Source organism: Pseudomonas sp. B7(2017), from assembly GCF_002112745.1.
GTDB classification, from domain to species: Bacteria; Pseudomonadota; Gammaproteobacteria; order Pseudomonadales; family Pseudomonadaceae; genus Aquipseudomonas; species Aquipseudomonas ekonensis.
In genome coordinates, this window is record NZ_NEIP01000003.1 from 547,556 (window position 1) to 603,232 (window position 55,677).

At 65.6% G+C, this 55,677-nt stretch carries 53 protein-coding genes and 1 pseudogene (1 of these 54 running past the window's edge); 25 read left to right on the plus strand and 29 right to left on the minus strand.

All coding sequences use genetic code 11. The annotated features are described in order from the left end of the window. Both argE and CAG29_RS08800 read left to right on the plus strand, forming a co-directional pair. Positions 1–228: the 3' end of an acetylornithine deacetylase gene (gene argE, locus CAG29_RS08795; RefSeq protein WP_085694256.1), read on the plus strand. Its footprint begins 924 nt before the window's first position; only the last 228 of its 1,152 coding nucleotides appear in the window; the start codon falls outside the window, past its left edge; its stop codon occupies positions 226–228. Between the two features lie 251 nt (positions 229–479). Next, positions 480–1,895 carry a cytosine permease gene (locus tag CAG29_RS08800; RefSeq protein ID WP_085586476.1) on the plus strand — a complete coding sequence of 472 codons (1,416 nt, stop codon included), beginning with the start codon at positions 480–482 and terminating at the stop codon, positions 1,893–1,895. 102 nt (positions 1,896–1,997) lie between these two features. Here CAG29_RS08800 and CAG29_RS08805 read toward each other — a convergent pair whose 3' ends face one another. Beyond that, complete coding sequence (locus CAG29_RS08805) at positions 1,998–2,660, minus strand: M24 family metallopeptidase (protein WP_085633284.1); 663 nt, start codon at positions 2,658–2,660, stop codon at positions 1,998–2,000. A 149-nt stretch (positions 2,661–2,809) separates the two neighbouring features. Between CAG29_RS08805 and CAG29_RS08810 the strand changes: the two genes are divergently transcribed. Next, positions 2,810–4,015, plus strand: a complete 1,206-nt coding sequence (locus tag CAG29_RS08810) for a hypothetical protein (protein ID WP_085586471.1) — start codon at positions 2,810–2,812, stop codon at positions 4,013–4,015. Here CAG29_RS08810 and CAG29_RS08815 read toward each other — a convergent pair. Continuing rightward, complete coding sequence (locus CAG29_RS08815) at positions 4,012–4,899, minus strand: LysR family transcriptional regulator (RefSeq protein ID WP_085633356.1); 888 nt, start codon at positions 4,897–4,899, stop codon at positions 4,012–4,014. The two genes, CAG29_RS08810 and CAG29_RS08815, sit on opposite strands and share 4 nt — an antisense overlap. A 103-nt stretch (positions 4,900–5,002) precedes the next feature. Here CAG29_RS08815 and CAG29_RS08820 point away from each other — a divergent pair, with 103 nt between their 5' ends. Then, positions 5,003–6,394 carry an aldehyde dehydrogenase family protein gene (locus tag CAG29_RS08820; protein ID WP_085656743.1) on the plus strand — a complete coding sequence of 464 codons (1,392 nt, stop codon included), beginning with the start codon at positions 5,003–5,005 and terminating at the stop codon, positions 6,392–6,394. Positions 6,395–6,957: 563 nt separating this feature from the next. On the opposite strand, the gene CAG29_RS08825 is transcribed toward CAG29_RS08820, so the two are convergent. Then, entirely contained in the window at positions 6,958–7,788 is an 831-nt protein-coding gene (locus CAG29_RS08825; RefSeq protein ID WP_085633280.1) for an oxidoreductase, read from the minus strand. A gap of 130 nt (positions 7,789–7,918) precedes the next feature. Between CAG29_RS08825 and CAG29_RS08830 the strand changes: the two genes are divergently transcribed. Beyond that, positions 7,919–8,815 carry a LysR family transcriptional regulator gene (locus CAG29_RS08830; protein ID WP_085586463.1) on the plus strand — a complete coding sequence of 299 codons (897 nt, stop codon included), beginning with the start codon at positions 7,919–7,921 and terminating at the stop codon, positions 8,813–8,815. A gap of 5 nt (positions 8,816–8,820) precedes the next feature. Here CAG29_RS08830 and CAG29_RS08835 read toward each other — a convergent pair whose 3' ends face one another. Together CAG29_RS08835 and CAG29_RS08840 are read right to left on the minus strand one after the other, a co-directional pair. Further along, entirely contained in the window at positions 8,821–9,990 is a 1,170-nt protein-coding gene (locus CAG29_RS08835) for a DUF1624 domain-containing protein (protein ID WP_085694257.1), read from the minus strand. Positions 9,991–10,095: 105 nt separating this feature from the next. Beyond that, a complete protein-coding gene (locus CAG29_RS08840) occupies positions 10,096–13,125 on the minus strand; it encodes an FAD-binding and (Fe-S)-binding domain-containing protein (RefSeq protein ID WP_085694258.1) in 3,030 nt (1,009 codons plus the stop codon). Between the two features lie 155 nt (positions 13,126–13,280). Between CAG29_RS08840 and CAG29_RS08845 the strand changes: the two genes are divergently transcribed. Further along, the gene (locus CAG29_RS08845; protein WP_085586457.1) at positions 13,281–14,165 is read left to right on the plus strand and encodes a LysR substrate-binding domain-containing protein; all 885 of its coding nucleotides are present in this window, start codon (positions 13,281–13,283) and stop codon (positions 14,163–14,165) included. A gap of 217 nt (positions 14,166–14,382) precedes the next feature. On the opposite strand, the gene CAG29_RS08850 is transcribed toward CAG29_RS08845, so the two are convergent. Both CAG29_RS08850 and CAG29_RS08855 read right to left on the minus strand, forming a co-directional pair. Continuing rightward, the gene (locus CAG29_RS08850; RefSeq protein ID WP_085694260.1) at positions 14,383–15,657 is read right to left on the minus strand and encodes a glucarate dehydratase family protein; all 1,275 of its coding nucleotides are present in this window, start codon (positions 15,655–15,657) and stop codon (positions 14,383–14,385) included. A 24-nt stretch (positions 15,658–15,681) separates the two neighbouring features. Beyond that, positions 15,682–17,049 (minus strand): MFS transporter, encoded by a 1,368-nt coding sequence (locus tag CAG29_RS08855; protein ID WP_085586453.1) that lies wholly within the window; start codon positions 17,047–17,049, stop codon positions 15,682–15,684. Between the two features lie 117 nt (positions 17,050–17,166). On the opposite strand from CAG29_RS08855, the gene CAG29_RS08860 reads away from it, so the two are divergent. After that, a complete protein-coding gene (locus CAG29_RS08860) occupies positions 17,167–18,066 on the plus strand; it encodes a LysR substrate-binding domain-containing protein (RefSeq protein ID WP_085586451.1) in 900 nt (299 codons plus the stop codon). A gap of 142 nt (positions 18,067–18,208) precedes the next feature. Here the strand turns inward: CAG29_RS08860 and CAG29_RS08865 are convergent, their stop codons facing one another. The 6 genes from CAG29_RS08865 to CAG29_RS08890 all read right to left on the minus strand — a co-directional run bounded on the left by CAG29_RS08865 (position 18,209) and on the right by CAG29_RS08890 (position 25,870). Continuing rightward, on the minus strand, positions 18,209–18,814 hold the full coding sequence (locus CAG29_RS08865) for a DUF6338 family protein (protein ID WP_085641246.1): 606 nt from the start codon (positions 18,812–18,814) through the stop codon (positions 18,209–18,211). 140 nt (positions 18,815–18,954) lie between these two features. Further along, positions 18,955–20,568, minus strand: a complete 1,614-nt coding sequence (locus tag CAG29_RS08870) for a GMC family oxidoreductase (protein WP_085694262.1) — start codon at positions 20,566–20,568, stop codon at positions 18,955–18,957. Between the two features lie 99 nt (positions 20,569–20,667). Further along, on the minus strand, positions 20,668–21,885 hold the full coding sequence (locus CAG29_RS08875) for a mandelate racemase/muconate lactonizing enzyme family protein (protein WP_085586444.1): 1,218 nt from the start codon (positions 21,883–21,885) through the stop codon (positions 20,668–20,670). Between the two features lies 1 nt (position 21,886). Beyond that, positions 21,887–23,203, minus strand: coding sequence for a nitrate/nitrite transporter (locus tag CAG29_RS08880; RefSeq protein WP_085694264.1), 1,317 nt, complete (start codon positions 23,201–23,203; stop codon positions 21,887–21,889). A gap of 82 nt (positions 23,204–23,285) precedes the next feature. Next, positions 23,286–24,710, minus strand: coding sequence for an aldehyde dehydrogenase (gene aldA / locus CAG29_RS08885; RefSeq protein ID WP_085694286.1), 1,425 nt, complete (start codon positions 24,708–24,710; stop codon positions 23,286–23,288). A gap of 227 nt (positions 24,711–24,937) precedes the next feature. Beyond that, entirely contained in the window at positions 24,938–25,870 is a 933-nt protein-coding gene (locus tag CAG29_RS08890) for a LysR substrate-binding domain-containing protein (RefSeq protein WP_085586440.1), read from the minus strand. Between the two features lie 183 nt (positions 25,871–26,053). Between CAG29_RS08890 and CAG29_RS08895 the strand changes: the two genes are divergently transcribed. Both CAG29_RS08895 and CAG29_RS08900 read left to right on the plus strand, forming a co-directional pair. Then, a complete protein-coding gene (locus tag CAG29_RS08895; RefSeq protein ID WP_085694266.1) occupies positions 26,054–27,232 on the plus strand; it encodes a hypothetical protein in 1,179 nt (392 codons plus the stop codon). 164 nt (positions 27,233–27,396) lie between these two features. Beyond that, entirely contained in the window at positions 27,397–28,272 is an 876-nt protein-coding gene (locus CAG29_RS08900) for a LysR substrate-binding domain-containing protein (RefSeq protein WP_085586436.1), read from the plus strand. Positions 28,273–28,646: 374 nt separating this feature from the next. Here CAG29_RS08900 and CAG29_RS08905 read toward each other — a convergent pair whose 3' ends face one another. The 5 genes from CAG29_RS08905 to CAG29_RS08925 all read right to left on the minus strand — a co-directional run bounded on the left by CAG29_RS08905 (position 28,647) and on the right by CAG29_RS08925 (position 34,693). Then, positions 28,647–30,011: an MFS transporter gene (locus CAG29_RS08905; RefSeq protein ID WP_085586434.1), complete on the minus strand. Its 1,365-nt coding sequence runs from the start codon at positions 30,009–30,011 to the stop codon at positions 28,647–28,649. 230 nt (positions 30,012–30,241) lie between these two features. After that, entirely contained in the window at positions 30,242–31,675 is a 1,434-nt protein-coding gene (locus CAG29_RS08910; protein ID WP_085694268.1) for an NAD-dependent succinate-semialdehyde dehydrogenase, read from the minus strand. Further along, positions 31,672–32,706 carry an aldo/keto reductase gene (locus tag CAG29_RS08915; RefSeq protein ID WP_085633256.1) on the minus strand — a complete coding sequence of 345 codons (1,035 nt, stop codon included), beginning with the start codon at positions 32,704–32,706 and terminating at the stop codon, positions 31,672–31,674. Before CAG29_RS08915 ends, CAG29_RS08910 begins: the two co-directional genes overlap by 4 nt. 10 nt (positions 32,707–32,716) lie before the next feature. Next, on the minus strand, positions 32,717–33,229 hold the full coding sequence (gene fae, locus CAG29_RS08920) for a formaldehyde-activating enzyme (RefSeq protein WP_085633254.1): 513 nt from the start codon (positions 33,227–33,229) through the stop codon (positions 32,717–32,719). A 258-nt stretch (positions 33,230–33,487) separates the two neighbouring features. Continuing rightward, positions 33,488–34,693 carry an NAD(P)/FAD-dependent oxidoreductase gene (locus tag CAG29_RS08925; RefSeq protein WP_085633252.1) on the minus strand — a complete coding sequence of 402 codons (1,206 nt, stop codon included), beginning with the start codon at positions 34,691–34,693 and terminating at the stop codon, positions 33,488–33,490. A gap of 337 nt (positions 34,694–35,030) precedes the next feature. On the opposite strand from CAG29_RS08925, the gene CAG29_RS08930 reads away from it, so the two are divergent. Further along, positions 35,031–35,579, plus strand: coding sequence for an Rrf2 family transcriptional regulator (locus CAG29_RS08930; protein ID WP_085586424.1), 549 nt, complete (start codon positions 35,031–35,033; stop codon positions 35,577–35,579). A gap of 75 nt (positions 35,580–35,654) precedes the next feature. Here CAG29_RS08930 and CAG29_RS08935 read toward each other — a convergent pair whose 3' ends face one another. Next, positions 35,655–35,990, minus strand: a complete 336-nt coding sequence (locus CAG29_RS08935) for a hypothetical protein (protein WP_085586422.1) — start codon at positions 35,988–35,990, stop codon at positions 35,655–35,657. Between the two features lie 199 nt (positions 35,991–36,189). Between CAG29_RS08935 and CAG29_RS08940 the strand changes: the two genes are divergently transcribed. Further along, a complete protein-coding gene (locus CAG29_RS08940; protein ID WP_085586420.1) occupies positions 36,190–36,429 on the plus strand; it encodes a hypothetical protein in 240 nt (79 codons plus the stop codon). Positions 36,430–36,523: 94 nt separating this feature from the next. Here CAG29_RS08940 and CAG29_RS08945 read toward each other — a convergent pair whose 3' ends face one another. After that, on the minus strand, positions 36,524–36,712 hold the full coding sequence (locus CAG29_RS08945; RefSeq protein WP_085633250.1) for a DUF2188 domain-containing protein: 189 nt from the start codon (positions 36,710–36,712) through the stop codon (positions 36,524–36,526). 209 nt (positions 36,713–36,921) lie between these two features. Between CAG29_RS08945 and CAG29_RS08950 the strand changes: the two genes are divergently transcribed. After that, positions 36,922–37,284 carry an NUDIX hydrolase gene (locus CAG29_RS08950; protein WP_085633248.1) on the plus strand — a complete coding sequence of 121 codons (363 nt, stop codon included), beginning with the start codon at positions 36,922–36,924 and terminating at the stop codon, positions 37,282–37,284. Positions 37,285–37,288: 4 nt separating this feature from the next. Here the strand turns inward: CAG29_RS08950 and CAG29_RS08955 are convergent, their stop codons facing one another. Together CAG29_RS08955 and CAG29_RS08960 are read right to left on the minus strand one after the other, a co-directional pair. After that, a complete protein-coding gene (locus CAG29_RS08955; protein WP_085586414.1) occupies positions 37,289–37,531 on the minus strand; it encodes a DUF1652 domain-containing protein in 243 nt (80 codons plus the stop codon). Positions 37,532–37,642: 111 nt separating this feature from the next. Further along, positions 37,643–38,542 carry a polysaccharide deacetylase family protein gene (locus CAG29_RS08960; protein ID WP_085694269.1) on the minus strand — a complete coding sequence of 300 codons (900 nt, stop codon included), beginning with the start codon at positions 38,540–38,542 and terminating at the stop codon, positions 37,643–37,645. Positions 38,543–38,765: 223 nt separating this feature from the next. Between CAG29_RS08960 and CAG29_RS08965 the strand changes: the two genes are divergently transcribed. Together CAG29_RS08965 and CAG29_RS08970 are read left to right on the plus strand one after the other, a co-directional pair. Next, on the plus strand, positions 38,766–39,446 hold the full coding sequence (locus CAG29_RS08965; RefSeq protein ID WP_085586410.1) for an SOS response-associated peptidase: 681 nt from the start codon (positions 38,766–38,768) through the stop codon (positions 39,444–39,446). Between the two features lie 265 nt (positions 39,447–39,711). Next, positions 39,712–39,984 carry a hypothetical protein gene (locus CAG29_RS08970; protein ID WP_085586504.1) on the plus strand — a complete coding sequence of 91 codons (273 nt, stop codon included), beginning with the start codon at positions 39,712–39,714 and terminating at the stop codon, positions 39,982–39,984. A 47-nt stretch (positions 39,985–40,031) separates the two neighbouring features. Here CAG29_RS08970 and CAG29_RS28475 read toward each other — a convergent pair whose 3' ends face one another. From CAG29_RS28475 to CAG29_RS08980, 3 genes are read right to left on the minus strand one after another with little or no spacing between them, the layout of a single operon-like run. Further along, a complete protein-coding gene (locus CAG29_RS28475) occupies positions 40,032–40,184 on the minus strand; it encodes a hypothetical protein (RefSeq protein ID WP_170930063.1) in 153 nt (50 codons plus the stop codon). A 57-nt stretch (positions 40,185–40,241) separates the two neighbouring features. Further along, positions 40,242–40,553: an AzlD domain-containing protein gene (locus CAG29_RS08975; protein ID WP_170930293.1), complete on the minus strand. Its 312-nt coding sequence runs from the start codon at positions 40,551–40,553 to the stop codon at positions 40,242–40,244. Further along, positions 40,553–41,251 (minus strand): AzlC family ABC transporter permease, encoded by a 699-nt coding sequence (locus tag CAG29_RS08980; RefSeq protein ID WP_085586406.1) that lies wholly within the window; start codon positions 41,249–41,251, stop codon positions 40,553–40,555. Before CAG29_RS08980 ends, CAG29_RS08975 begins: the two co-directional genes overlap by 1 nt. A gap of 354 nt (positions 41,252–41,605) precedes the next feature. On the opposite strand from CAG29_RS08980, the gene CAG29_RS08985 reads away from it, so the two are divergent. Beyond that, a complete protein-coding gene (locus tag CAG29_RS08985; RefSeq protein WP_085633244.1) occupies positions 41,606–41,992 on the plus strand; it encodes a DUF2784 domain-containing protein in 387 nt (128 codons plus the stop codon). Here CAG29_RS08985 and CAG29_RS08990 read toward each other — a convergent pair. Continuing rightward, positions 41,989–42,516: a DUF3087 domain-containing protein gene (locus CAG29_RS08990; protein ID WP_085694271.1), complete on the minus strand. Its 528-nt coding sequence runs from the start codon at positions 42,514–42,516 to the stop codon at positions 41,989–41,991. The genes CAG29_RS08985 and CAG29_RS08990 overlap by 4 nt on opposite strands. A gap of 214 nt (positions 42,517–42,730) precedes the next feature. Between CAG29_RS08990 and ppnN the strand changes: the two genes are divergently transcribed. The 3 genes from ppnN to CAG29_RS09005 all read left to right on the plus strand — a co-directional run bounded on the left by ppnN (position 42,731) and on the right by CAG29_RS09005 (position 45,950). Then, complete coding sequence (ppnN, locus tag CAG29_RS08995; protein WP_085586400.1) at positions 42,731–44,104, plus strand: nucleotide 5'-monophosphate nucleosidase PpnN; 1,374 nt, start codon at positions 42,731–42,733, stop codon at positions 44,102–44,104. Positions 44,105–44,327: 223 nt separating this feature from the next. Beyond that, positions 44,328–45,065, plus strand: a complete 738-nt coding sequence (locus CAG29_RS09000) for a response regulator (RefSeq protein WP_085586398.1) — start codon at positions 44,328–44,330, stop codon at positions 45,063–45,065. 150 nt (positions 45,066–45,215) lie between these two features. Further along, positions 45,216–45,950, plus strand: coding sequence for an ABC transporter substrate-binding protein (locus tag CAG29_RS09005; RefSeq protein ID WP_085586396.1), 735 nt, complete (start codon positions 45,216–45,218; stop codon positions 45,948–45,950). Between the two features lie 130 nt (positions 45,951–46,080). Here CAG29_RS09005 and CAG29_RS09010 read toward each other — a convergent pair whose 3' ends face one another. Together CAG29_RS09010 and CAG29_RS09015 are read right to left on the minus strand one after the other, a co-directional pair. Then, positions 46,081–47,511 (minus strand): FAD/NAD(P)-binding protein, encoded by a 1,431-nt coding sequence (locus tag CAG29_RS09010; protein WP_085694273.1) that lies wholly within the window; start codon positions 47,509–47,511, stop codon positions 46,081–46,083. Positions 47,512–47,577: 66 nt separating this feature from the next. Beyond that, the gene (locus CAG29_RS09015) at positions 47,578–48,141 is read right to left on the minus strand and encodes a helix-turn-helix domain-containing protein (RefSeq protein ID WP_085694275.1); all 564 of its coding nucleotides are present in this window, start codon (positions 48,139–48,141) and stop codon (positions 47,578–47,580) included. 85 nt (positions 48,142–48,226) lie between these two features. Between CAG29_RS09015 and CAG29_RS09020 the strand changes: the two genes are divergently transcribed. From CAG29_RS09020 to CAG29_RS09050, 7 genes are all read left to right on the plus strand, one after another. After that, on the plus strand, positions 48,227–49,162 hold the full coding sequence (locus CAG29_RS09020) for a DMT family transporter (RefSeq protein ID WP_085586390.1): 936 nt from the start codon (positions 48,227–48,229) through the stop codon (positions 49,160–49,162). Between the two features lie 343 nt (positions 49,163–49,505). Next, positions 49,506–52,406 (plus strand): monovalent cation/H+ antiporter subunit A, encoded by a 2,901-nt coding sequence (locus CAG29_RS09025; RefSeq protein WP_085633238.1) that lies wholly within the window; start codon positions 49,506–49,508, stop codon positions 52,404–52,406. Then, on the plus strand, positions 52,406–52,750 hold the full coding sequence (locus CAG29_RS09030; RefSeq protein WP_007986256.1) for a Na+/H+ antiporter subunit C: 345 nt from the start codon (positions 52,406–52,408) through the stop codon (positions 52,748–52,750). The genes CAG29_RS09025 and CAG29_RS09030 overlap by 1 nt, the downstream gene beginning before the upstream one ends. Further along, positions 52,747–54,426: a monovalent cation/H+ antiporter subunit D gene (locus tag CAG29_RS09035; RefSeq protein ID WP_085694277.1), complete on the plus strand. Its 1,680-nt coding sequence runs from the start codon at positions 52,747–52,749 to the stop codon at positions 54,424–54,426. Before CAG29_RS09030 ends, CAG29_RS09035 begins: the two co-directional genes overlap by 4 nt. Then, entirely contained in the window at positions 54,423–54,911 is a 489-nt protein-coding gene (locus CAG29_RS09040) for a Na+/H+ antiporter subunit E (protein ID WP_085586384.1), read from the plus strand. Before CAG29_RS09035 ends, CAG29_RS09040 begins: the two co-directional genes overlap by 4 nt. Continuing rightward, the gene (locus CAG29_RS09045; RefSeq protein WP_085586382.1) at positions 54,908–55,186 is read left to right on the plus strand and encodes a K+/H+ antiporter subunit F; all 279 of its coding nucleotides are present in this window, start codon (positions 54,908–54,910) and stop codon (positions 55,184–55,186) included. The genes CAG29_RS09040 and CAG29_RS09045 overlap by 4 nt, the downstream gene beginning before the upstream one ends. Further along, a complete protein-coding gene (locus tag CAG29_RS09050; protein WP_085586380.1) occupies positions 55,183–55,545 on the plus strand; it encodes a Na+/H+ antiporter subunit G in 363 nt (120 codons plus the stop codon). Before CAG29_RS09045 ends, CAG29_RS09050 begins: the two co-directional genes overlap by 4 nt. Positions 55,546–55,575: 30 nt before the next feature. Here CAG29_RS09050 and CAG29_RS09055 read toward each other — a convergent pair. After that, positions 55,576–55,677: pseudogene (locus CAG29_RS09055) on the minus strand (DUF3995 domain-containing protein); the annotation flags it as partial.

Genomic DNA, 55,677 nt, shown 5'->3' on the forward strand with positions numbered 1-55,677 from the left:
CAGAGCCAGGCCGCGCAACTGATCGCCGCGTTCTGCGGCTCTGGGGACTTCGGCACGGTGGCGTTCGGCACCGAGGGCGGCCTGTTCGACGCGGTCGGGATCCCCACCGTGGTGTGCGGCCCCGGCAGCATGGATCAGGGGCACAAGCCGGACGAGTTCGTCAGCCTCGCGCAGCTCGACGCCTGCGACGCGATGCTGCAACGGATGCTGGCCTCCCTGCGCGGCTGAACCGCGTGACGCACAAGCGACAGCCGCCTCCGCCCGGGGCCGGCTGCGTTGTCGCTTGTGCGCCTGAAAGCCCCGGCCCAGAGCCTCGTGAACCGATCTGCGGGGCCAGTTTTTTTAAGGTCTGAAGCAACAAATCTACTAATTTATCTCCCCCGCGCCATTGCACATGATCGACCCGACAAGAAATGCGCCGGCCGCGCCGTCGCTCACCGAAGTACGTCCACGTACTCGTCCTTGCCTTGGAGTTCGTCATGGCCACCTCAGCAACAACCGCCGCACCGCTCATCGAAAAGCACACCATCGGCTACGTGCCGCCGCAGGACCGCCACGGAAAGGTGCGCGACCTGTTCACTCTCTGGTTCGGCGGCAACATCGCGCCGCTGCCCATCGTCACCGGCGCCCTCGGCGTGCAGCTGTTCCACCTGAACCTGGTGTGGGGCATCGTCGCCATCCTGGTCGGCCACCTGGTGGGCGGCGTGCTGATGGCGCTGCACTCGGCCCAGGGCCCGCAGATGGGCATTCCGCAGATGATCCAGAGCCGCGCCCAGTTCGGCTCCCTCGGCGCCTTACTGGTGGTGGTGATCGCCGGCGTGATGTACATCGGCTTCTTCGCCTCCAACATCGTCCTGGCCGGCAAGTCCCTGCACGGCGTGGCCGACAGCGTGCCGGTGCCGGTCGGCATCGTGATCGGCGCCCTCGGCTCGGGCGTCATCGGCATCATCGGCTACCGCTTCATCCATGTGCTCAACCGCATCGGCACCTGGGTGCTGGGGATCGGCATCATGGTCGGCTTCGGCTATATCCTGACCCACATCCAGACCGACGACTTCCTCACCCGCGGCGGCTTCAACCTGTCCGGCTGGCTGGCCACGGTGTCGCTGGCGGCGCTGTGGCAGATCGCATTCGCGCCCTATGTGTCGGACTACTCGCGCTACCTGCCGGCCGACGTGCCGGTGGCCGCCACGTTCTGGACCACCTACCTGGGGTCGGCGCTGGGCTCCAGCCTGTCGTTCGTGTTCGGCGCCGTCGCGGTGCTGGCGACGCCGGCCGGCATGGACACCATGGACGCGGTGAAACTCGCCACCGGCGCCATCGGCCCGCTGATGCTGGTGCTGTTCCTGCTCAGCGTGATCAGCCACAACGCGCTCAACCTGTACGGCGCGGTGCTGTCGATCATCACCCTGGTGCAGACCTTCGCCTGGCGCTGGATCCCCACCGCCCGCAGCCGTGCGGTGATTTCGGTCATCGTCCTGTCGGCCTGCTGCTTCACCGCCGTCGGCGCCTCGGCGGACTTCATCGGCCACTTCGTCGACATGGTGCTGGTGCTGCTGGTGGTACTGGTGCCGTGGACGGCGATCAACCTGATCGACTTCTACGCCATCCACAAGGGCCAGTACGACATCGGCTCGATCTTCCGGGTCGACGGCGGCCGCTACGGCCGCTACAACCCCCAGGCGCTGCTGGCCTACGCCATCGGCATCGCGGTGCAGATCCCGTTCATGAACACGCCGCTGTACGTGGGCCCGGTGTCGGTGCACATCGACGGCGCGGATCTGTCGTGGCTGGTGGGGCTACTGGTGACGTCGCCGCTGTACTTCTGGCTGGCGACGCGGGACAGCGCGTACCGTCGGCGGCTGTCGGGGGCGAAGCTGGCCGGCGGCCTTTAATTCCCAGCCATGAAAAAGCCCGGTCCGACGCAGAGTCGGATCGGGCTTTTTCGCATCCGGTCAGGCCGAACGCCGGAAACAAGCGTCCTGAAGGGAGAGGGATCAGATCAGCAGATCCTCATAGAACGCTCCGTAAGGCAGCTCGGGGTGGGCGATCTGGATTTCCAGGATCCACACGCCGGGGCTTGGTGCCCCATCGAAATGGCCCAGATCGCCGCCCCGATGGATCGCGTGGGGAAAATCGCTGACCCGATGCCCCTTGATGTCCAGGTTCAGTGTCCAGCCCATGGCCTGTGCCTGATCGGCGGCGTACCGGTACAGCTCAGTGCCGGCGACGCCTTCGCGCCAGTAGGCCTCGACCCGGTCGAACAACTCCTTGGCGGCCGCGGCGCAGGCGATCATCTGCGGATCGGAGCCGGTGGTGAACGTTGCCCCGGCATCACCTTCGTGGCCCTGCCAGACCACGCCCATGTCGATGAAGAAGATGTCGTTCTCGCCCAGCACCGGGTCGCCGTCGGAGCGCTGCTTGAAGGTCTTGAGGGTGTTGACGCCGAAGCGGATCAGCAGCGGGTGCCAGATCCGCTCCATGCCCAGGTCCGCCAGGATCCGCTTGCCTTGCGCCAGCGCCTCGGACTCCGGCATGCCGGGCCTGATGATCTGCGCGATCCGGTCGACCGCCTCCCAGGTCAAGCGCTGCGCCTGCCCCATCGACTCCAGCGCAAACCGTTCGCCTACCGCTTCTTTGCCGCTCAATGCCATATCCATCGCTGACTCCCTTTGCCGGAACGCACACACCATGCGCTATATACATTTTTATATTGCGAGCATCCAAATGGAAAGGCACCGGGCCGCCTGGACGTTGAAGACAGCCTTGGCTAGAGTCAAATCCGCTCTCACCGGAAGGGAATGCGGCGATGGTCACTTTGACGAGCTACACCGACCCGACAGATGCGCTGAACGCCAAGATCATGGAATTGGCGCCCAAGGAACGGCGCGACGGAAAAAAAACCACGCTCTACTTCTCGCCCCAGCCCCAGTACAACGCACCGCCGCTGACCCTCACGGGCGGCGTCTATCCCTTCACGCCACTGGGTAGCATCGGCACTTCATCGGTCGACATCTCCGGCAAGCAATGGCTGTACATCCTCAATCAGTTCAAGAACCGGCATGGCCTGACGACCGACATCGGCAATCCTGACCGGGCCGACCAACTGGTGCTGCTCGACACGCTGGACGCCGTGAAGATCAAGGAAGCGGTCGCGCGCGACAGGCAGTTCACCGGCGGCAGCATACTCATTCCGGACGCCGCCAGCGCGTTCGGAACGACCCACGCCATCACCACCTACGCCGCCCAGCAAGTCGTCGAGCGCAGGCTCGCGTTGTGCCAGGCCCAACCCGACCAAACGGCGCTGAACTACTGGAACCTGCTGGGTTCCGACCCTGCCGCACAGGCCAAGGTCTACGACTGGCTGGGAAAATACGGCTGGGCGTCAGACAAATTCGCCAGGCATGACCAAAGATCCGGAGACAGGATCAAAAATCACCTGCAGAACCTCGAAAACTCCAACGCCCAGCATTTCGCCAGCGAAACCCGGGGCGAATACGCCGCCGCCAAACTGCTGATCACGGTTCTGGGCGAGGACTACCAGATGAAGCTGGGCAAGTCGTCGTCAGGGCGGACCAACGGGATCGACCAGATCTGGGTCAAGCGCAACCTGGTCAGCGGGGTCATCGAGCAATACATCATCGTCGAATGCAAGGGCAGCGTGGATGCCGAACTGGGTGAAGCCAGCTACGGCTGGCAGATGTCCACCGCGTGGGTGTTCCACTGCCTGATCGGCCTGCTGGGCACGAACGGCAAACTGGCCAGCACGTCGACCACCGACGTATTCGCCAAGAAGTCCATGGTGAACAAGATCCTCGATGCGATGATCAATCCGGGCCCGCCGGAGGTGAAGGGCCTGGTCATCCAGCCCATGACCAAATCGGTGATCGACGGCAGTTCGGTCGAGATGATCGACCTGGGCGCCTACGACCTGGTCGAGCAGTACAACAACGCTGTGGCTGGCCAACAAAAGTTCCAGAACGCGCCGGTGTGGACCGGCGGCCCTCTGTTCTAGCCTGCCCCGCCCGGCGGGACGTCGCCGCCCTGCGCTTGCAGAAGCTTCACGAACATCGCCAGGCTGCGCGACACCGTCCCCCGCCGCCACACCAGCCAGGTGGTCAGGTAACGGAAATCCGCGGCCAACGGCCATACGCTGACCGTCGCGGAACCGGGCATGCTCTGCAGCATGCTCAACGGCATCAAGGCCAGGCCGGCCCCGGCGCTGACGCAGGCGAGCATGCCGTGGTAGGACTCCATCTCGAAGATCTTGCCGGGCACCGCGGCGTCGGTGCTGAACCATTTCTCGAAGTGGTGGCGGTACGAGCAGTTGGCGCGGAAGGCGTAGATGCTCTCGCCGTTGACGTCCGCCGCCCGCCGGATCGGCCCGTGGTGCAACGGCGCGATCACGACCATCTCTTCTTCGAAGGCCGGTACGCCTTCCAGGGCCGGGTGCAGCACCGGGCCGTCGACGAATGCCGCCGCCAACCGGCCGGCCAGCACGCCATCGATCATTGTCCCTGAAGGCCCGGTGGACAGGTCCAGATCGACCTTGGCGTACTGCTGGTTGTAGGCCGCCAGCAACCCGGGAATGCGCACCGCCGCCGTGCTCTCCAGCGACCCCAGCGGGAACGCACCTCGGGGCTCCTCACCCGCCACGGTGGCCCGGGCTTCCTGCACCAGGTCGAGGATGCGCCGGGCGTACTCCAGGAAACTCCAGCCCGCCGGCGACAGGCGCAGACGGCTTTTCTCGCGGATGAACAGTTCGACGCCCAGATCCTCTTCGAGCTGTTTGATCCGGGTTGTCAGGTTCGACGGCACCCGATGGATCTGCGCCGCCGCAGCGCTGATGCTGCCGTGCTCGGCCACGGCCTTGAAGATTTCCAGCTGCACCAGATCCATGATCATTCTCCAATCGTGAAAGAAACGATCTTTATTATTCAGTTTCCAGAAAACGAATGCCACCCTACTCTTGGGCCCATCACTGACCTCGCAGGACGATGCCATGAGCCCGATTTCCAGCCTGACCCACGCCATTTCCGTCAACCCCGCCACGGGCGAGCAGATCGGCCACTACGCGTTCGAATCCGATGCCGCCCTCGACGCCGCCCTGACCCGCGCCGCCTTCGGTTTCGGCAAGTGGAAGCGCAAGCCGCTGCAGGACCGTTCCCGCGCCCTGACCGCCCTGGCCTGCGCCCTGCGCGACAACGCCGAAGCCATGGCCACCATGATCACCCAGGAAATGGGCAAGCCGATCGCTCAGGCCCGCGGCGAAATCGAGAAATGCGCCAAGCTCTGCGAGTGGTACGCCGAACACGGCCCGGCCATGCTCGACGCCGAGCCGACCCTGGTCGAAGGCGGCAAGGCGCGTATCGAATACCGTCCGCTGGGCCCGATCCTGGCGGTGATGCCGTGGAACTTCCCGATCTGGCAAGTGCTGCGCGGCGCGGTGCCGGCGCTGATCGCCGGCAACACCTACGTGCTCAAGCATGCGCCGAACGTGATGGGCAGCGCCTACTTGCTGCGTGATGCGTTCACCCGCGCCGGTTTCGCCGACGGTGTGTTCGAAGTCATCAACGTCACCCCTGAAGGCGTCTCCAAAGCCATCGCCGACCCGCGCATCGCTGCCGTCACCCTCACCGGCAGCGTGCGCGCCGGCATGGCCATCGGTGCCCAGGCCGGTGCCGCGCTGAAGAAATGCGTGCTGGAACTCGGCGGGTCCGATCCGTTCATCGTGCTCAACGACGCCGACCTCGACGAAGCCGTGCAGGCCGCCGTGATCGGCCGCTACCAGAACTCCGGGCAAGTGTGCGCCGCCGCCAAACGCCTGATCGTCGAAGAAGGCGTGGTGGAGGAATTCACCCGCCGGTTCGTCGAGGCCACCCGCCAACTGGTGATGGGCGATCCGCTGGCGGCCGACACCTACATCGGTCCGATGGCCCGCTTCGACCTGCGCGACGAGCTCGACGGGCAAGTGCGCGCCACCCTCGAAGAAGGCGCCACCCTGCTGCTCGGCGGCGGCAAGGCCCCAGGGGCCGGCAACTACTACGAGCCGACCGTGCTGGCCAACGTCACCGACCGCATGACCTCGTTCAGGCAGGAACTGTTCGGCCCGGTGGCGTCGATCATCACCGCCCGCGACTGCGCCCACGCCGTGGCCCTGGCCAACGACAGCGAGTTCGGCCTGACCGCGACGATCTACACCGCCAACGTCCCGCTGGCCCAGCAACTGACCAGTGAGCTGGAGACCGGCGGCGTGTTCATCAACGGCTACTCCGCCAGCGACCCCCGCGTGACCTTCGGCGGCGTGAAGAAAAGCGGGTTCGGCCGTGAGCTGTCGCACTTCGGCGTGCGCGAGTTCTGCAACGCGCAGACCGTGTGGTTGGATCGCCGCTGATCAGCGAGGTCCTCTTCGCGGGTACACCACAAAACCTGTAGGAGCTTGCCTGCAAGCGATGAGGCCGGCACTGCCGACATCTCTGCTGGCTGAGCCACCGCTATCGCTGGCAAGCCAGCTCCCACAGGTATCGCAGGTGTCCGCAGGATTCATGTACACCGCCAAAACCTGAAGGAGCTTGCCTGCAAGCGATGAGGCCGGCACTGCCGACATCTCTGCTGGCTGAGCCACCGCCATCGCCAGCAGGCTGGCTCCCACAAGGGATCCCCGATGTCCGCAGGATCCAGGCACACCACAAAACCTGTAGGAGTTTGCCTGCAAGCGATGAGGCCAGTTCAGCCGACATCTCCGTTGCCTGACCTACCGCCATCGCTGGCAAGCCAGCTCCCACAAGTATCCCAAGCGTTCGCAAGATTCATGTACACCGCCAAAACCTGTGGGAGCTGGCTTGCCAGCGATGAGGCCGGCACTGCCGACATCTCTGCTGGCTGAGCCACCGCCATCGCCAGCAGGCTGGCTCCCACAAGGGATCCCTGTATTCCACAGAAACCTGTTGGACCCCTTCAGTCCTTGAAGTCTGTAGACAGCGCCAACGCGTGCCACTCGGCCAGCTCCTGCGCCACCAGGCGGTTCTTCGCTTCGATCCGCGCCACCGTGTCGCTGCCCAGGGCCAGCCGCTGCGGCGGGTTCGGGGCATCGGCCAGCGCCAGCATCGCTTCGGCGAACTTCACCGGATCCCCCGGCTGCGCATGGTTGGCGGCTTCGGCGAAGGTGCGCATCTTGCCCACGGTGTCGTCGTAGTCCGGCAGCACCAGCGCGGTCTTGATCAACGATTGCTCGTCCAGGAAATCGGTGCGGAAGAAGCCCGGTTCGACCACCGTCGCATGGATGCCCAACGGCGCCAGTTCCTGATGCAGCGCTTCGCTGATGCCCTCCACCGCGAACTTGGTGGAGCCGTACACGCCCCAGCCCATGTAAGCCTGGTAGCCGCCGATGGACGAGATGTTGATCACCCGCCCGCTGCGCTGGGCACGCATGTGCGGCAGCACCGCGCGGGTCACGTTGAGCAGGCCGAACACATTGGTGGCGAACAGCCGCTCGGTTTCGCTGGCGCTGGTTTCTTCCACCGCCCCCAGCACGCCGAAACCGGCATTGTTGACCAGCACGTCGATGCGGCCGAAACGTTTGATGCCCTCCGCCACCGCTTGATGGGCTTCGTCCTCGCGGGTGACGTCCAGCCGCACCGCCAACAGGTGGGGGTGCTCGCCGAGGCGGTCGGTGATGTCTTGCGGCTTGCGGGCGGTGGCGATCACCGCGTCGCCGGCACGCAGGGCGTGTTCGGCGATCAGGGAGCCGAAACCACGGGAAGCGCCAGTAATGAGCCAGGTACGCATATCAACTCCTCCTGTCAGTGGCCTTGGCGAACGTGCCGGGCCTTCTCGATGAGTTGAGCGAACTGTAAGGCCGTGCTACTGATGTGATAATCCCAGCAAATTCGCATGGCTTTGTGAAAGGCACTCACAAATGAAACAACCGTCCACCGCTGATCTGTCGATGTTCCTGTGCATCGCCCGGCACCTGAACTTCAGCCGCGCAGCGGTGGAACTGGGGCTGACCCCTTCGGCCCTGAGCCATGCGCTGCGCACCCTGGAAAGCCGCCTCGGCGTGCGCCTGTTCAACCGCACCACCCGCAGCGTGGCCCTGACCGAGGCCGGCGAACGTTTGCAGACGCGGCTCCAACCGGCGTTCCGCGACATCGACGATGCGCTGGAGGACCTCAACCGGTTCCGCGACACGCCCTCCGGCACCTTGCGTATCAGCGCCGGGCGCCAGGCCTGCGAACTGGTGCTGTTGCCCATCGTCAGCGATTTTTTGCGGGCCTATCCGGACATTCGCCTTGAAGTCATCGACAGCGACGCCCTGCTGGACATCGTCGCGGGCGGCTTCGATGCGGGCGTGCGCTTCGGCAACCGGCTGGAGGCGGATATGGTCTCAGTGCCCATCGGCCCGTCCCTGCGCTCGGTGGTGGTCGGGTCGCCGGCGTTTTTCGAGCGCCATGCCACACCGCACAAGCCTGAGGACCTGCACGGGCTGCCGTGCATCCGTCACCGCTTCCCCAGCGGCACGCTGTACCGCTGGGAGTTCGAGCGCGGCGGCATCGCCCAGGAAATCGAAGTCAACGGCCCGCTGACCTTGGGCGACGTCAGCCTGATGGTCGGCCCGGCACTGCAGGGCGCGGGGCTGGCCTATGTGTTCGAGGGCATGGTCAGCGAGCATCTGGCCGCCGGACGTCTGGTGCAGGTGCTCGGCGACTGGTGCCCGCACTACCCCGGCCTGCACCTGTACTACCCCAGCCGACGCCATGTGCCGGCGCCGCTGCGGGCCTTCATCGACTTCGCCCGCACGGGCAAGGCCGGCTGAGGCGGCTACAGGTACTTCAGCCAGGCGATGTCCTTGCGCCGGGCCTTCAGCAGCGAAAACCAGCGCACCGCCGGAAACAGCGCCACCGCCAGTGCCACCGCCGCCAGCCAGACCGCCGCCACGGACGAAAAGCCGAAATGGCTGCCCTGGTTGAGCCCGAACAGCGCCACGCCCATCAGGTACAGCAGTTTCAGCGCATACAGGTGCAGCAGATAGAAAAACATCGGCGCCGAACCGAACACCGTCAGCCAGCGGATCCAGCGCCGCTCCCCTGCGCGTTCGAAGCCGCGCAAAAGCAACAGCCCGATGCTCACGGTCAGCGCGATGAACAGCAGCGACGGCGGGTATTTGGTGATGTTGAGAAAGCTCATCAGGGTTTGCGTAGCGCTGTCGCCGAACGCCCAGGGCTTCTCGCCATAGCCGTTGAGCAGGCGCAGCCCGGCGAACCCCAGCAATCCCGCGATGCCGGCCAACAGCAGGCAGGACCTGCGCACAGCCGCATCGGCGTCACGGGCGAACCAGGGCCCCAAGGCGTAACCGAGGCCGATCACGCCGATCCACGGCAACAGCGGATAGGACGTGCGCAGGTGCAGGCTTTCGCCCAGTTCGATCCAGCCGCGGTCGTGCAGGATCGCCCAAGGCACATGCAGCGCGGATTCCTTGGCGAAGTGCACGCCGTCCAGCAGGTTGTGCCCGGCGATGAGCACCAGGCTCAACGTCAGCAGCAACCAACGGGGCAGCCAGACCAACAGCGACAGCGCGATCATGCTCAGGCCGATGGCCCAGATCACTTGCAGGTAAATCACGCTCGGCGGCAGCTGGAACGTCCAGGCGAAGTTCACCAGGGTGAATTCGAGCACCACCAGAAACAGCCCGCGCTTGAACAGAAAGGCGCTGACCGCCGCTTTGCCCGCGTGCCTTTCGCCGAACAGCCAGGCCGACAGCCCGGTCAGCAGCACGAACACCGGCGCGCACAGGTGCGCCAGGGTGCGGCTGAAGAACAGTTCAGGCTCCGTGGCGGCGATGTCCATCGGATCGCTGACCTGACGGTGCAGCAGAAAGGTTTCGCGCACGTGATCCAGCAGCATGAACAGGATGACCAGGCCCCTGAGGGCATCGATGGACAGCAGGCGGCCGGTCACAGGCGGAACGGGTGGGGAAGCGGCAAGAGTCATGGCGGTATCGCAATCGAAAAGAGAATCCGACCGGGGCCGACAGCGGAGGGCCCCGAATTTGCGTTACCTTATAACACTAATTTTTCGATGAACGGCCAGCCGCCCTCAAACGGTGCGCAGACGCTCCAGCAACACCTGCAACGGATGGCGCAGCGCCCGCTCCGACTGACGCTTGACCTGGCTGCGGCACGAATAGCCGGTGGCCAGCGCCTCGCCCCGCTCCGCCGGCGCCTCGACCTGCCGCGCCCAGGACTGCTCGTAGATCACCGCCGACGTTCCGCGGTTGCGCGCCTCGTGGCCGTAGGTGCCGGACATCCCGCAGCAGCCGGTCGCCTGGGTCGCCAGTTTCAGGCCGACGCGCTCGAACACCTGCTCCCATTGCCGGGTCGCCGCCGGAGCGTTGGTCTTCTCGGTGCAGTGCGCCAGCAGGCGGAAGCCCTCCGCCGCCGGCAGACCGCTGCGCTCCGGCATCACCTTGAGCAGCCACTCCTGCACCAGCGCCACTTCCGGGCAGTGCTCCATCCCCGGCACCTTGAGGTACTCCTGGCGATAGACCAAGGTCATGGCCGGATCCAGCCCCACCAACTGCACGCCGAGATCGGCCAACTCGCGCAATTGCCCGGCGTTGCGCAGCGCCGCGCGGTTGAACGCCGACAGGAAGCCCTGCACATGCAGCGGTTTGCCGTTGGCGCTGAACGGCGCCAGGTAGACCTGATAGCCCAGGCGCGAAATCAGCTCGACCAGGTCCGCCAGCAAGGGCGCCTCGAAGTAACGGGTGAACGCATCCTGCACCAGCACCACGCTGCGTTCGCGCTGCGCCTGGGTCAGCGCCGACAGCAGCGGCACCGTGGCTGGCTGCACGTGCCAGCGACGCATCGCCCCGTGGAAATCGAAGCGGCTGAGCAGCGGCACATCGACCATGCCGCCGACGCGCTCCAGCATCCGCCGGCTGAACGCCGACCCCATCAACCCGTTATAGATCAGCGGCACCCGCGCCAGGAACGGCATGCTGTACTCCAGCGAGGCGATCAGGTAATCGCGCAGCGGCCGCAGGTAACGGGTGTGGTACAGCTCCAAGAAACGCGAACGGAAGTCCGGCACGTTGACCTTGACCGGGCACTGCCCCGCGCAGGACTTGCACGCCAGGCACCCGGCCATGGCGTCGTACACCTCATGGGAGAAGTCCGCCGCCGGGCTTCGGCCGTTGCGCCAGCGCTGCACCAGGTTGGCGAAGAACGGCGGCCGGCGTGTGCCTTCGGCCAGCACATCGACCCCGGCCTCGCCTTGCAGGCGCAGCCATTCGCGGATCAGCGACGCCCGGCCCTTGGGCGACTGCGCGCGCTGGCGGGTGGCCTTCCACGACGGGCACATGGCGTCGTCCGGATCGAAGTTGTAGCAGGCGCCGTTGCCGTTGCAGTGCATCGCCGCGCCGTAGTCCTGCCAGACCTTTTCCTCGATCTGCCGATCCAGCTCGCCGCGCAGGGTCACTTCGTCGATCTTCAGCAAGGCGGCGCCGGGGATGTCCGGGGTCGCGATCTTGCCGGGGTTGAACTGGTTGAACGGGTCGAACGCCGCCTTCAGGGCTTGCAGCGCCGGGTACAGCTCGCCGAAGAACGCCGGCGCGTATTCCGAACGCAGGCCTTTGCCGTGCTCGCCCCACAGGAGGCCGCCGTAGCGTTGGGTCAGCGCGGCCACGCCGTCGGACACCGGGCGCACCAGCGCCGCCTGCTGCGGATCCTTCATGTCGAGGATCGGCCGCACGTGCAGCACGCCGGCATCGACATGGCCGAACATGCCGTACTGCAGCTTGTGGCTGTCGAGCAGGTCGCGCAGTTCGCCGATGTACTCGGCCAGGTGCTGCGGCGGCACGGCGGTGTCCTCGACGAACGGCTGCGGCCGCGCTTCGCCGGCGACGTTGCCGAGCAGGCCCACCGCCCGCTTGCGCATGCCGTAGACCTTGTTCACCGCCGCCTGGCCCACCGCAAGCGTGTGCCCCAGGCGCTGCACCGTGGCGTCGCTGCCCAGATGCCCGAGGAAGGCTTCGACCCGGCGTTGCAGGTCGTCCGGATCGTCGCCGCAGAACTCCACCAGGTTGATGCCCCGGGTCGGCTGGTCGGCGCTTTCCGGGAAGTATTCGGCCACGCCGTGCCAGACGATGTCCTGCATCGCCAGCATCAGCACTTTGGAGTCCACGGTCTCGATCGACAGCGGCTTGAGCGCCATCAGCGCCCGGGCATCGCGCAGGGCTTCCATGAAGCCGGCGTAGCGGATGTTCACCAGCATCGTGTGCTTGGGGATCGGCAGCACATTGAGCTTGGCTTCCACCACGAACCCCAGCGAGCCCTCGGCGCCGCACAGCACGCTGTTGAGGTTGAAGCGCCCGTCGGCCTCGCGCAGGTGCGCCAGGTCGTAGCCGGTCAGGCAACGGTTCAGGTCGGGGAAGCGTTCGCGGATCAGCTCGCCCTGCTCGTCGATGATCTGCCGGGCGCAGCGGTAGACCTCGCCGACGCGGTCCTGGCGGGCGCACTGCTCGGCCAACTGCGGCTCAGCCAACGGATGGCCGTGCAGGCGCTCGCCGCCGCGCAGCACCATGTGCAGTTCCAGCACATGGTCGCGGGTCTTGCCGTAGGTGCAACTGCCCTGGCCGCTGGCGTCGGTGTTGATCATCCCGCCGACCGTGGCGCGGTTGGACGTGGACAGTTCCGGGGCGAAAAACAGCCCGGAGGCCTTGAGGGCGGCATTGAGCTGGTCTTTCACCACGCCCGCCTGCACCCGCACCCAACGCTGCTCCACGTTGATCTCAAGGATGCGGTTCATGTGCCGCGACAGGTCGACGACGAGGCCGTCGGTCAGCGACTGGCCGTTGGTGCCGGTGCCGCCGCCCCGGGGCGTCACCACCACCTGGCGATGGACAGGTTCGGCGATCAGGCGCGCCAGCAGCGCGACGTCGTCGGCATCCCGGGGGAACACCGCCGCCTGGGGCAGGCGCTGGTAGATCGAGTTGTCGGTGGCCAGCACTACGCGGCTGGCGTAGTCGGCGCTGATTTCCCCCTTGAAGCCCTGATCCTTCAGGGCCTGAAGGAATCGTTGGTAATCGGCGTTCAGGGCGGCAACAGGCGACAGCTGGGCAATCATGGGTCGGGCGTCTCGGTCGAAAAGGCATTGCGGCGGTAAACACTTGTAGGCAACGAATGATTGCGTCAGGCTCCGCCATCTCATGGTGCCCATGTTCATTGCAGGGGCGGTCTGCGACAAACGTAAATTCGACCCGACTTTAATGACTAAAACGAATGAATCCGCGAACCCTCACTCCTTCGATGTCGTTGCTGCTGGCCTTTGAGGCCGCCGCCCGCCACGAAAGCTATACCCGCGCCGCCCACGAGCTGTCGCTGACCCAGAGCGCAGTCAGCCGTCAGGTGCAGATCCTGGAGAAGATGCTCGGCATGCGCCTGTTCACCCGCGAAGGCCGGCGGGTGATCCTTACCGACGTCGGGCGCATGTACCAGCGCGAACTGGCCGAAGCCCTCGGCCAGATCCGCAGCGCCACCCTGCAGGCCATGGCGTTCGGCTCCGGCATCCATAGCCTGCGGCTGGCGACGCTGCCGACCTTCGGCTCGAAATGGCTGCTGCCGCGCCTCAAGGACTTCTACACCGCCCACCCCGGCATGACCGTGCACCTGCATTCGCGCATCGAAGCCATCGACTTCGACACCAGCGAGATCGACGCGGCGATCTGCGTCGGCGGCGGCGACTGGCCGGGCCTGACGGCCCTTCCCTTGCACACCGAGGAACTGGTGGCCATCGCCAGCGCCCAACTGAGCGAAACCGAACGCCAGGCCGCCGAGCGTCAGATCGCCGACCAGCTGCTGCTCAACGTCAGCAGCAACGCCCAGGCCTGGGCCGAATGGTTCAGCCACCACGCCCTGCCCCACCGCCGCATGCGCATCGGCCCGAGCTTCGAGATGACCTCGCACTTGATCCAGGCCGTGCGCGCCAACATCGGCGTCGGCCTGGTGCCCAGGATCCTGGTGGAAGACGAACTGCAGAACGGTGAGCTGCTGCAACTGGGCGAACCGATCACCAGTCGCCGCAGCTATTACCTGGTGTACCCGGCGCGCAACGAATCGTTGCCGTCGCTGAAGGCGTTCCGGGACTGGCTGGTGCAAACGCTCTGACCCTGGAGCCGCTTTCGCGGGCAAGCCCGCTCCCACAGGGTTGTGCGGCGACCACAACCCCTGCCTTCACCCGAGATCCTCTGTGGGAGATCTTCTGTGGGAGCCAGCCTGCTGGCGATAGCGTCAGTCCTGGCACCGCAGGACCGGCGCGAGACAGTTGCTCCCACATTGGATACGCGTCGTGCATATGCCCGCGAAGAGGCCCGGGCCAGCGCCCTCAGAACCTCGGCTTGACCGCTTTCCAGTCCGGCTTGTAGCGCTGCATCTGGCGCACATCGTCACGCTGGCGGATCCCGCAGGTCAGGTACTGGTCATGCAGCTTGCCCAACTGCGCGTAGTCCAGTTCGACGCCCAGCCCCGCCGCGCGGGTGATCTTCACGCAGCCGTCGACGATCGGCAGCTTGCCGCCCTTGATCACCTCTTCGTCCGGCTCTTGCCATGGATAGTGGGTGTCGCAGGCGTAATCCAGGTTCGGCACCGACGCGGCCACATGGGCCATGGCCATGAGGCTGATGCCCAGGTGCGAGTTGGAGTGCATCGACACGCCGAGGCCAAAGGTGTCGCACATCTTCGCCAGGGTCTGGGTGTCACGCAGGCCGCCCCAGTAATGGTGATCGGCGAGCACGATCTGCACGCTGTTCTGCTCGACGCTGCGGCGAAACTCGTCGAAATCGGTGACCACCATGTTGGTCGCCAACGGCAGGCCGGTGCGCTTGTGCAGCTCGGCCATGCCGCCGAGGCCCGGGGTCGGATCCTCGTAGTACTGCAGATCGTCGCCGAGCAGTTCGGCCATGCGGATGGACGTCTCCAGCGACCAGTTGCCGTTGGGGTCGATGCGCAGCGGCAAACCGGGAAACGCTTGCTTCAGCGCCTTGATGCACGCCACCTCATGATCCGGCGGCAAGGTGCCGGCCTTGAGTTTGATGCTCTTGAAGCCGTAGGCCTCGATCATCCGCGCCGCCTGGGCGACGATCTGCTGTTCGCTCAGCGCCTCGCCCCAGTTGTCCGGCCTGTAGGGCGAATCCACGTGCTGCGCGTACTTGAAGAACAGGTAAGCGCTGAACGGCACCTCATCGCGCAACGCACCGCCCAACAGGTCCACCAACGGCACGTTCAGGTAACGCGCCTGCAGGTCGAGAAACGCCACTTCGAACGCCGAATAGGCGTTGCTCACCGCTTTGCTGGCGTGGGAGCCGGGGGCCAGTTCGGCGCCGGCCACGCTGGCGGGTTTGTTCGCGGCGACGGTGGCCTGCACGATGCGGCGCAGCTGGTTGAGGTTGAACGGGTCAAGGCCGATCAGCTGCGCCTGCAACTGCTGCTGGATCGCCAGCGCCGGGGCGTCGCCGTAGCTTTCGCCCAGGCCGATGTAGCCGTTGTCGCTTTCGATCTCGATGATCGAACGCAGCGCGAAGGGTTCGTGGATGCCGCTGGCGTTGAGCAGCGGCGGATCCCGGAAGGCAATCGGGGTGACGGTCACACGGGTGATTTTCAAGGGAACGCTCCTGCTGGATCGGGATCAGTGGCTGGCAGCCGTTTTCGCCGCCGTCGCGACGGCGGTGTCACGGCCGGGCTTTGCCGGGGTTTGGCCCTTGGCGCCGGGCGCCATGCGGGCGAAGAAGATCACCACCGCCGCCACCAGCGACGTGGCGGCCAGGCCGTACAGGCCGCCCTCGATGGAGCCGGTGGTCTGTTCGAGAAAACCGAAGGCGGTCGGCGCGACGAAGCCGCCCAGGTTGCCGATGGAGTTGATCAGCGCGATCACCGCCGCCGCGATGCGCGCATCCAGGTAACTCTGCGGAATCGGCCAGAACAGCGCCGATGCCGCCTTGAAACCGATGGCGGCAAAACAGATGGCGACGAAGGCGAACACCGGTCCGCCGGTGGTGGAGATGAACATGCCGACCGCCGCGATCACCAGGGTCAACGCCACCCAGGCCTGCTGGAATTTCCATTTGCCGGCCAACGCGGCGAAGCCGTACATCGCCGCGATGGAGATGATCCACGGGATCGAATTGAGCAGGCCGACCTGGAAATCGCCGAGGTTGCCCATCTTCTTGATCATGCTCGGCAGCCAGAACGTCGCGCCGTAGATGGTCAGGGCGATAGAGAAATAGATGAAGCAGAACAGCGCGATCTGCCGGTCCGCCAACAGCTTGAAGACCGACGGCTTGACCGCCTGGGCCGCTTCCCGGGCCCGCTGCTCGTCGGCGATCGCCGCCACCAGCGCTTCGCGCTCTTCTTCGCTCAGCCACCGGGCCTGGCGCGGGTGCGATTGCAGCCAGAACCAGACGAACCCGCAGAGCACCACCGACGCGGCGCCTTCGATCAGGAACATCCACTGCCAGCCGTGCAGGCCCATCCCGCTGATGTGCAGCAGCGCCCCGGACACCGGCCCGGAAATCACCGACGCGATCGCCGAGCCGCTGAGGAACACCGCCATGGTCTTGCCCCGCTCGGACGCCGGCAGCCACTGGGTGAAGTAGTAGATGATCCCCGGAAAGAACCCGGCCTCGGCGGCGCCGAGAATGAAGCGCAGCACGTAGAAACTGATCTCGCCCTGCACGAACGCCATCGCCATGGCGGCGGCGCCCCAGGTGAACATGATCCGTGTCAGCCAGGCGCGGGCGCCGTAGCGCTGCAGGAGCATGTTGGACGGCACTTCGAACAGGGCGTAGCCGATGAAGAACAGCCCGGCGCCCAGTCCGTAGGCGGCCGCGCCGATGCCCAGGTCGGTTTCCAGGTGGCTGCGCACGAAGCCGATGTTGACCCGGTCGATGTAGTTGACGATGAACATCACCACGAACAGCGGCAGCACATGGCGCTTGACCTTGGCGGCGGCCCTGGCGAGAACCGTGATGTCCGGCGGACTCTGGAGGGTATTCAAGGGGCGACTCCCGATCATTGTTTTTTTAGGGAAGCTTGAGGCACAGCCCGATCATGGACGCCGGTATTGATCCCGTCTAATCTAACTTGGCACTTGATTGATACCCGGATTGGATCAATGTTCGAACTGACCCAGCTGCGCTGCTTCACCACCGTCGCCACCGAACTGAATTTCCGCCGCGCCGCCGAGCGGCTGAACATGACCCAGCCGCCGCTGAGCCGGCAGGTCCAGCTGCTGGAGCATCACCTGGGCGTCGAACTGTTCACCCGCAACACCCGCAGCGTGGCGCTCACCGCCGCCGGCCGGGCGTTCTTCATCGAAGCGCAGAACCTGCTGGAGCGCGCCCAGCAGGCGGCCGTCACCGCCCGGCGGTTCGCCGAGGGCGACATCGGTTCGGTCAACATCAGTTTCGTCGGCAGCGCCGTGTATGAGTTTCTGCCCAAGGTCATCGCCGAGGCGCGGCTGAACCAGCCCCAGGTGAAAATCGACCTGACGGAAATGAACACCTACCAGCAGCACGAAGCCTTGCGGGCCCGGCGCATTGACCTGGGCATCGTCCGCGCGCCGCTGCTGGAGCCGGGCTACGCCACCGAATGCCTGGTTCGCGAACCGTTCGTGCTGGCCGTGCCGAGCGGCCATCGCTTGGCGGAGGCGGCTGAGGTGTCAGTCAGCGACCTCGACGGCCAGCCGTTCCTGATGTACTCCCACGCCGCCTACCCGCCGTTCAACGAACTGCTGACCGGCACCCTGCGCTCGGCCCGGGTCGCCCCGGACTACGTGCAATGGCTGGGGTCTTCGTTGACCATCCTGGCGCTGGTCAACGCCGGCATGGGCCTGGCCCTGGTGCCGCGTTGCGCCACCAGCGTGGTGTTCAGGAATGTGGTGTTCCGCGAGATCGACCTGGGTGACGGGGTGCAGAGCGAGCTGCACCTGATCTGGCGGGAGAACAACGACAACCCGGCGTTCGCGATGCTGCTGGAGGGCATTCGCCGGGCGGTGAAGGAAGGTTGGGGGTGAAAAGGTGCAGGCAGGACTGATCAGCGTTTGAGCGGTGGTGGCGCCTTCGGCCCCTTCACCAGCGGTTTCTCCAGCATTTTTCCGTCCGGTCCGTAAAACAGGCGCACGATATGGGGCGGCATGGGTTGTGGTGCTCTGGCGGTCATGATGAACCCTCTGATTTCGGGTTGAACTCAACCCACTTAACTTTCGCGGAATCTATCAGCAAGAACTCGGCGCCAAAAGGTACCTCAGTGCCATCATCGTTCAGCCAACAGGGTGATTGCATCAGGAACTGCCCGCTGCTCGACTCCGGCGGCCACTCGACGGGCCAGCCTAGGACGCGCCTTTCGTCATGCAGATGCAAGGTGATGAGCCGGTCAAACTGCACGAACGCCCTGAACCATTCACTCGGGTAAGAAGATTGTTTCGTCACGTTTCTGCTGCGCAGCCAACGGTGCAATCGGTCATTGGTGGCCAGGCAACAGGCGAACAACCCAAGCACCAGCGACACGGCAAACGCCCAGAACGCCTGCGCCCCGCCATCCCACTTTCCTACGGAAAAACCCCACGCTCCCACCCACCGGCAGACGGCGCCAATGCCCATCACCACGCCATGGATCACAAACGTGAAGATCAGCGCCTGCACGATCTGCCCGAACGTGTCGGGCCGCCTGAACGCCGTGAGGGTGTAGAACACCCAGGTCGAGACGAACCCGGGGATCAGGTACTGCAACAACGGAATCACTTCCTTCACCAGATCATCCATGATCCGCGGCTCCTCAAAACAGAAAACAGACCTCCCTCAATGACGATGCCGGCCCCCAAAGGAGCCGGCATCCGAAGCCTAGCCCAGGCAGCGAAACCGCCCCGGGCCAAGTGTCACATCTCATTGCGCAGGCACCGGCCTTACGCCTCCTGCAGGATCAGGTCCGCCCCCTTCTCCGCCACCATCAGCACCGCCGCATGGGTGTTGCCGGATGTCACGTTGGGGAATACCGAGGCATCGACGATCCGCAGCCCTTGCAGGCCATGCACCTTGAGCCGCTTGTCGACCACCGAGACCTGCTCGTCCGCCCCCATCGCGCACGAGCCGCACAAGTGGTAGATCGAGCCGCAGTTGTCGCGGAAGTACTGCAGCATCTGCTCGTCGCTCTCCACCGCCGGCCCCGGCAGGACCTCATCGACCGTGATGCCCTTGAGCGCAGGCGCGCCCATGATCTTGCGCATCAGGCGGCTGCCCTGGATCACCTCGTCGATGTCCTTTTGCGTGCTCAGGTAGTTCGGGTCGATCAGCGCAGCGTCACGCGGGTTCTTCGAGGCGATCTCGATGTGCCCGCGGCTGGTGGGCCGGCACGGGTTGAAGCACAGCAGGAAGCCTGAATACGGCTCGGGCTTGAGGCTGGCCTTGTTGTTCTTCGGGATCTGGTACGACAGCGGGTTGAAGTACAGCTGCAGGTTCGGATGCGCCTGCCGCTCGTTGCCGCGGAAGAAGCCGCCGGCCTGGTTCACGCTCATCGCCAGCGCGCCCTTGCGGGTGAACAAATACCGGATGCCGAGCTTGAGCTGGCCGAACAGCGAGCTGAGTTCATCGTTCAGCGTCGGGATGTTGGCCTTGTAGTAGTAGCTCACGCACAGGTGGTCCTGCAGGTTGCGCCCCACCGCCGGCAGGTGCTTGACCACCGGGATCCGGTGCTTGGCCAGCAAGGTGCGGTCGGCCACGCCGGACAGTTGCAGGATCTTCGGCGTATCGACGGCGCCGGCGCACAGGATGACTTCCTTGCGTGCGGTGAACGTGCGCGTCACGCCGTGCTGGGTGATGGCGATGCCGGTGGCGCGCTGCGCGCTGTCGTCGAACAGCACACGGTCGACCAGCGCGTAATGTTCCACGGTCAAGTTCGGCCGGCCCAGCGCCGGATGCAGGTGCGCGAAGCTGCTGGAGCAGCGCTGGCCGTTGCGCGTGTTGACGTCGTAGATGCCCGCGCCTTCGAACGTCGGCCCGTTGAAGTCGTCGCTGCGCGGATAGCCCAGCTCATCGCAGCCCTTGAGGAACACGTCGCAGATCGGGTGGGTCTGGCCCGCCATCGGGGTGATGCTGATCGGGCCGCTGCCGCCGTGGTACTCGCTGTCGCCCAGCGGGTGGTTCTCCAGCTTGCGAAAGTACGGCAGCACGTCCTTGAAGCCCCAGCCGTCGTTGCCGTTGGCGGCCCAGTCGTCGAAGTCATGGGCCTGGCCGCGCACGTAGATCATCGCGTTGATCGAACCCGATCCGCCCTGCACCTTGCCGCGCGGGGCGTAGATCTCACGGTTGCCGAGCTGTTTCTGCGGCTGGCTGTAGTACATCCAGTTGAACGTCGGGTTGTAATACATTTTGGCGAAGCCGACCGGGATCTTGAACCACGGCGAACTGTCCTTGCCGCCCGCCTCCAGCAGCAGCACCGAGTGTTCGCCCGAGGCCGAGAGCCGGTTGGCCAGCACGCAGCCGGCGGCGCCTGCGCCAGCGATGATGTAGTCGTATGTCATGCACGGTTACCGCGTCAGTCGTTGTACGAAAATCGAATGGGCAATGGCGTTCTCTGCGGGGGCCGACAGGTGGGCTCCCGCAGGACCGCATCCGCCCTGTCAGCCCTTGGCCGGCGAGGTGTCTTTCACGTCGGCCGGGGTCGGGGCCATCTGCAGGTGCAGGCGCTCTCCGGTGTACGGCGAATGCCGGCGCACCACGTCCATGTCCAGCTCCACACCCAGGCCCGGCTCGGTGGACGGGATGATGTAGCCGTCCTCCCACTGCAACGGTTTCTTCAGGACTTCGGCGTGGAAGCCGCCCCAGGTCTCAATGCTTTCCTGGATCAGGAAGTTCGGCGTGCACGCCGCCAACTGGAAGCTCGCCGCCGCGCCGATCGGGCCGTTGTACAGGTGCGGCGCGATCTGCGCGTAATGCGCTTCGGCCATGCTGGCGATCTTCTTGCCTTCGAGCAGGCCGCCGCAGCGCCCCACGTTCATCTGCAGGATCGACGCCCCGCCGGCCTGCAGCAGCTTGAAGAACTCGTACTTGGTGGTCAGGCGCTCGCCCGTGGCGATCGGGATGCTGGTCTTGGCCGCGACCTGGGCCATGGCCTCTTCCTGGCCCGGCGGCACCGGTTCCTCGAACCACAGCGGGTCGTACTTCTCCAGGCGCTTGGCCAGGCGGATCGCCGAAGACGGCACCATTTGCCCGTGGGTGCCGAACAACAGGTCGCACTGGTTGCCCACCGCCTCACGGATCTTGCGGCAGAAGGTTTCGCAGCGCTCCAGCACCTCCAGCGAGATCTGGTGCCCGGAGTACGCGGTGTACGGGCCGGCCGGGTCGAACTTCACGGCGGTGAAGCCCTTCTGCATGTTCTGCACCGCGCACTCGGCGGCCAGGTCCGGGTCGTCGTAGTCGTATTCGCCGCGGCTGTTGAGCGGGTACAGGTAGGTGTAGGAACGCAGGCGCTCGTGCACCTTGCCGCCCAACAGTTCGTAGACCGGTTTGTTCGCGGCCTTGCCGATGATGTCCCAGCAGGCCATTTCCAGGCCGCTGACCACGCCCATCATGGTCAGGTCGGGCCGCTGGGTGAAACCGCTCGAATAGGCCTGGCGGAAGAAGCGCTCGATGTGGTGCGGATCCTGGTCGAGCAGGTAGCGCTCGAACACGTCCTCGATGATCGGCAGCATGGCCTTGGGGCCGAAGGTGGCGGCGTAGATCTCGCCGACGCCTTCGATGCCGCAGGCGGTCCTGAGCTTGACGAACAGCCAGTACATGCCGCCGATGTGCGGTGGCGGTACGGCGACGATGTGGGTTTCAAGGGCGACGATTTTCATCTCAGGCACCTGCCTTGTTCGAGGATTTGCGATTGATCCGGGCCCGCAGGGCCAGCGCGGCGCAGGTGCCGATCAGGCCGACGCCGGCGATGTAGCCGAAGTAGAGCTTGTAGCCGAGCGCACCCGGGTACTGTTCGGTGAGGTAGCCGTTGATCAGCGGAATGAAGGCGTCGGGCATGTAGCCCACCACCGAGACGATGCCGATGGCCAGGCCGGTGATGCGCAGCGGGATGTCGCAGTTGTCGAGGATCGCCCAGTACAGGCCACGGATCGCGTAGGTCATCAGGCCGATGAAGATCACCGTGCCGATCAGCAGGCCCATGCTGTTGAGGGCCGGGAACACGATCAGTCCGACCATCGCCAACGAGGCCAGCAGCAGCGCCACGGTCAGCACCGAGATGTTGGAAAACTTGTCGCCCAGCCAGCCGCCGCCGATGCCGCCCACCGGGCGCATCCACAGCTTGATGGTGGTGATGGTGCCGGCCATCACGGCGGTCATGCCGCCCCCTTGCAGGTAGTCCGAGAAACTGTAGGTGGCCCAGAAGATGTGATAGCCGCAGAACACGATGGCGGTGACCAGCCACAGTTCGGGGATCTTCACCAGCGTGGCCAGGTCGGCCAGCAGGTTGAACTTGCCCTTCTCCACCGCCGGCGTGTCCTCCATCGACTTCGGATCCTTGATCAGCACCAGCACACAGCCGATGGCGATGCAGGTGAAGGCATAGAGGTAGACCACATGGCGGAAGCCTTCGGCGGTGGACTCGCCGCGGGTTTCGGTGGCGTAGGCGAACAGGCCCAGGGCCACCGTCGCCAGCAGCGCCTCGACCAGTCCGCGGCCGCCGTCGAGGATGCCGAAGAAACGGCCCTGCTCGGAGTGATGGGCGATCATCTTGACCCGTTTGAGCACCGAGGCCCAGAAGGTCAGGCCGGTGGTCAGGCCCCAGCAGCCAAAGATGATCATCAGGCCGGTCATCGACGGCGCCGTGGAGTACCACAGCCCCAGCGCGCCGGTGGCGACCAGCGAAAAGAAGATCAGGAAACGCGGTGCGATGCGGTCGGCCAGCCAACCGCTGGGCAGGTAGCTGAGCAGGAAAATCGTGCCGAGCATCGAGTACAGGTAGCCCAGTTCGCTGTGGCTGATCTGGAACACTTCGAGCATGGTGGTCTGGTAGACCTGGCGCAGGTACAGGATCGGGTAGATCGCACCGGCGGCCAGCACCAGCAGCATCAGTTGGACATAGCGACTTCCCTTGTCGCTGCGGCTTTGCGAAGCCGCAGTGGAGCCCTGGACAGCAGCGGAGGATGCAGGCTTGGACATGGATGAGACCTCGGGCGACCCGGTGTCCGGGCGCCCCTGATAATTGTTTTTATAGGTGTAGCGTGAGGCGTGTCGCGGCGGATCAGTACTTCATGACCACCAGGCGGGTCTGGGTGAATTCGAGCATCCCGTGCTTGCCGTCGTCGCCGCCCAGGCCCGAGCGTTTCCAGCCGGCGTGGTAGCCCTGGTAGGGGTCGGCCGGGGTGCGGTTGACGTACAGCTCGCCGGCCTCGATGGCGTTGGCGACCTTCTGGGCGGTGCGGTAGTTCTCGGTGTAGAGCACCGACGACAGGCCGAACTGATGGTCGTTGGCCAAGGCCAGGGCCTCATCGATGTCGCGGTACTTGAGCACCGGCAGCACCGGGCCGAAGATCTCTTCCTGGACGATTTCCATGTCCTGGCGGCAGCCGCTGAGCAGGGTCGGCGGGTAGAAATGCCCAGGCCCCTCCGGCAGCACGCCGCCGCTTTCGAGCACGGCGCCGTCGGCGACGGCGCGCTCGACCATGGCGTGGATGTTCTTCTGCGAGCTGGCGTTGGCCAGCGGCCCCATCAGGCTGGCGTCGGTGGCGCGGTCGCCGAATTTCACCGCAGCGATTTTCGCCTTGAGCAGCGCCAGGAAGCGGTCGTGCACGCTCTCCTGCACGTAGACCCGCTCCACCGCCGTGCACAGCTGGCCGCAGTGGGTGGTCTTGGAACCGATGATCGCGGCGGCGGCGGCCTCAAGGTCGGCGTCGGCCTCGATGATCGCCGGGGTCTTGCCGCCCAGTTCCAGCGACGGCTTGGCGATGTTGGCCTTGCAGTAGTCGAGCACGGTGCGCCCGGCGTTGACGCTGCCGGTCAGGGTGATCAGGCCTACGGCCTTGTGGGTGCACACCACGGCGGCGGTGGCGTGGTCCATGGTCAGGATGTTGATGACGCCGGCGGGCATGCCCGACTGTTGCACGGCCCGGGCGATCTCGAACGCCGAGATCGGGGTGTTGTTGCTCGGGCGCACCACCACGGTGTTGCCGGCGATCAGCGCCGGGGCGACCTTGCGCAGCAAGGTGTAGACCGGGTAGTTGAACGGGATCAGGCAGGCGACCACGCCGATGGGTTCGCGGTGCAGGAACAGGTTTTCGTCCGGGCTGTCGCTGGGAATGATCTCGCCTTCGATGCGCCGCGCCCATTCGGCGTGGTAGCGGGTGATCTGCGCGGCGTAGCGGGCTTCATTGCTCGCGTCGGCCAGGCTCTTGCCGGACTCGGCGGCCAGGGCGGCGCCGATGGATTCGGCGCAATCCTCCAGGGCGGCGGCGAAGGACCGCAGGTGTTCGGCGCGCTCGATGGCGGTGAGTTTGCCCCAGGTTTTCTGCGCGACGGCGGCGGCCTCCACGGCGGCGGCGGCCTCTGCGGCGGTGGCGGCCGAGACCTGGCCGATCAACGCTTCGGTGGCCGGATTGTGAACCGCGATCAGCCCGGCGCTGGCCGGCTCGGTGAAGTGGCCGTTGACAAAATTTCGCTCGACTCGCATGTGCATCGCCCATCGTTTGTTTTTATCGATGGCGCAAGTCTTGCCCCGTTGCCGGCCGTGGACAAACGACTTATCGGGCGGACAAACATGCGAAAAACGAACGTTACCCGGTCTGGAGCGCACCGGGCACTTTGGGCTGCGACCGGCAAGGTTGCCCTGCGGTGTCCGGGCGGGCGCCTTCGCCAGCAGGCTGGCTTCCACAGGTTTTTTTGTGGAAGCCAGATTGTTCAGATGGCGGCGGTGGAAGGCTCCAGTTGCCGCTGCGCCAGCCAGATCTCTTCTTGCAGCCATTGGCTGAACATCTGCAACTGCGGCGTGTGCGTCTGCTCCGGGCGGGTCACCAGCCAATAGGACTGATGCCCCTCCACGTGCACGTTGAGCACCTGGGTCAACTGCCCGCTGGCCAGTTCCGCCGCGACCATGTGCCAGTCGGCGATGGTGATGCCCAGGCCGTCGGTGGCCGCGCGGATCGCCAGGTCCAGCAGGTCGAACTCATAGCCGCCCTGGGTATCGACGCCGCTGATGCGCGCCGCGTCGAGCCAGTGCTTCCAGGTCAGGTAGCGCTGGTCCTCTTTGGCCAGCACGTGCAGCAGGGTCAGGCGATTGAGGTCGATGCCCTGCTCCCCGCCCTCGCGGGCATACAGCGAGGGTGCGCACACGGCGATGTGCCGCTCCTGGATCAGCAACGAACTGTCGAGCCCGTCCCACTCGCCGTTGCCGAAGCGGATCGCGCAATCCAGCGTGTTGGTTTCCGCCAGGCTGTCCTGCAGACGGGTGGTGATGCTCAACTCCAGCTCAGGGTGCCGCTCGCGCAGGCGGCCCAGGCGCGGCATCAGCCAGCGGCGGGTGAAGGTCGGCGGCGCGTTGATGTGCAGGCGGTTGGAATGGGTCTTCTGCTGGATGCTGCGCACCGTCAGCTCGATCTTGTCGAACGACTGGTGCAGCGCCCGCAGCAGGATCCGCCCGGCCCCGGTCAGTTCCAGGTGATGGTGGCGGCGCTCCAGCAGGCTTTCGCCCAGCTGTTCCTCAAGCTGCCGCACTTGGCGGCTGACGGCGCTCTGGGTGACGTTGAGCAGTTCGGCGGCACGGGTGAAGCTGCCGGTGCTGCCGGCCACCTCGAACGCCTTGAGTGCGTTCAGGCCGGGCATTTTGCGTTTCATGGAAGGCACTCGAAACCACGGACAAGGCGCAAAGCTTCCCACGGATTCAAATGATTGTCCTACAGGATTTTCCGACTAACATGCGTTCGGCGAAGGTTTCCCCGCCGTTTTTATCGTTTGTTCAACCCCTGGCGGATCGCAAGACTGCGCGGCACTCCAATAAAAACAATCGAGAGCCGCTTTATGCCCTTCCCTGCTTCCTCGCGCCTGAACACGACGTCCCTCCTTCTGCTCTGCTGCGTCGCCGCCCCCGCGATGGCGGTGCAGGTCACCGACAACCTCGACCTGGGCGGCGCCGTCCGCGCCCGCTGGGACGTGGACCCGGACCGCGACATCCAGACCTTCGGCCTGGACACGGTGTTCCTCAGCGCCAAATACAACTCCGACACCTGGATCGGCGAGGCCCAGTACCGTTTCTACGGCCGCTCCTACCCCTACCGCTACACCAAGGACTACGGCGACATCCGGTTCGCCAAGTTCGCCTGGGCCGGCTACAAGTTCAATCCCGACCAGCAGGTGCAGGTGGGCCTGAACACCGTGCCGTTCGGCCTGCAGCCGTACTTCGGCAGCACCTTCTACGAGACCCTGGGCAACGTCATCGGCCTGGAGGACGTGCAGCAGGTCGGCGCCAAGTACATTCAGCAGTCCGGCGACTGGAACGTCCAGGCCGGCTACTACCTGCGCCCGGCGTGGCAAGGCAAAGGCACCAGCAAGGGCGTCACCTATTCCAGCGTGGTCTCCGGCGCCGACAGCTACGTGGCCGACGGCAGCGGCAACCAGGAACGCAACACCGTGGTGCTGCGCGTGGCCCGGGCGTTCGACCTGGGCCCATGGACATCCGAAGTCGGCCTCTCCGGCCTGACCTCGACCCTGGAGAACAAGGACACCGACCACAATGGCCGGCGCAACGCCGTGGCCGTGCACTACCTGGGCAAGAACGGTCCCTGGGGCGTGCAGCTTCAAGCGGCGCGCCAGCAGATGTCGCCGCGCAACGCCGGCACCGACGAACTGGTGACCCTGGGCGGCTACGACGGCACCTACAACATCGCCAGCCGCGGCAACCTGTACGTCGCCGACCTGAGCTACGACGTGGCCGGCAAGTACCTGTTCGATCAGGTCAGCGGCATCAAGCTCTACGCCAACTACAGTGCCTTCGACAAATCCGCCGACGCCTTCAAGACCTCCCAGCGGGTGATCCTCGGCAGCTCATTCTCGGTGAGCAAACTGTGGGTGGCGGCGGAATGGCTGATCGGCAAGAACGACCCGTACATCGGCGGCAGCAGCTACACCCAGAGCCTTGGGGCGGGCGGGTCGGACCAGTGGGAAAACCAGCTGTACGTGAACGTCGGCTACTACTTCTGATCGAGGATCTGCGGCACCTTCAAGCATGCCATCGCGGGCCGGCTCCGGGCGGCGGTCCGACGATGGCGTGCGCCCAAACAACGCTTGCCTGCGCCAGGCATCGATAGTCAGATAGGCACCACCTCAAAACAAAAACAAACCGTCCGGTCCGGAGTCCCGCCTCCATGCGCCAACTGCCCTCCCTCAATACCTTGCGCGTATTCGAAGAAGTCGCCCGCCACCGCAGTTTCAGCCAGGCTGCACAGGGGCTGAACGTCACCCAGGGCGCGGTCAGCCGCCAGATCAAGCAGCTGGAAGATTACCTGGGCGTCGCCCTGTTCGTGCGCACCCCGCAAGGGCTGACGCTGACCGAAGCCGGCAGCAACCTGTCCCCGCACTTGGCCGAAGCGTTCGATCACATCGAGCGCGCCCTGCAAGCCGTGCGCGTGCCCAACCTGCGCCAGCGCCTGCGGGTGCTCGCGCCGCCGACCTGGGCCACCCGCTGGCTGTCGCCGCACCTGCGTGCGTTCTGTCAGCGTTACCCGGACATCAACCTCAGCGTCACCAACCACGCCAGCCACGAGAGCCTGGCGGAGATCGATTGCCATATCCGTTTCGGGCTCGCGGCGGCCAGCCATTGCGCGAGCCGCTTGCTGGTGATGGAACGGCACATCGCGGTGGCCAGTCCGGAGCTGTTCGACTCAGGCCAAGCGCCGGAACTGCGCAGCGCGCCGCTGCTGCACATCCTGCACGACGGCAAGCGCCTGAAGGTCTGGGAGAACTGGCTGGCGGCCATGGGCCGGGACGACATCGACGCCGGGCAAGGGATCGAGTTCAGCACCCTGGACCAGGTGATCCACACCGCACTGGCCGGCGGCGGGCTGGCGGTGATCGACCGGCAGATGATCGAAAAGGAACTGGCCAACGGCAGCCTGCTGCCCATCACCCCGGTCGAAGTGACCGGCCCTTACGGCTACTGGCTGGACGTGGCGAACGACAAGCAAGGCCTGTCGAAGGTGAAGCTGTTCACCGATTGGCTGGAAAGGGTCAGCAATCCCTGACCGGCGGCCTGTGCACTGCGGCCGGCACGGACATCCCTGTTGCCTGCCCCACCGCTATCGCCGGCAGGCTGGCTCCCACAGGCATCTGCGGTGATGACAGATTCTGTGCCCACCACAAGACCCTGTGAGAGCTGGCTTGCCAGCGATGAGGCCAGCACTGCCAACATCCCTGTTGCCTGACCCACCGCTATCGCTGGCAAGCCAGCTCCCACAGATATCCCGGGTGTCCCCAAGATTCATGCACACCACCAAAACCTGTGGGAGCTGCGGTGCGACGACTCGACTTGCCAGCGATGAGGCCAGCACTGCCGACATCCTTGCTGACTGACCCACCGCTATCGCCAGCAGGCTGGCTCCCACAAGGGGCAAGCAGCCTAGACCGGGGCAACCGCCTTGGCGCCGGCCGGCAGCGTGCCTTCCACCGGGCTCTGGGCCTTGCACGCCTGGCTCAGCGTCAGCGACTTGGTCTCAGGCGCCCAGGCCCAGGACAGCAGCGCGCCGATGGCCAGGATCGCCGCCAGGATGCCCATGGTCGGGCTCAGGCCGATGCCCGCCACGCTCACCGGCAGCAGGAAGGTGCTGACGGCCGAGCCGAGTCGGCTGACCGCCGTCGCCAGACCGATGCCGCTGGCGCGCACCTCCGTCGGGAAGCTCTCTGCCGGGAACACCCCGACCAGGTTGCTCACCGCCGACAGCACCAGGGTGAACAGCCCGAACACCAGCACCATCAGCCACGCCGCGCTGCCCGGCAGCACCGCCAGCAGGAACAGCGCCACCGCCAGAATGACGAACGAGTTGATCAGGAACCCGCGCCGGGTGAACTTGATCGTGCACCAGATGCCGATCAGCGCGCCGAGGATCAGCAGCAGGTTGAGCATCAGCTCCGTGCCGAAGCCTTCGGCCAGGCCCATCTTCTGCAGGATCGACGGCAGGAAGGTGTAAATGGCGAAGTACGGCATGACGATGCAGACGAAGAACAGGCAGTTGAACGCCGTGCGCTTGCGGTACTCGCGGCTGAACAGCACCGCGTAGCCCGAACGCTGTTCCGTGGAACGGGTTTCGTCCAGCTCGACGTTGTCGCCCAGGTAGCGTTTCACAATGGCCCGGGCTTCGGCCACACGGCCCTGGTTGACCAGCCAGCGCGGCGACTCCGGCGTGCCGATCCGCGCAATCAGGATCAACGCCGCCGGGATCGCCGACGAGGCCAGCATCCAGCGCCAGGCGTCGTCGCCCAGACTGAGCATGGCGGTGCCGACGAAGGTCGCGGCCACGTAGCCGAAGGTCCAGATCACGCTGAACGAACCGAGCAGCACGCCCCGGTGCCGCTTCGGCGCGAACTCGGCGAGCATCGCGTGGCCGACGCTGAAGTCGCCGCCCAAACCGATGCCGATCAGCACCCGGCACAGGAACAGGCCCATGGCGGTCTCGACATAGAACTGCATCACCGACGCCAGGGTGATCAGCACGAAGCTGACCAGGAAGATCTTCTGCCGGCCGACCTTGTCCGAGATCCAGCCGAAGAACAGGCTGCCGAGAAACAGCCCGATCAGCGCCGAGGAACCGATCAGCCCCTGCCAGAACGCATCCAGGTGCATCTGCGGGCTGAGCAAGGTGAAGGCGATACCGATCAGGCCGAGGATGTAGCCGTCGGTGAAGTGCGCGCCGAAGGTCAGGCCGGCGATCTTGAGGTGAAAGCGCCCGATGGGCAGGTCATCGATCTTTACGGGTTGAGCGGACATGTTCGTCTCCAATTGTTGTTATTGACGGAGAAACCGATTGCGCTTGCTTCATGATTCGCGGTGGAGGCGGTGTGTCAGCGAACTGGGCGTTGCCCGACACACCGTCTTCGCGGGCGAGCCTGCTCCCCCATGGTTTGGCAGCGACCACAGACCCTGTGGGAGCGGGCTGGCCTGCGAAGGCGTCAGCCCAGGCACCGCAGGCATTCGCCCCCGCAGACGGACCGAGCGGGCTAGAGCCCGCCCATCAGCAGGTACTTGATCTCCAGGTAGTCCTCCAGACCGTACTTCGAGCCCTCGCGCCCCAGGCCCGATTCCTTGATGCCGCCGAACGGCGCGACCTCCGTGGAGATGATCCCTTCGTTGATCCCGACCATCCCCGCCTCCAGGCCTTCGGCCATGCGCCAGACCCGGCCGATGTCGCGGCTGTAGAAGTACGCCGACAGACCGAACGGCGTGTCGTTGGCCGCCGCCAGCACCTGGGCCTCATCCTTGAAGCGGAAGCAGGCGGCCACCGGGCCGAAGGTTTCGTCCTGAGCGATGAGCATGTCGCCCGTGGCGTCGATGAGGATGGTCGGCTCGTAGAACGTGCCGCCGAGGGCATGCCGGCGACCGCCGCACAACAGCGTGGCGCCCTTGTCCAGCGCATCGCTGACGTGGGCCTCGACCTTGGCCAGGGCAGCGGCGTTGATCAGCGGGCCCTGTTCGGTGTCGCCCTCCAGCGCAGGGCCGACCCGCATGGCGGCGACCGACTCGGCGAGCTTGCCGGTGAAGGCTTCGAAGACGCCGTCCTGAATGAAGAAGCGGTTCACGCAGACGCAGGTCTGCCCGGTGTTGCGGAACTTGGAAGCCATGGCGCCTTTGACGGCCGCGTCGAGGTCGGCGTCGTCGAACACAATGAACGGCGCGTTGCCGCCCAGTTCCAGCGAGACCTTCTTCAAGGTGTCGGCGGCCTGGCGCATCAGCAGCTTGCCGGTGCGGGTGGAGCCGGTGAACGACAGCTTGCGCACCACAGCGGACGCCTGCAGCGCGCCGCCGATGGCCACCGCATCGCCGGAGACGATGTTGAACACCCCGGCCGGAATCCCCGCCTGCTCGGCCAGCACCGCCAGGGCGAAGGCCGACAGCGGGGTCTCCTCCGACGGCTTGAGAATCATCGTGCAGCCGGCCGCCAGCGCCGGGCCGACCTTGCGGGTGACCATCGCCAACGGGAAGTTCCATGGGGTGATCGCAGCGACCACGCCGATGGCCTCCTTGGTCACGATGATGCGGGCGTCGGCCTTGTGGCTCGGGATCACATCGCCGTAGGCGCGCTTGGCCTCTTCGCCGAACCACTCCAGGAAACTCGCGGCGTAGACCACCTCGCCCTTGGCTTCGGCCAACGGCTTGCCCTGCTCGCGGCTGAGCAAGGTCGCCAGTTCCTGCTGGTGGGCGAGCATCAGTTCGCTCCAGCGCTTGAGACGCTGGCTGCGCTCCTTGGCGGTGAACGCGCGCCAGGCCGGCAACGCGCGGTCGGCGGCTTCGATGGCCAAGCGGGTTTCTTCGGCGCCGGCCTTTTGCACCTCGGCGATCACCTCACCGTTGGCCGGGTTGAGCACCGAGTACGTCGCCCCGCCCTGCCCCCACTGGCCGTCGATAAAATTGCCGTGACGGATCAACCCGCTCATGCCACCGCCTCCTGCAAGGTGAAGCGCTCATGGCCCGGACGCGGCGTGCGCAGGATGCGCTTGCCGGCGGTGTAGTCGTTGATCACGTCGCACGGGGTGTAATTGCGTTCCAACTCATGCAGCTCTTCGGCGTCGAGCCGGGTGTCCAGCGCCGCCAAGGCGCTGTCGAACTGCGCCGTGGTGTCGGCGCCGACCAGCATGCAATCCACACCCGGGTGGTGGGCGACCCAGGCCTGGGCGATCTGCGCGTTCGACACGCCGCGGGCACGGGCCACGCGCTGCACCGAACGGGCGATCTCGAACGAGGCCTCGTCGCTGTACATCTGTTGGGTGAAGAAGTCGGTCTGGTTGCGGGTCGACTGCACGTCGCCGGTCAAAAGGCCCCGGGCCAGCGGGCTGAACACCGACACGCCGATGCCCTGGTCGCGGCAGAACGGGATCATCTCGCGCTCTTCCTCGCGGTAGGCGCAGTTCAGCTGCAGCTGCATGTTGATCGGCTTGACCCAGCCGTTGCGCTCGCAGGCCATGAGGAGTTTGGCCAACTGGCCGGTGAGCATGGTGGACACGCCGATGTAGCGCGCCTTGCCCGAACGCACGATGTCGTTCAGCGCGCCCATGGTCTCTTCGACCGGGGTGTTGACGTCGAAGTAATGCAGCATGAACACGTCGACGTAATCCATGTCCAGGCGCTTCAGCGAAGCGTCGATGCTGTCCATGATGTGCTTGCGCGAATGGCCGCTGGCATTGAGGCCGGTGCGGGTGCCGTAGCCGACCTTGGTGGTGATCACCAGATCCTCGCGCCGGGCCAGGCGCTTGACGATGCGCCCCACCACTTCCTCGCCGACGCCGGCGGAATAGAAGTCCGCCAGGTCAATGAAGTTCACGCCGTTGGCCAGGGCGTGGGCCACGATCGGCTCGCTCTGCTTTTCATTGAAGATCCACGGTTTCCAGTCCGGGGTGCCCATGTTCATGGTGCCCAGGCACAGGCGGGAGACTTGCAGGCCGGAGTTGCCCAAACGGATGTATTGCATGGCGCGGACCTCAGGCTTTGGGGGTGTAGAAAGGGTTGCCGATGTGGTTGACCACATCCTTGAGCTGCGCGGTTTCCGGCTTACCGGTCAGGGCGGCGCGGATCGCGGTGCGGCAGGCGTTGTAGTTGTTCAGGTACACCGCATCGAGGTCGTCGCAGGCCGGGTTGACCCAGTTGGCAGTGACGATCGCCCACTCGTCCTCGGCTTCCGGCGGCAGCGTGCCGTCGAGCAGCGCTTCGAGCACGGCCTTGGCGATCCCGGCCTGGGACGCGCCCCAGGTGGCGTTGCCGTGCAGGTCGCCGACGATGGCGGCCTTGTTCACGTAGAGGGTCATCGGCTTGACCGGGATGTTCGGCTGGGCGATCACCATGAACGGGCAATGGCCCTGGCTCGGCGAGGCCAGGCTGCTGGCGAACGCCTGCCCGGCCGGGCCGTTGCGCGGGCCGATCAGGATGTTGATGTGCGCGGCGTTCACGCCCGGGCCTTCGAAACCTTCACCGATGTAGAGGTCGAGTTCTTTCATCTGTCATTACTCTGGGTGGCGCGGAGGGATCAACAACGGACGCAGGGAGACGTGGCGGGGCAATCGGGACATGGCTGCAAACGCTCTCTGGTTGTTATTGATGAGCTGTGTTTGCGATTTTTTAGCATCGGGTGCCGAGCGGGCCGTAACCATTAAAAATCATGGGGCAATGACTTTTGGTCATAGCCTGGGCGCGGGCAAAAAAAATCCCGCCCTTGCACTCAGTCAAGGGCGGGATCCTGTGGCTTTACGGGGTGATCAGGCGACCACGGGGATCATCGGATCCGCCGCCGCCAGCGCCACGGCGCGGTCAGCCGCCGGCGGGTAGATCCACTGGGTGTTGATCTGGGTCTTGAGCGACTTGCCCTCTTCCTTCTCCAGCTTCACCTGGCGATCCCAGCCTTCGGTGTACACCGCGCCCCACGCGCCCAGGTCCAGGCAGGTGACGTACTTGGGCTGGCTGTACGGCGTCGGCTCGACCCCGAGGATCTGCGCGGCCACGTTGTTGCCCGCATGCCGGCCCAGCGAAATGGCGTGTTGGCAGGTCATCAGGGCGAAGTTGCCGATGTCGTCGGTGGCGGCATAGGCCACATCGCCGGTGGCGAAGATGTCGTCCTGGCCGATCACTTTCAGGTGCGCATCGACGTGCAGGCGTCCCTGACGGTCGCGCTCGGCGGGAATCTGCTCGGTCAGGGAACTGGCGCGTACGCCGGTGGTCCAGACCACGGTGTTCGCCTCGATGCGCTGACCGTCGGACAGGGTCACGCCGTTTTCATCGACCGACAGCACCGACACACCCAGTCGCCATTCGACGCCCAGCTCTTCACTCGCCTCGGCGATCTTCACGCTGATGGCCTCGCCCATGGACACGCCGATCTTCTGGCCGCGATCCACGACGATCACCCGGATGTCCGCTTGCTCGCCCAGCACTTCGCGAAGGCGTGCCGGCATTTCGGTCGCCGTCTCGATTCCGGTGAAGCCGCCGCCGGCCACCACCACGGTGTTGCGCGCCGGGCTCTGAGGGCGGTCGGCCAGGGCCTTGAGATGGTTCTCCAGGCGGATCGCCGATTCGATCTGGTCGACATCGAACGCATGCTGCGCCACGCCCGGGGTGTCCGGCAGGGCCAGGCCGCTGCCCGAGGCCAGCACCAGCTTGTCGTAGTGGAAGACCTGCCCGGCGCCGGCGGCGTCGGTGTAGCCCACGGTCTTGGCCTGCACGTCGATGCTGTGCGCCGCGCCCTTGATGAAGTGAACGCCGACCGCTTCGAACAGTTCGCCGAGCGGCGCGGCCAGTTGATGGGCGTTCGGTTCGTAGAAACGCGGACGCACGCGCAGCTCGGCCTGCGGCGCAAGGACGGTCACGTCGATGTTGTCCCGGTTGTGGATGTCCACCAGGCGCGTGGCGCTCAACGCGCTCCACATGCCACCGAAACCTGCGCCGATCACCAGAATGTGCTGTTTCATCGTTGTCTCCCGGCACGTGGCCAAGTCATGGAAAAAGGTTGGGCGGGATTGCCCGCCGGGGTGCCGACCTAGACGTTGAGGATTCAGGCGCAGCGGGCATCCCTGTCGACAACGGCGACTCTATTGGTCGCCTTTAGAATCGACAAGTCAGATTTTACGATCATTGAAATCGAAAATTTCGATAGCTATTCGTAGAAAACGGCCTGGCAACGACGCTGCATTTCTAGGGAATAGGCCGAAAAGCCCTACTCCAGAACCAGAAAACCCTGGCGTCCCCACATTTGCCGCCCCCTCCAAGGCCTGATAACATCGGCGACAACTGAAGTCGGAGATAGCTATGTCGCTTTACAGTGCGGGGGTCGAATACGGCATCCACTGCCTGATCTTTCTGGTGGGCAACGGCGGCGACAGCCGCGAAGCGAGCGTGCGCGACCTGGCGGACCTGCAAGGCGTGCCGCTGGACTACCTGGCCAAGATCTTCACCAAACTGGCCAAGGGCAAACTGGTGACCGCCACCGGCGGCGTGCGCGGCGGCTTCACGCTGGCGCGGCCGGCGGACGAGATCACCCTGCTCGACATCGTCAACGCCATCGACGGGCGCAAGAACATTTTCGAATGCCGCGACATCCGCGGCCGCTGCGCCTTGTTCGAGGGTTCGCCGCCGGACTGGGCGGTGGAAGGCACCTGCTCGATCCACGCGGCGATGCTGACCGCGCAAAAGCGCATGGAAGAAGCGCTCGCCCAGCAGACCATCCTCGACATCGCCAGGAGGGTCGGCCGCAAGGCACCGCCGCAGTTCGGCAGCCAAGTGGAAGACTGGATGCAGGAGCGGCGCGACAAAAAGGCCGGCGGCGCTTCGATCCCCCTCATCGACCTTTCCGACTGATCCCTCGGCGCACAGGCAAAAAAAAGCGGAAACCGTCACCCGGTTTCCGCTTTTTTCACACAGGTTGGATCGCCCTCAGAGGCAATCGCGCACGGCCTTGCGCAACGACCCGGACTTGGCCCACGGCGGCCCCTGGTACAGGGACACCCGGCTGCCGTCCTTGTACTTGACGATGTCCAGGATCTCGTCCGCCGTGACGATGCTCGGCGCGGTGATGCGGTAGCCGTTGGAGATGGCGGTCTGGGTGGTCTTGGGGATGTCCTGCTGCCACAACGGCAGCACGCAGGCGGCGTAATCCTTGGGGGCCTTCGCGCTGGTCTTGTTGACATTCGGTTCGCCCGGCACCAACGAGGCCGGCAACGAACAACCGGCCAACGCCGCCAACAGCATGCCCCCGATCAACATCCGCATGGTGAATCCTTCATCGTCAAAAAACGCGAATGTACCCTGTAACTGTGCGGACATCCATCGTGGCGCACTGCCTTCAGCGACCCGCCGCCACGGCGCCGAAGCCTGATCGGCATCCGTTCAGCCCGCCGACAGGCGACCCTTGCCCCGCCTCCCGAAAATGCGGCTACTCTTCTGTACCGAGAATGTTCCGGAGGTGATCATGCGGCTCAACGAATACGAACACGAACTACAGCGCGACCTTCAGAGCGTCGCGTCGGATCTCAGGTGGTCGGCGGTCGACCTCAAGCGCATCGCCGAGCAATTGCGCAAGTCCGGCAACGAAGCGGACGCCCAGGCGGTGCTCAGGTCCTGCGAAGTGCTGCAAAGCGATGAGGAACGCCTGCAACTCTACGCCAAGGAGGTGAAGGCCCGGGCCATCAGCCGGGTCAAGGTGCACTGAGCCCCGCCGCCCAACCATTCACCCAATCAGACACCCAACAAAAAGCCCCGGACATCCGGGGCTTTTGCGTCTTGGCCCTGAGAGCCTCAGACCCTCAGCCCGACCGGCGGGCGCGGGTGCGGCTCTTGTAGCCCGGCAGCGCGGCGGCATACGCCAGCGCCTCTTCCCGGCTGGCGAACGACGCCAGCCGGTCGCCCTCGGTGCAGACCCGCCAAGGGCCGTTGTTGACGCTGAGCACGTCATAACCGTTCATGTGCATCTTGTTCAACATCGCAATGCTCATAGGCACCTCCTGTCCGCTCGCGATGAAACAGTTTCACGCTTGCACCTTACACCCCCACCGCGGCACTGTGCCGACCGGACGTCGCACCGGCCCACGTCAACTCTGCGGCACTTTTGTGACCTGTCGGCCCTCAGAACCTCTAAGCCCTTGCGCGGCGCGGATATTGCAGATTCGTGACAGTTTTATGACAAACGGCAATCGGGTAACAAATGAAAGTACGTGCAACCGTGATCTGCGAACAGAACCGGCACATTCTCCTGGTGCGCAAGGCCCATTGCCGCTGGACGCTGCCGGGCGGCAAGGTCGAGCCCGGCGAGACGCGGGCGCAGGCCGCCGTGCGGGAACTGTTGGAGGAAACCGGCCTGATCGCCGAGGACATGCTGTGCCTGATGGAACTGCAGAGCGGCAGCACCCGCCACCACGTCTATGAGGCGTCTGCGCCGGATCCGGCCCTGGCCAGGCCGCAGAACGAGATTGTCGATTGCCTGTGGCAGCCGCTGGACGAGGTGCACGCCCTGAACGTCAGCGAGGCGACCTTGCGCATTGTCCGCGCCTTCCGGCGCCGGCTCTGAGCGCTCAGCCGGCGAACGCCCGGCGGCCGGCGCTCATTTCGGTGCGCAATTCACCGATGAAATTGGAAATGTCACGAATGGTGACCAGATGCTCCGGCGAAACGCCGTTGAGCAGCAGATCGACGCGCCCGCTTTCAGGCTCGTACACCTTGATCTGCAACAGACCCTGGGCATTTTCGGTGCAGTCGCAGTACAAGGGCCGGAACCCGGACTCCACGATGCGGCAAATATCGGCGATGGCAAGCATGGGCGCAGCCTCACAGGCGTCTGATCCTTCGACCGGTTGAGCATAGATGAGCCCCGCGCACTTTGCTGCGTCAGCAAATGCCAACCGTTTCACATCCCTGGCATACGCCCGTCAATGGGCGTTGCGGTCCCAGATCCAGTTCCAGATCCCCGGCAGGCGCACCGGATCCGAACTCTGACGGACGGTGCGGGCCAGCGCCGCTTTCTCCAGTGCCGCATGATCGTCGTAGAACGGCTTGTCCGCCAGCCGCACACCGGTGGCGGCGGCGCTGTCGAGCAGGATCTGCAGGTACTCGCGGGCATGGCGCGCGGTGTAGCGGTTCAGGTCATGGAACGTCACCACCACCGGTATCACCCCGTCGACCGTCGGCAATTCGCCGAGGGCGATCCGCTCGCGGACTTCCGACAACTGGCGCAGCATATTCGCCCGGCGCCTGGGGCTGGCGTTGAAGCCCCAGATCTTGCCGTCGTTGGCGCTGAGGTCCGTCAGCAGCACGCTCAGGCCGTGCCGCCGATAGGCGGCGAACGTGCGCTTGTCGTAGTTCCAGAACGGCGGACGCAGCAGCACCGGCGGCGCTCCGGTGATGGCGGCGATATCCGCCGTGCCGTTGGTCAGCGCCTCTTCGAGCTCCGCAGGCTCCAGCGAACGGTGGTTGGTGTGCCAAGGGGTCGCGGTGTGGAAGCCCAGCACATGCCCTTCGGCCTGCTCCCGGCGCATGAGGCTGCGGCCGATGTCGCTGTTGCCGGCCCGCGGGGCGCGGGTCTGGACGAAGAACACCGCCTTCAGGTCCGGCTGCACCGGGTTGGTCTTGAGGCTGTCGAGCACGGTGGCGGTCGGGTTCCAGAAACTGGAGGCGCTGGGGCCGTCATCGAAAGTCAGCAGAAAACGCACCGGCGCCTGGGCCTTGAGCCGGATCTCGGTCTGCGGGGTCATCTCGATGGGTGCGGCGATGCACCCGGCCAGCCCGAGGGCGACGGCCACTACGCTGAACAGCCTGAACCAATGCTTCATGTCTTGCCTTGCGCCCGACCGTGACGGTCATGTTGTCGATTGGCAAAACTCCCTCGCCGCCGTCGCCTCCCTGCGCCCCGCCAGAGCGGGCCGGAGTTGGATCGAGGCCGTCGTCTTTGGTTCCGGCGCCCGTTCGAGGCCCCTGCGCCTCTGTTCCCCTGGCTGCATTTATACGCGCAACTAAGCTCAAGGCTGTAGATATCGTTTGCCGGAGGTTCGGCGGATGTGCGGACGACTGTCGCAGTACCGGGGCATCCACGATTTCGTGGCGGTCCTGAGCATTCCCGATGCGCTGATCAATCACGTCGGCGACGCGCCGCTGGCCCGCTACAACGCCGCGCCCACCACCTCGCTGGCCATCCTCCATCAGCACGAACATCGCCTGCACGCCGACAACCTGCGCTGGGGCTGGCGCCCGCACTGGGCCAAGGACCGCGCGGCGCCGATCAACGCGCGGGTGGAAAAAGTCGCCCACGGCCCGTTCTTCCGGGCGATCTGGCGACACCGGCTGATCGTGCCCGTGGACAACTGGTTCGAATGGGTGGACGGCCCCGACAAAAGCCGACAGCCCTGGCTGATCCGTCGTGCCGACCATGGCGCGATTTTCTGCGCGGCCATCGGTCAGTTTCCGACACCCGGCACGCCGCCAAAGGAAGACGACGGCTTTGTCATCATCACCGCCGACAGCGAAGGCGGCCTGCTCGACATCCATGACCGGCGCCCGCTGGTGCTGCCCGCCGAGCGGGTGAACGAATGGCTGGATCCCGCCACGCCCGCCGAACGGGCTGAGCAGATGCTGCTGTTCGACACCGAACCGGCTTCCGTCTTCCAATGGCACAAGGTCGATAAGGCCGTCGGTAACGCCCGCAATCAGGGTGCACAATTGATTCAGCCGACGGATTAAATAAACCCCGGGGCGGAACGTCATTCAGAGGAGAGATTCGCGTGCTGTCCCCCTGCGTTACAGGGGGTGTATCAACCGCGAGACAACACCGTGAAACAATCGTTCGAGCGAACTAACCGCCTGTCTGACATTTCAATCGTCATACATACATTTAGATGCACTACGGATAGCATGCGCGCCGCATTTCCAATTGGCACTTTAGTTGACCGAAGAGTCAACAGACCAGGAATCCCCGACAAACTCAACATCCTTGCAGAGAACCAAGTTGCGCGACGATTTTGCAATCAAACAGGCCCGCGGCCTGGAGTGTATTCACCTGTCCATGACAGAGCGCTTTCAACTCGACTGTTTTATCGGCCACTACATAAAGACCCGAAACCTGCGTGACGTACCCGATATCGACCGCATCCTGCGCACCACGCTCGAAAGCTATCCCTGCCACCCGCCGGTGATGGTCAACGAGCTCAACGCCTGGATCGACAAGACGTTGGGCTATCGGGCTTCCCACCCCGATTTCACACAGCTGGACGATCTCTGAACCCACGAAAAAGCCCCGCGCATGCGGGGCTTTTTCGTTTCAGCCGTTCAGGGTTTCAAAGGACGTTCCTGATCGCGGTCGGACAACTCACGGCTGTCGTCATGTTTCCAGGTCTGTTCTTTGTGCTTTTCCCGTTCGATCTCTTCTTCGCTCGGTTCATCGTCATCGATGGGTGCCGGAGGTCTTTGCTCGTTCGCCATGTTCGCCTCGCTTTCGCCAATCATCCTTAAAGCGTAGAACACTTTGTGACGTGCAACTTACAGCCACCAGCGCAACAAAAAGAAGAACGCCATGCTCAACAGCATGCTCAGCAACGTATTGCGCGTGTAGATCACCAGCCCCACTGCCACCAGCGAACTGAGCAGGTAGGGGTTGTCCCAGTGCAGGTTCAGTTGCTTGTCCGGCATGAACACGATCGGCCCGCAGATGGCGGTCAGCATGCCCGGCACCGCGAACCCGAGAAACTGCCGTGCGTTGCTGCTCAGGCGCACCGGCAAGCGTGGCTCCAGGAACACGTAGCGGTTGAGGAACACCAACAGGCCCATGCCGAAGATCACTGCCCAGACCATCACGTGCGCTCCCGATACAGTTTATTGCAGACAAACCCCGCCGCCATCCCGGCCAGCCCCGACAGAACCAACGCCGAGCCCCACTGCCAGTAACTGAACAGCACCGAGCAGAACAGCGACACCGCCACGCAGACCACGGTCGGCACATCGCGCACCACCGGGGTGATCAGCGCGATGAAGGTCGCGGCGATGGAGAAGTCCAGGCCCAGGTGCTCCAACCCCGGAATGCTGCTGCCCAGCACGATCCCGGCGAGGGTGAAGAGGTTCCAGGCGACGTAGAACGTCAGGCCCACGCCCAGGGCGTACCAGCGGTTGAACTGCTGGCGGTCGTGCTGGCTGGTGAGGGCGAACAGCTCGTCGGTGAGCAGAAAGCCCAGGCCCAGGCGCCAGCGGCCGGGCAGCGGCGAAATCACCGAACGCATGCTCATGCCGTACAGCAGGTGCTGAGATGTCAGCAGCGCCGTGGTCAGCAGAATGGAAAACAGCCCGGCACCGCCCTTGAGCATGCCGATGGCCACCAACTGGGCGGCGCCGGCGAACACGATGGTCGACAGCCCCTGCCCTTGCAGCGGGGTGAGGTTGGCCTCGATCGCCATGGAGCCGGCCAGCAGGCCCCACGGCGCGGTCGCCAGGGATAACGGCATGATCGCCGCCGCACCGCGAAGGAACGCACGGCGCGGCATGAGTGAGTCAGACATAACGCTCTTCAACCGGGAAACAGGGCCGCCGACTCTGCCATTGAACGCCCGTTCGTGGCTTGAACAATCTTGCGCACTTGGGGCCGCCATCGCCAGCAGGCTGGCTCCCACAGGGGAGTGTGTGTGTGTGTGCACCCCGGAACACTGTGGGAGCCAGCCTGCTGGCGATGACGTCAGTCCGGACACCACAGGCCCAAGGCCGTTTGCGGTGTACGCAACACTTGCGAACGACAGAGATCACTGTGGGAGCGGCGGTGCGACGATTCGACTTGCCCGCGATGACGGCGGCACAGACACCCTCCCTCCGGACTGGCGTACCATGAGCCCCATCCACCACCGCGTCAGGGAGACGACATGCTGTACCGAATCGCCGCCGACGGCCTCGTGCTGTTCCATCTGCTGTTCATTCTGTTCGTGCTGTTCGGCGGCCTGCTGGCGCTCAAGTGGCGGCCCGTGGCTTGGCTGCACCTGCCGGCGGCCACCTGGGGCGTGCTGGTGGAAGTGCTGCACCTGACCTGCCCGCTGACCTACTGGGAAAACCTGATGCGCCACGCCGCCGGCCAGACCGAATACGCCGGCGGCTTCATCGAGCATTACGTCTGGCCGATCATCTATCCGGCGGGCCTGACCCCGCAGATCCAACTGGCGCTGGGCAGCGTGGTGCTGGCGGTCAACCTGCTGGTGTACGGGCGCCTGATCCGCCGGTGGCAGCGGCGGCGCGCCGCACGCATTCCGTTCTAGCGGGCGGCGGGCTTCAACGCTTGCAGCCAGGCCGGGTCGAGGCGCGTCTGACCGGGGTCGATCCCCAACGCCTCCATCCGCGCCTGGTGCTGCTCGGCTTCACGCCGCAACTGCCCATGATCGCTGGAGTTGCCGTCCAGTTCATGCATCTGGCCCAAACCCAGGTGATAGAAGCGCAGCACCTTCATCGCCGTCGGATCATCCCGCTCCACCGCCGCCGTCAACTGATGCATCACATTGGTGACGCTCATCAGGCTGCGCTTGAGCCGCCAGCCGTACACCGCCGGCGCCATCCAGGCCTGATGCCAGAAACGAGCGCGCAGCAGCGCCGCGGTCAGCAGAAAACCGACCACCACCCCGCCGACGTTGAACCGCAGGTTGTCGCCGCCCGGCTCGCCGAACAGCGCGACCGCCGCCGTGGACAACGACATCGCCAGCACCAGGAACAGCGCCGCGATGGCCAGCGTGCTGCGCCGGGTCTGCCGGCGGTAGGTGACAGGATCGATCGGCTGGATTTCGAACATCGCGACAGGCTTCCAAGTCTTGGGTTAAAAAGAGGCTGACGCATTATCGCCAACGGGGCGGATTTAGCTATGCTGGAGCGCCCTTTCATCTTTTCACCGTCCGACGGGGACATGGCGACACCACGCAATCCGTGCCACATTCATTCATGGATACACACCATTCGGATGCCGTTGGCCCGCTTCACCGCAACGGCATCGTTTTAAGGATCACCGCATGACCCAACGACACGTCATCAATGCCTCGGTCAGCCCCAAAGGCAGCCTGGAAACCCTTTCCCAACGTGAAGTCCAGCAACTGAGCCAAGCCGGATCCGGCAGCACCTACACCCTCTTCCGCCAGTGCGCCCTGGCCATCCTCAACACCGGCGCCCATGTCGACAACGCCAAGACCATCCTGGAAGCCTACAAGGACTTCGAGATCCGCATTCACCAGCAAGACCGCGGCGTGCGCCTGGAACTGCTGAACGCCCCCGCCGACGCCTTCGTCGACGGCGAAATGATCGCCAGCACCCGCGAGATGCTGTTCAGCGCCCTGCGCGACATCGTCTACACGGAAAACGAACTCGATGCCCTGAGCATCGACCTGAGCACTTCTCAGGGCATCAGCGACTACGTCTTCCACCTGCTGCGCAACGCGCGCACCCTGCGGCCGGGCGTCGAGCCGAAAATCGTCGTGTGCTGGGGCGGCCACTCGATCAACACCGACGAATACAAGTACACCAAGAAGGTCGGCCATGAGCTGGGCCTGCGCAGCCTTGACATCTGCACCGGCTGCGGCCCGGGCGTGATGAAAGGCCCGATGAAGGGCGCGACCATCGCCCACGCCAAGCAGCGCATCCACGGCGGCCGCTACCTGGGCCTGACCGAGCCCGGCATCATCGCCGCCGAGGCGCCGAACCCGATCGTCAACGAACTGGTGATCCTGCCGGACATCGAAAAGCGCCTCGAAGCCTTCGTGCGCGTCGGCCACGGCATCATCATCTTCCCCGGCGGCGCCGGCACCGCCGAAGAGTTCCTGTACCTGCTGGGCATCCTGATGCACCCGGACAACGAAGGCCTGCCGTTCCCGGTCATCCTCACAGGACCCAAGCACGCCGCGCCGTACCTGCAGCAACTGGACGCCTTCGTCACCGCCACCCTGGGCGAAGCGGCCAAGGGGCATTACCAGATCATCATCGACGACCCGGCCGAAGTCGCCCGGCAGATGACCCAGGGCCTCAAGGCCGTGAAGCAGTTCCGCCGCGAGCGCAACGACGCGTTCCACTTCAACTGGCTGCTGAAGATCGACGAGGGCTTCCAGCGCCCGTTCGACCCGACCCATGAAAACATGGCCAACCTCAAGCTCCACCGCGACCAGCCGCCCCACGAACTGGCGGCCAACCTGCGCCGGGCGTTTTCCGGGATCGTCGCCGGCAACGTCAAGGACAAGGGCATCCGCCTGATCGAGGAACACGGGCCGTACCGGATCCACGGCGACGCCGCGATCATGCAGCCGCTGGACCTGCTGCTCAAAGCCTTCGTCGCCCAGCACCGGATGAAACTGCCGGGCGGCGCCGCGTACGTGCCGTGCTACCAGGTCGTGTCCTGACAGGCTGAACCTGTGGGAGCGAGCCGTGTCAGTCACCCTTGCGGGTGGCTGGCCCACCGTCATCGCGGGCAGGCTCGCCCCCACACCGTTCTGCAGCGACCACCGATTGCGCATTCGCCGCCGTTCCCCTGCGGGAGCCAGCCTGCTGGTGAAAGCATCAGCTTAGACACCGCCGGATCAGGGCAATGAAGATCCGGACAAACCAACAACAAGAGCGCCAGCCATGGACCACATCAACCACATCCTGATCGTCGACGACGACCGCGAGATCCGCGAGCTGGTCGGCAATTACCTGACCAAGAACGGCCTGCGCACCACCGTGGTCGCCGACGGCCGGCAGATGCGCAGCTTTCTGGCCGCCAACACCGCCGACCTGATCGTGCTCGACCTCATGCTGCCCGGCGACGACGGCCTGGTGCTGTGCCGCGAGCTGCGCGCGGGCAAGCACAAGGCCACGCCGATCCTGATGCTCACCGCCCGGGACGACCAGACCGACCGCATCCTGGGCCTTGAAATGGGCGCCGACGACTACCTGACCAAACCCTTCGCCGCCCGCGAACTGCTGGCGCGGATCAACGCCGTGCTGCGCCGCACGCGGATGCTGCCGCCCAACCTGCTGATCACCGAAACCGGCCGCCTGCTGGCGTTCGGCCGCTGGCGCCTGGACACCACCGCCCGCCACCTGCTCGACGAGGACGACACCCTGGTCGCCCTGAGCGGCGCCGAATACCGCCTGCTGCGGGTGTTCCTCGACCACCCGCAACGGGTGCTCAGCCGCGACCAGTTGCTCAACCTGACCCAGGGCCGGGAAGCCGATCTGTTCGACCGTTCCATCGATCTGCTGGTCAGCCGGCTGCGCCAGCGCCTGCTGGACGACTCCCGCGAGCCGACCTACATCAAGACCGTGCGCAACGAAGGCTACGTGTTCTCCTACGCGGTGGAGATGCTCGCCGAATCCTGATCCCCGCCGGCGATGGCGTCGGCCAGGACGCCATAGCAACCCGCCACTACCGATAAGCCTTGCTCTCTGACGCAAAAGCCCCGCTGATTGCGCGGGACAGGCAGCCCGCGCCCGTACTAAGCTGCGCGTTTGATTTTTCAGGGACGATCCATGAAACGCCTCGCCGCCTGTCTGCTGTCATTGCTGGCCCTGACGGCCCACGCGGCGGAGCTGCGCCTGCTCACCGACAACCATCCGCCTCTGCACTTTCAGGAAGGCGACCGCCTGGTGGGCTTCGGCGTGGACGTGGTGCAGGCCCTCGCGCAGCAGACCGGCGACCACATCCACCTGCAGCAGGTGCCGCTGCTGCGGGCATTGCGCATGGCCAGCGACTCGCCGGACACCGGTGTGTTCACCGTATTGCGCACCAACGAGCGCGACGACCGTTACCAATGGGTGGGGCCGCTGGTGGAGGTCGAGACCGCGCTCTATGCCCACGAGAACCTGCAGAAACCGGTGCGCAGCCTGCGCGAAGCCGACCACTTGGGGCGGATCACCGTGCCGCGCAAATGGCTGGCCTACAGCTATCTGCAAAAGCAGGACCTGAACAACCTCTACGGCGTGGAGACCCCGGAGCAGATGATGCGCCTGTTCAGCCTGGGGCGAACCGACTTCGTGGTCTCCGACACCCTGTCCAGCGCCACGTTGGCCCGCGAGCAGGGCATGGAGCCAGGCCGCCTGCAGTACCAGATGCCGCTGATGAAGCAGGACACCTACATCGCCTTCTCCCGCCAGACCGACCCCCGCCAGGTCGCCCGCTGGCAACAGGCGCTCGACGCCTTGCGCGCCGATGGCCGACTGGAGGAAATGCGCCAGCGTTGGCTGGTGGACAGCTTGCCGCGCTGACCCGAGCTTGCTTTTGCGGTGGCCTTGCGGGCCTCATCGCCAGCAGGCTGGCTCCCACATGGGTGCTGTGGTGCAGCTAAAACGGTGGGAGCCAGCCTGCTGGCGATGAGGCCGCAACGACGCCCCCGAACTAAAGCCCCGCCAACTTCACAGCCAACGCCTTGGCCTGCGCCGCCACATCGGTGACCGCCGTGCTCTCCCACCACATCCCGCGCAACGGCGGCCCCATGGCGAACAGCCGCGCTGACGCTTGCCCCTGCGCATCCACCACCGCGCCATCCGCCGCCGCAGCGATCCCCAGCGCCAACGGCCCCGGCCGCACCAGCCCGCGCGCCAGCAGTTGCCTGGGCAGCGGACGCGCCACCCGGCGCCAGTCGTACTCGATGCCGCTGGAGTTGATCAGCGCCTGCCCCGCCACCCAACACGTGTCCGCCTCGCCCCGGCGACGCAGGCAGATGCTCACTCCGCCCTCGGACATCGCCTCCAGCCCTTTATAGGAGGCGGCCTGAATGCTCAGCCGCCCTTCACGCTGCAGGCGCTCGACCACCTCGGCGCTCAACGGCGGCGAACGGTGGTGATGGCTTTCCCACCACGGCCGCACATGGCGCACGAACTGCCGGCGCTGGCCGTCGGTAGCCTGGCTCCACAAGCGGCCGATGTGCGCCCGCACCATATCCAGCGGCGCCTGCCAGTCGACGCCTTGGGCGATAGCATCGCGGCACTGCCGGCGCACCGCCCGCAGCAGTTGGCGAGGGCTGCGGATACCGGGGTCTTCGGCAAGAAAGTCCACCCAGACCGGCGGCTGGCGGCGTACATGGGGCAGAAGGCCGTGACGGGAGAACACTTTGATCGGCCCACGGTGCCCGGCCTGCTCCAGAGACACCACCGCGTCGACCATGGTCAGGCCGGAACCGATGATCAGCACCGTGGCGTGGGGATCGAGCCGGCGCATCGCCGCGACGTCCCAGGGGTCGAGCGCTGCGGCGTTCAGCCCGCTGGAGTGGGTCTGCGGTGTACGGGCGGCGGGGAACAGGCCGGTGGCGATGACAGCACGGGCACCTTGCAGGCATTGGCCATCGCTCAAGGCGACGCGCACCGAGCCGGCCTCGACCTGCACGTCCACCGCCTCCGCCCGCACATGCTCGACGGTCGAGCCGTGCGACGCGCCCGCCTGTTGCGCTTCGGCCAGACGTTGCTGCACGTAGACGCCGAACAGGCCCCGTGGCGGAAACAGCTCGCTGACCGGCACCGATTGCCGCCCCGACTCCGGCCAGCCGCCGTCGGCGATGTGAGTGGTGAGCCATTGGGTCAGGTCATCGGCGTTGTCCGGATCCACGCTCATGCGCGCCGCGTTGCCGTTGAGCGTGTGCCCCAGCTCCACCGCGCTGTAGGCCTCGCCGCGACCGAGTTCAGGCCGAGGCTCGACCACCAGGATCCGCCGCCGGCCCGGCAGGCGCAGCAGCTGCGCCGCCAGCAGCGCGCCGCTGAGGCCGCCGCCGATGATCACGATGTCAGCCTGACGGGTCGGGGAAGTCGCCTGTCCGTGTTCGGGGTGTGTCATCCGCTTCACCGCTCCGTCGTTGAGGTCATGCCACCTTAAGGGATCGGCCGGGGAATGTCCTGCCGCTCAGATCACCACGTTGCGCACGAAGCGCGCCGCCACGTCGCCGTCGTTACGGTAGCCGTGGGGCTGGTTGCTGGCGAACATGAAGAACTCGCCGGCGGCGATCCGCTGCGGGCGGTCGCCCAGCATCAGGGTCAGGCAGCCTTCGAAGACGAAGATCTGCTCGCTCCAGCCCTCGGCGTCCGGTTGCGAGGGGTACACCTCGCCCGGTTGCAGGCACCACTCCCATTGCTCCACCGCGCGGGTGGCGGTGGCCTTGGACAGCAGCACGGCCTTGCTGCCGGGAATGTTGCCGGCCCAGGCCAGTTCGTTGATGCGGCCCGGGTCGCGGTTGTCCGGCGCCTGGATCAGGTCGCTGAACGCCACGTCGAGGGCTTCGGCGATGCGGTCCAGGGTGGTCAGGCTGACATTGTTCTCGCCGGCCTCGATGGCCACCAGCATGCGCCGGCTGACCCCGGACTGCTCCGCCAGGGTGGCCTGGCTCATGTCGATGGCATGACGCAGGCGCCGCACGTTCTGGCTGACATGCTGGAGGACGGACGTCCGCGGAGGGGAATCTTTGTGCACTATATTGCTCACTCGGTGGGGTTGGGCAGTATACTGCGCAACGTTGGGCGCATTGTGCGTTCCCCTCCTCCTAGCGTGCAAGGTCATGATGTCGCTCAATTCCCCCCACACTTCCCCGCGTCTCCCCCGGTTCAGCAAGGCCGAAGCCGTGCTGGTGCTGATCACCATGCTCTGGGGCGGCACGTTCCTGCTGGTGCAGCATGCGATGACCGTCAGCGGCCCGATGTTCTTCGTCGGCCTGCGCTTCGCGGCGGCGGCCAGCATCGTGGCGCTGTTTTCGTGGAAGCACCTGCGCGACCTGACCTTGTTCGAACTGCGCGCCGGCGCCTTCATCGGCGTGGCGATCATGCTCGGCTACGGCTTGCAGACCGTGGGCCTGCAAAGCATCCCCAGCAGTCAGTCGGCGTTCATCACGGCGCTCTACGTGCCGTTCGTGCCACTGCTGCAATGGCTGGTGCTGGGCCGCCGGCCCGGGCTGATGCCGAGCATCGGGATCATGCTCGCGTTCACCGGCCTGATGCTGCTGTCGGGGCCGTCCGGGGCGTCGCTGAACTTCAGCCCCGGCGAAATCGCCACGCTGATCAGCGCCATCGCGATCGCGGCGGAAATCATCCTCATCAGCACCTATGCCGGCCAGGTCGATGTGCGCAGAGTGACGGTGGTGCAACTGGCGGTGACGTCGGTGCTGGCGTTCCTGATGGTGGTGCCGACCGGTGAGGCGATTCCTTCTTTCTCGTGGCTGCTGGTGTCCACCGCCCTGGGGCTGGGGGCGATGAGCGCGGCGATCCAGGTGGCGATGAACTGGGCGCAGAAGAGCGTGTCGCCGACCCGCGCCACCCTGATCTATGCCGGCGAGCCGGTGTGGGCCGGCATCGCCGGGCGGATCGCCGGGGAGCGCCTGCCGGCGATTGCCCTGGTGGGCGCGGGGCTGATCGTGGCGGCGGTGATCGTCAGCGAACTGAAGACCAAGGCCAAGGGCGCCGAGGCCGACGCCGCCCTGGAGCGTGAGATCCAGGGTTGAATCATCGAGGGCGGCGGCGCCTGACCCGGCGCCATCGCCAGCAGGCTGGCTCCCACAGGTATCCCGGGTGTCCACAAGATCCACGTACGCCACCAAAACCTGTGGGAGCTGGCTTGCCAGCGATGAGGCCGGCACTGCCGACATCTCTGTTGCCTGACTCGACTTGCCAGCGATGAGGCCAGCGATCCGACGCAGAGGCCATCACCGGCGCCATCACGCTCCCTGAAACCATGTAAAGGAGGAAATTTCCGACTACCTTGTAGGATTCTGAGACATCCTGGCGTTTGGTGATCGGGGAACTGGCACGTATGATGCTTCACAAACTTCCGCAGATTAGAAGCCTATGTCCCTGATAGTTCTACTGCTTCTGCCTTTTCTGGGCAGCTGTCTGGCCGCGGTGCTGCCGCACAACGCACGAAACGCCGAATCCCTGCTGGCCGGTCTGATCGCCCTGATCGGCACCGTTCAGGTGGCGCTGCTGTACCCGCAGATCGCCGACGGCGGCGTGATCCGCCAGGAGTTCATGTGGCTGCCCAGCCTGGGCCTGAACTTCGTCCTGCGCCTGGACGGTTTCGCCTGGCTCTTCTCGCTGCTGGTGCTGGGCATCGGCACGCTGGTCTCCCTGTATGCCCGCTACTACATGTCGCCGGACGACCCGGTGCCGCGCTTCTTCGCGTTTTTCCTGGCGTTCATGGGCGCGATGCTCGGGCTGGTGATCTCCGGCAACCTGATCCAGATCGTGTTCTTCTGGGAACTGACCAGCCTGTTCTCGTTCCTGCTGATCGGCTACTGGCACCACCGCCACGACGCCCGGCGCGGCGCGTACATGGCGCTGATGGTCACCGGTGCAGGCGGATTGTGCCTGCTGGCGGGGGTGCTCATCCTCGGCCATGTCGTGGGCAGCTATGACCTGGACAAGGTCCTGGCCGCCGGCGACCTGATCCGCGCACATGCCCTCTACCCCGTTCTGCTTCCCCTGATCCTCATCGGCGCCCTGAGCAAGAGCGCCCAGTTCCCCTTCCACTTCTGGCTGCCCCACGCCATGGCGGCGCCCACACCGGTTTCGGCCTACCTGCACTCGGCGACCATGGTCAAGGCCGGGGTGTTCTTGCTGGCGCGGCTGTGGCCGTCGTTGTCCGGCAGCGAAGAATGGTTCTACATCGTCAGCGGCGCCGGCGCCGCCACGCTGCTGCTGGGCGCGTACTGCGCCATGTTCCAGAACGACCTCAAGGGCCTGCTGGCCTACTCGACCATCAGCCACCTGGGCCTGATCACCCTGCTGCTGGGCCTCAACAGTCCGCTGGCCGCCGTGGCCGCGGTGTTCCACATCCTCAACCACGCCACGTTCAAGGCCTCGCTGTTCATGGCCGCCGGGATCATCGACCACGAAAGCGGCACCCGCGACATCCGCAAGCTCAACGGCCTGTTCAGACTGATCCCGTTCACCGCCACCCTGGCGATGGTGGCCAGCGCGTCGATGGCCGGCGTGCCGCTGCTAAACGGCTTCCTGTCCAAGGAAATGTTCTTCGCCGAAACGGTGTTCATCAACGCCACCGCCTGGGTCGAAGCCACGCTGCCGGTCGTCGCGACCATCGCCGGCACCTTCAGCGTCGCCTATTCCCTGCGCTTCACCGTGGACGTGTTCTTCGGCCCGACCGCCACCGACCTGCCGCACACCCCGCACGAGCCGCCGCGCTGGATGCGTGCGCCGGTGGAGCTGCTGGTGCTGACCTGCCTGGTGGTGGGGATCTTCCCGGCCCAGGTGGTCGGCCCGCTGCTGGCTGCGGCGGCCACGCCCGTGGTCGGCGGCACGCTCCCTCAATACAGCCTGGCGATCTGGCACGGCCTCAACGCGCCGATGATCATGAGCCTGATCGCCATGTCCGGCGGCATCGTGGTGTACCTGCTGCTGCGCAACCAGCTCAAGCGCGGGCGCTTCAGCTTCCCGCCGCTGGTGGGCCGCTTCAACGGCAAGCGCCTGTTCGAGCGCAGCCTGGTGGCGATGATGCGCCTGGCCCGGCGGCTGGAGCGGCGGATCGGCACCAAGCGCCTGCAGGCGCAGCTGTTCCTGATGGTGCTGGCGGCGGTGCTGGCCGGCCTGATCCCGATGCTGCACAGCAGCCTGAGCTGGGGCGACCGGCCGAAGATCCCGGGCTCCATCGTGTTCGTCACCCTGTGGCTGCTGGCGATCGCCTGCGCCCTGGGCGCCGCGTGGCAGGCCAAGTATCACCGTCTCGCGGCCCTGACCATGGTCAGCGTCTGCGGCCTGATGACCTGCGTGACCTTCGTCTGGTTCTCCGCGCCGGACCTGGCCTTGACGCAACTGGTGGTGGAAGTGGTGACCACCGTGCTGATCCTGCTCGGCCTGCGCTGGCTGCCCCGGCGGATCGAAGAGGTCTCGCCGCTGCCCAACAGCCTGCGCAAGGCGCGGGTGCGGCGGGTGCGCGACCTGCTGCTGTCGGTGGCCGTCGGCGGCGGCATGGCGCTGCTGGCCTACGCGATGCTGACCCGCCAGACCCCCAACGACATCTCGTCGTTCTACCTCAGCCGCGCCCTGCCCGAGGGCGGCGGCAGCAACGTGGTCAACGTGATGCTGGTGGACTTCCGCGGCTTCGACACCCTGGGCGAAATCACCGTGCTGGTGGCCGTGGCCCTGACCGTGTACGCCCTGCTGCGCCGGTTCCGCCCGCCGAAGGAAAGCCTGCAATTGCCGGCCCAGCAGCGCCTGCTGGCGCCGGACGTGGTCACCGACCTGGTCAACCCGCGCTCGGCCAGCGACACCGCGCTGGGCTTCATGATGGTGCCGGCGGTGCTGGTGCGCCTGCTGCTGCCGATCGCGCTGGTGGTGTCGTTCTACCTGTTCATGCGCGGGCACAACCAGCCGGGCGGCGGTTTCGTCGCCGGGCTGGTGATGTCGGTGGCGTTCATCCTGCAATACATGGTCGCCGGCACCCAGTGGGTCGAGGCGCAGATGAGCCTGCGGCCGCTGCGCTGGATGGGCACCGGGCTGCTGTTCGCCACGGTCACGGGGCTGGGGGCGATGGCCGCCGGCTATCCGTTCATGACCACCCACACCTGGCATTTCAATGTGCCGTTGCTGGGCGACCTGCATATCGCCAGCGCGCTGTTCTTCGACATCGGCGTGTATGCGGTGGTGGTCGGCTCGACCCTGCTGATCCTCACCGCCCTCGCCCACCAATCGGTGCGGGGCCATAAAACCGCCGCCGCCAAAGGAGCCGTCTGATGGAAGAAGTCATCGCAATCGCCATCGGTGTGCTCGCCGCCTCCGGCGTCTGGCTGATCCTGCGTCCGCGCACGTTCCAGGTGGTCATGGGCCTGTGCCTGCTGTCCTACGGCGTCAACCTGTTCATCTTCAGCATGGGCAGCCTGTTCATCGGCAAGGAGCCGATCATCAAGGACGGCGTGCCCCAGGATCTTCTGCACTACACCGACCCGCTGCCCCAGGCGCTGGTGCTGACGGCGATCGTCATCAGTTTCGCCATGACCGCGCTGTTCCTCGTTGTACTGCTGGCGTCCCGGGGCCTCACCGGCACCGACCACGTGGACGGCCGGGAGCCTAAGGAATGATGGCGATGACTCACCTGATCGCCGCGCCGATCCTGCTGCCGCTCTTGACCGCCGCCATCATGCTGATGCTGGGCGAGCGGCACCGGCCGCTGAAGGCCAAGCTCAACCTGGCCTCCAGCCTCGCCGGCCTGGGGATCGCCGTGGCGCTGCTGGCCTGGACCCAGACCACCGGCGTGCCCGGCTCCATCGGCGTATACCTGCCGGGCAACTGGCAGGTGCCGTTCGGCCTGGTGCTGGTGGTGGACCGGTTGTCGGCGCTGATGCTGGTGCTCACCGGGATCATCGGCGTCAGCGCCCTGCTCTACGCCATGGCCCGCTGGGACGGCGCCGGGTCGAGCTTCCACGCCCTGTTCCAGATCCAGCTGATGGGCCTGTACGGCGCGTTCCTGACCGCCGACCTGTTCAACCTGTTCGTGTTCTTCGAGGTGCTGCTCGCCGCCTCCTACGGCCTGATGCTGCACGGTTCCGGGCGGGCGCGGGTGTCGTCGGGGCTGCATTACATCTCGATCAACCTGCTGGCCTCGTCGCTGTTCCTGATCGGCGCGGCGCTGATCTACGGCGTCACCGGCACGCTGAACATGGCTGACCTGGCGCTGAAGATCCCGCTGGTGCCGGAGGCCGACCGTGGCCTGCTGCACGCCGGCGCGGGCATCCTGGCGGTGGCGTTCCTGGCCAAGGCCGGCATGTGGCCCTTGAACTTCTGGCTGGTGCCGGCCTACGCCTCGGCCAGCGCGCCGGTGGCGGCGATGTTCGCGATCATGACCAAGGTCGGCGTCTACACCCTGCTGCGCCTGTGGACGCTGCTGTTCTCCGGCCAGGCCGGGGCGTCGGCGTACTTTGCCGGCGACTGGCTGATCTACGGCGGCATGGCCACCATCGTCTGCGCCGGGATCGCGATCATCGCCGCCCAGCGCCTGGAGCGCATGGCCAGCCTGAGCATCCTGGTGTCGGCGGGAATCCTGCTGTCCGCCACCGGTTTCGCCCAGCCGAACCTGGTGGCGGCGGCGCTGTTCTATCTGGTCAGCTCGACCCTGGCGCTGAGCGCGCTGTTCCTGCTGGCCGAACTGATCGAGCGTTCGCGCACCGCCAGCGAAGTGCCGCTGGAAGACGAAAACGAACTGCTGCCGCGCCCGCAGGAGGCTGCCGCGCCGGTCAAGGGCACCAACCTGGACGACGACCAGCAGGCCGTGGTCGGTCAGGTGATTCCCTGGACCATGGCGTTCCTGGGCCTGAGTTTCATCGCCTGCGCGTTGCTGATCGTCGGCATGCCGCCGCTGTCCGGGTTCATCGGCAAGCTCAGCCTGATCGGCGCCCTGCTCAACCCGTTGGGCCTGGGCGCGGGCGAGCCGGTGTCGCCGGCCGCGTGGTCGTTGCTGGCGCTGCTGATCCTGTCGGGGCTGGCTTCGCTGATGGCCTTCTCGCGGCTGGGCATCCAGCGCTTCTGGTCGCCTGAGGAGCGCCCGTCGCCGGTGCTGCGCAAGCTCGAATGCACGCCGATCCTCTTGCTGCTGGGCCTGAGCATCGCCCTGACCTTCAAGGCCGAGCCGCTGCTGCGCTACACCGAAGCCGCCGCCGATGCCCTGAACAATCCGCAGCAATACGTGATGGCCGTGCTCGGCACCCGCGCCGTGCCGAGCCCCGAAGCCAAGGCCGCACTGCAGGAGGCCCACCCATGAAGCGTCTGTTCCCTGCCCCCTGGCTGTCGCTGGCGCTGTGGCTGCTGTGGCTTTCGCTGAACCAGTCGGCCAGCCCCGGCAACCTGCTGCTCGGCGCCGTGCTGGGGTTCGCCGCGCCGCTGATGATGCGCAAGCTGCGCCCGCAGCGGATCCGCATCCGCCGTCCGGGCACCATCCTGCGCCTGTTCCTGCTGGTCGGGCGGGACGTGATCCACTCCAACCTGGCTGTGGCCTGGGGCGTGCTCAACGCCGGCCGCCGGCCGCCCCGCTCGCGCTTCGTCAAGGTGCCGCTGGACCTGCGCGACGCCAACGGCCTGGCGGCGCTGTCGATGATCACCACGGTGGTGCCCGGCACGGTGTGGTCGGAGCTGGCGCTGGACCGCAGCATTTTGCTGATGCACGTCTGGGACCTGGACGACGAAGCGCAGTTCATCCAGCACTTCAAGACCACTTACGAGCGGCCGCTGATGGAGATTTTCGAATGAGCCCGTTGCTGTCGAACGCGATCCTGCTCACGCTGTTCCTGTTTTCCCTGGCGATGGTGCTGACCCTGGTGCGCCTGTTCAGGGGGCCGTCGGCCCAGGACCGGGTTCTGGCGCTGGATTACCTGTACATCGTCGCCATGCTGATGATGCTGACCCTGGGCATCCGCTACTCCAGCGACACGTACTTCGAGGCGGCGCTGCTGATCGCGCTGTTCGGCTTCGTCGGCTCGTTCGCGCTGGCCAAATTCCTGCTGCGGGGCGAGGTGATCGAATGAACGCGCCATTGTCTTTGTGGGTGGAAATCCCGGTGGCGATCCTGCTGGTGCTGGGCGGCACCTTTGCGTTGATCGGCGCCTTGGGGCTGCTGCGCATGAAGGATTACTTCCAGCGCATGCACCCGCCGGCCCTGGCCTCGACGCTGGGTTCGTGGTGCGTGGCGCTGGCGTCGATCCTGTGTTTTTCCGCGTTCAGCGAAGGGCCGGTGGTGCACGCCTGGCTGATTCCGATCCTGCTGGCGATCACCGTGCCGGTGACGACCTTGCTGCTGGCACGGGCGGCGCTGTTCCGCAAGCGCATGGCCGGGGACGATGTGCCGGCGGAGGTGAGCAGCCGGCGGGGTGAGAGCGAGGGCTGACCTCGGGAGACGGGGTGTCTTCGCCGGCCCCATCGCCAGCAACCCCGCCCCCAACACCGTGCACAGCGGCGAGTAGAACCAGGTGTCGAGCCAGGCGAACCGCGAGGCCTTCACCTCCTTGAAGAAGCCCAC

Coding starts and splice junctions, on each gene's coding strand:
- CAG29_RS08825 (WP_085633280.1), bottom strand. CDS start 7,788: ATGCGTACCTGGCTCATTACTGGCGCTTCCCGTGGTTTCGGCTCCCTG.
- CAG29_RS09045 (WP_085586382.1), top strand. CDS start 54,908: ATGAGCCCGTTGCTGTCGAACGCGATCCTGCTCACGCTGTTCCTGTTT.
- aldA (WP_085694286.1), bottom strand. CDS start 24,710: ATGCGAGTCGAGCGAAATTTTGTCAACGGCCACTTCACCGAGCCGGCC.
- CAG29_RS08895 (WP_085694266.1), top strand. CDS start 26,054: ATGCCCTTCCCTGCTTCCTCGCGCCTGAACACGACGTCCCTCCTTCTG.
- CAG29_RS08950 (WP_085633248.1), top strand. CDS start 36,922: ATGAAAGTACGTGCAACCGTGATCTGCGAACAGAACCGGCACATTCTC.
- CAG29_RS08870 (WP_085694262.1), bottom strand. CDS start 20,568: ATGACATACGACTACATCATCGCTGGCGCAGGCGCCGCCGGCTGCGTG.
- CAG29_RS08890 (WP_085586440.1), bottom strand. CDS start 25,870: ATGAAACGCAAAATGCCCGGCCTGAACGCACTCAAGGCGTTCGAGGTG.
- CAG29_RS09050 (WP_085586380.1), top strand. CDS start 55,183: ATGAACGCGCCATTGTCTTTGTGGGTGGAAATCCCGGTGGCGATCCTG.
- CAG29_RS08910 (WP_085694268.1), bottom strand. CDS start 31,675: ATGAGCGGGTTGATCCGTCACGGCAATTTTATCGACGGCCAGTGGGGG.
- CAG29_RS08845 (WP_085586457.1), top strand. CDS start 13,281: ATGAATCCGCGAACCCTCACTCCTTCGATGTCGTTGCTGCTGGCCTTT.
- CAG29_RS09020 (WP_085586390.1), top strand. CDS start 48,227: ATGATGTCGCTCAATTCCCCCCACACTTCCCCGCGTCTCCCCCGGTTC.
- CAG29_RS08805 (WP_085633284.1), bottom strand. CDS start 2,660: ATGGATATGGCATTGAGCGGCAAAGAAGCGGTAGGCGAACGGTTTGCG.
- CAG29_RS09010 (WP_085694273.1), bottom strand. CDS start 47,511: ATGACACACCCCGAACACGGACAGGCGACTTCCCCGACCCGTCAGGCT.
- CAG29_RS08980 (WP_085586406.1), bottom strand. CDS start 41,251: ATGTCTGACTCACTCATGCCGCGCCGTGCGTTCCTTCGCGGTGCGGCG.
- CAG29_RS09035 (WP_085694277.1), top strand. CDS start 52,747: ATGATGGCGATGACTCACCTGATCGCCGCGCCGATCCTGCTGCCGCTC.
- CAG29_RS08875 (WP_085586444.1), bottom strand. CDS start 21,885: ATGAAAATCGTCGCCCTTGAAACCCACATCGTCGCCGTACCGCCACCG.
- CAG29_RS09005 (WP_085586396.1), top strand. CDS start 45,216: ATGAAACGCCTCGCCGCCTGTCTGCTGTCATTGCTGGCCCTGACGGCC.
- CAG29_RS08960 (WP_085694269.1), bottom strand. CDS start 38,542: ATGAAGCATTGGTTCAGGCTGTTCAGCGTAGTGGCCGTCGCCCTCGGG.
- fae (WP_085633254.1), bottom strand. CDS start 33,229: ATGAAAGAACTCGACCTCTACATCGGTGAAGGTTTCGAAGGCCCGGGC.
- CAG29_RS09000 (WP_085586398.1), top strand. CDS start 44,328: ATGGACCACATCAACCACATCCTGATCGTCGACGACGACCGCGAGATC.
- CAG29_RS08945 (WP_085633250.1), bottom strand. CDS start 36,712: ATGAGCATTGCGATGTTGAACAAGATGCACATGAACGGTTATGACGTG.
- CAG29_RS08865 (WP_085641246.1), bottom strand. CDS start 18,814: ATGGATGATCTGGTGAAGGAAGTGATTCCGTTGTTGCAGTACCTGATC.
- CAG29_RS08930 (WP_085586424.1), top strand. CDS start 35,031: ATGTCGCTTTACAGTGCGGGGGTCGAATACGGCATCCACTGCCTGATC.
- CAG29_RS08965 (WP_085586410.1), top strand. CDS start 38,766: ATGTGCGGACGACTGTCGCAGTACCGGGGCATCCACGATTTCGTGGCG.
- CAG29_RS08905 (WP_085586434.1), bottom strand. CDS start 30,011: ATGTCCGCTCAACCCGTAAAGATCGATGACCTGCCCATCGGGCGCTTT.
- CAG29_RS08815 (WP_085633356.1), bottom strand. CDS start 4,899: ATGGATCTGGTGCAGCTGGAAATCTTCAAGGCCGTGGCCGAGCACGGC.
- ppnN (WP_085586400.1), top strand. CDS start 42,731: ATGACCCAACGACACGTCATCAATGCCTCGGTCAGCCCCAAAGGCAGC.
- CAG29_RS08925 (WP_085633252.1), bottom strand. CDS start 34,693: ATGAAACAGCACATTCTGGTGATCGGCGCAGGTTTCGGTGGCATGTGG.
- CAG29_RS09040 (WP_085586384.1), top strand. CDS start 54,423: ATGAAGCGTCTGTTCCCTGCCCCCTGGCTGTCGCTGGCGCTGTGGCTG.
- CAG29_RS08900 (WP_085586436.1), top strand. CDS start 27,397: ATGCGCCAACTGCCCTCCCTCAATACCTTGCGCGTATTCGAAGAAGTC.
- CAG29_RS08840 (WP_085694258.1), bottom strand. CDS start 13,125: ATGATTGCCCAGCTGTCGCCTGTTGCCGCCCTGAACGCCGATTACCAA.
- CAG29_RS08880 (WP_085694264.1), bottom strand. CDS start 23,203: ATGTCCAAGCCTGCATCCTCCGCTGCTGTCCAGGGCTCCACTGCGGCT.
- CAG29_RS08990 (WP_085694271.1), bottom strand. CDS start 42,516: ATGTTCGAAATCCAGCCGATCGATCCTGTCACCTACCGCCGGCAGACC.
- CAG29_RS08830 (WP_085586463.1), top strand. CDS start 7,919: ATGAAACAACCGTCCACCGCTGATCTGTCGATGTTCCTGTGCATCGCC.
- CAG29_RS08835 (WP_085694257.1), bottom strand. CDS start 9,990: ATGACTCTTGCCGCTTCCCCACCCGTTCCGCCTGTGACCGGCCGCCTG.
- CAG29_RS08810 (WP_085586471.1), top strand. CDS start 2,810: ATGGTCACTTTGACGAGCTACACCGACCCGACAGATGCGCTGAACGCC.
- CAG29_RS09025 (WP_085633238.1), top strand. CDS start 49,506: ATGTCCCTGATAGTTCTACTGCTTCTGCCTTTTCTGGGCAGCTGTCTG.
- CAG29_RS08955 (WP_085586414.1), bottom strand. CDS start 37,531: ATGCTTGCCATCGCCGATATTTGCCGCATCGTGGAGTCCGGGTTCCGG.
- CAG29_RS09030 (WP_007986256.1), top strand. CDS start 52,406: ATGGAAGAAGTCATCGCAATCGCCATCGGTGTGCTCGCCGCCTCCGGC.
- CAG29_RS08975 (WP_170930293.1), bottom strand. CDS start 40,553: ATGGTCTGGGCAGTGATCTTCGGCATGGGCCTGTTGGTGTTCCTCAAC.
- CAG29_RS08985 (WP_085633244.1), top strand. CDS start 41,606: ATGCTGTACCGAATCGCCGCCGACGGCCTCGTGCTGTTCCATCTGCTG.
- CAG29_RS08860 (WP_085586451.1), top strand. CDS start 17,167: ATGTTCGAACTGACCCAGCTGCGCTGCTTCACCACCGTCGCCACCGAA.
- CAG29_RS28475 (WP_170930063.1), bottom strand. CDS start 40,184: ATGGCGAACGAGCAAAGACCTCCGGCACCCATCGATGACGATGAACCG.
- CAG29_RS08940 (WP_085586420.1), top strand. CDS start 36,190: ATGCGGCTCAACGAATACGAACACGAACTACAGCGCGACCTTCAGAGC.
- CAG29_RS08915 (WP_085633256.1), bottom strand. CDS start 32,706: ATGCAATACATCCGTTTGGGCAACTCCGGCCTGCAAGTCTCCCGCCTG.
- CAG29_RS08820 (WP_085656743.1), top strand. CDS start 5,003: ATGAGCCCGATTTCCAGCCTGACCCACGCCATTTCCGTCAACCCCGCC.
- CAG29_RS08800 (WP_085586476.1), top strand. CDS start 480: ATGGCCACCTCAGCAACAACCGCCGCACCGCTCATCGAAAAGCACACC.
- CAG29_RS08935 (WP_085586422.1), bottom strand. CDS start 35,990: ATGCGGATGTTGATCGGGGGCATGCTGTTGGCGGCGTTGGCCGGTTGT.